This is a genomic window from Streptomyces sp. MMG1121 (assembly GCF_001280015.1).
Lineage (GTDB): Bacteria > Actinomycetota > Actinomycetes > Streptomycetales > Streptomycetaceae > Streptomyces.
The window spans coordinates 1-56,416 of record NZ_LGDV01000119.1 but is presented as its reverse complement, the minus strand read 5'-3'; the positions used below and the strand labels follow the sequence as shown (position 1 = coordinate 56,416).

Sequence of the window (56,416 nt, the reverse complement as noted above, 5' to 3'; positions counted from 1 at the left end):
TATGGCGCTGTCGCGCGCGGTCTTCGGACAGCGCGGCAACCTGCTGCCCGGTTCGCTGATCTGGGTCGCGCGCTGGGGCTGGGAGACGATCAACGCGGTGACCGGCGCCTACGCCATGCTCACCATCCTCGACATCGTGCTCGGCATCAAGGCCAACAGCGTGCTGGACATGGTGACGCTGCTGGCGTTCGTCGTGGCGACGTTCGCGATCTCCGGACTCGGCATCAACGCCGTGCAGAAGTGCAACAAGTACGCGACCTATCTCTTCGGCGTCTTCTCGGTGCTGGTCCTCGGCTACCTGGTGGCGAACACCGACTGGTCCAAGGTGATGCACCACAGCGCCGGCTCCACGGCCGCGGTGATCACCGGCGTCGGCATGATCGCGGCCGGCGGTGTCAGCTGGATCCCGACCGCGCCGGACTTCACCCGCTACCTGCCGCGCACGGCGTCCTCGAAGGCGATCGTCGGCACGGCGGTCGGCGGCGCCGGAGTCGTCGTCCTCCCCATGGTCCTCATGGGCGCGGTGATGGCGGTGTCCACGCCGGACCTGGCCTCGGCCACCGACCCGGTGTCCTTCCTCGGTGAGATCCTGCCGACGTGGATCGCGGTGCCGTATCTGTGCATCGCCCTGATCGGCATGCTGCTGATCAACTCGATGTCGATGTACTCGGCGGGCTTCACCGCGCAGACCCTCGGCTTCAAGGTGCCGCGGCACTGGGCGGTCTCGGTGAACGCCGTGATCTCGCTGGTCTTCGGCGGCGTGCTGATGCTGGTGGCGACGAGCTTCATGGGCTCGTTCATCGCCTTCCTGTCGCTGCTGGCGGTCGCCTTCTCCGCCTGGGTCGGCGTGTTCGGCGCGGACATGCTGCGCCGCACGGAGTACGACGGCCGGGCCCTGGCCGACACCACGCGCACCAGCGCCTACTGGTACAAGGGCGGCTTCTCCCCCGCGGCCGTGGCCTCCTGGGCCGTCGGCCTGGTCTCGGGCCTGATGTTCACGACGTCGGACTGGTTCACCGGCCCGCTCGCCAAGAACAACGTCATCGGCGAGTACGGCCTCGGCTGGGTCGCCACGATCGTGATCTCGGGCCTGCTGTACCTGATCCTGCCGAAGCCGGCGGTGGTGGTCCCGGCAGCCGCCGCCGAGCCGGCCGAGGAGCGCGCGACCGTCTCCGCCTGAGGCGCCTCAGGCGGACGGACCGCTCTTGTGCAGAGCCGCGCCCGCCCGGAACCGCAGGCGGGCGCACCGGTCCTTCACCTCCTGCTCGGCATCGTCCGGGCAGCAGCAGTGGCGGGCGAGCCAGTGCAGGTCCGCCGGGTCGAGCCACAGGGCGACCCGGCCCCGGCCGGCCTCCGCCCGTGGATCCGTGGGTACGGCTTCGGTCATCCCGTGAGTCTATCCGCCGCACCACCATGGCCATCTGACGCAGTGTCAGCTACCGTCCCCCTCCACCGCACCGCACCGGAGGGGGACTTTCCCATGCCCGTCACGGTCGTCCGTTTCAACCTCGTCGCTCCCGGCGCCGCCCCCGCCGCGCTCTCCGCCCGCTATCGGGCCGCCCTGGAGATGGCCGCGTACGCGGACGAGCACGGGATCAGCACCGTGCAGACGGAGGAGCACCACGGCGCCGAGAACAACTGGCTGCCGTCGCCGTTCGCCTTCGCGGGCGCGGTGTTCGGCGCGACCCGGACCATCGCGGTGACCGTGTCGGCGGTGATCGGCCCGCTGCACGACCCGCTGCGGCTGGCCGAGGAGATCGCCGTGCTGGACCTGCTCAGCGGCGGGCGGCTGGTGACGGTGGCCGGGATCGGCTACCGGCCGCAGGAGTACGCCCTGTTCGGCGTCGACTGGAAGCGCCGGGGACGGCTGCAGGACGAGCTGCTGGAGACGCTGCTGAGGGCGTGGTCCGGCGAGGAGTTCACCTACCGGGGCCGTACGGTACGGCTCACCCCGCGCCCGTACACCGATCCGCACCCGCTCCTCCTGGTCGGCGGCTCCTCGAAGGCCGCCGCCCGCCGGGCCGCCCGCCTCGGCCTGCCGTTCTTCCCGAGCGCGCACCTGCCCGAGCTGGAGGCGTACTACAAGGAGAAGCTCAGCGAGTACGGCACCGAGGGCTGGACGATGATGCCCGCCGCCGAGACCCCGCTCCTGCACCTCGCCGAGGACCCGGACCGGGCGTGGGCCGTCTACGGCGAGCACTTCCTGCACGAGGCGCGGACGTACGCCGCCTGGCAGTCGGGGCAGATCCGCTCGGCGGTGAAGTCGGCGGCCACGACGGTGGCGGAGCTGCGCGCGGAGGGCGTGTACCGGATCCTCACCCCGGAGCAGTGCGCGGCGCAGGGGCTGGACAGCCTCGTCCTGCATCCGCTGGCCGGCGGCATGCCGGTGGAGGAGGGCTGGCGCAGCCTGCGCCTGTTCGCGGAGCGGGTGCTGCCCGAGCTGGAGGGCTGAGCCGTGGTGGTATCCGGTGGTCCGGCCGGGTCCGGCGGTGCTCCACTGGGGCCATGAGCCTGTTGGTGGAGGTGTTCGTCCGGGAGCCGGACGGGCGGATACGGATCCTCGACGTGCCGGACGACGTGTACCGGTCCGGTGGCTTCGAGTCGTGGCGTACGACGGTGTGGGGGTCCGGGTTCGTGCGCGCGCTGGGTGCCCGCTTCCTGCCCCGGCTGGCCGAGGAGGATCTCTCCGTGGAAGCCGGGGAAGTGCCGGAGTTCCTGCGCGAGGTCGCCCTGCTGCGCACCCGTCTCGACGCGGTCGCGCAGGGCACCGACCGGCCGCGGACGGTCGAGGAACACCGGCATCAGATCGACACCCGCTTGCGGATCATCGAGGAGAACGCCCGCCATGCGCTGGAGATCGGCGGGGGCGTGCTCATCTGGTGACTCATCCCGTGCCGGTGACCGGCACACACGACACCGCCGCCCCCGGTCCGGGCAGTGGCCGGAGCGGGGACGGCGGATGGTACGAGGAGAGGGGCAGCGGGGACTTGGCCCCTACTCCTCGGTCTCGGAGGGCCTCCTTCGGGAGGATCAGCCCATCTCCTCCAGCGCCTTGCCCTTCGTCTCCTTGACGAACTTCAGGACGAACGGGATGGAGAGCGCGGCGAAGACCGTGTAGATGATGTAGGTGCCGGAGAGGTTCCAGTCGGCCAGCGACGGGAAGCTCGCGGTGATGGCCCAGTTGGCGATCCACTGCGCGGAGGCGGCCACACCCAGGGCGGCGGCGCGAATCTTGTTCGGGAACATCTCGCCGAGGAAGACCCAGACCACCACGCCCCAGGACAGGGCGAAGAAGAGGACGAACACGTGGGCGGCGATCAGGGCGACCCAGCCCTGAGTCGCCGGGAGCTTGCCGTCGACCAGGTGGTAGCTGAACGCCCAGGCCTCCAGCGCGAGACCGACGACCATGCCGACCGAGCCGATGAGGGCGAGCGGCTTGCGGCCGATGCGGTCCACGAAGATCATCGCGATCACGGTGCCGACGATGTTGATGATCGACGTCGTGAAGGAGTAGAAGAACGACTGCGAAGGGTCGACGCCGACCGACTGCCACAGCGTCGAGGAGTAGTAGAACGCGACGTTGATGCCGACGAACTGCTGGAAGACGGACAGGCCGATGCCGACCCAGACGATCGGCTTGAAGAAGAAGGAGCCGCCGAGCAGGTCCTTGAAGGTGGACTTGTGCTCGCTCTTCATCGCGTGCTCGATCTCGCCCACGCGCGCGTCCAGGTCGATGTGCGTGCCCTCGACCTCGGCGAGGATCTCGCGGGCGCGCTCACGCTTGCCGACGGAGAGCAGGAAGCGCGGGGACTCGGGGATCGCGAAGGAGAGCAGGCCGTAGAGCACGGCCGGGACGACCATCACGCCGAGCATGACCTGCCAGGCCTCCAGGCCCATCAGGTGGCCGCGCTGGTTGCCGCCGGCGGCGTTCAGCAGGCCCCAGTTGACCAGCTGGGAGATGGCGATGCCGACGACGATCGCGGCCTGCTGGAAGGAGCCGAGCCGGCCGCGGTAGGCGGGCGGGGCGACCTCGGCGATGTAGGCGGGGCCGATGACGGAAGCCATGCCGATGGCGAAGCCGCCGATGATGCGCCAGAAGGCGAGGTCCCACAGCGCGAAGGGCAGCGCGGAGCCGACGGCGCTGATGGTGAAGAGGACGGCGGCGATCTGCATGCAGCGGATACGGCCGATGCGGTCGGCTATGCGGCCGGCGGTGGCGGCACCGATGGCGCAGCCGATCAGGGCGATCGCGATGACCTGGGCGAGGGCGGCGGAGCCGATGTCGTAACGGCTGCGGATGGCCTCGACCGCGCCGTTGATCACGGAACTGTCGTAGCCGAAGAGGAAGCCGCCCATGGCGGCAGCCGCAGCGATGAAGATGACGTGCCCGAGATGCTCGGGATGAGCCGTTCCGGATCCTGACTGAGGTGCCTGCGCTGTGCTGGTCACGTGTATCTCCTCGGGCCGCGGCAACGCTGCCGGGGTGGGGGGGCGAGCCCTTCCCGGTGTTTCCAGTGGCGCATACGTTCACACCACTTACACCTGAAGGTAAAAGCAACGTTGCAGAGACTATGCCTTCAAGTTTCGAAGTCAATAGTTCAACGGCTGTGAGTTTTGAGAAACGCCCAAGGGGTTCGTGTTCAACAAGTGAACACAGAGTGAGTCGATCTTCTAGTGGATCTTGAGTGCGGGCTAACGCAGCCTCTGAGAGATGACCTTTGACACGCCGTCGCCCTGCATGGACACGCCGTAGAGCGCGTCGGCGACCTCCATCGTGCGCTTCTGATGCGTGATCACGATCAGCTGCGAGGCCTCCTGCAGCTCCTGCATGATCCGGATGAGTCGCTGGAGGTTGGTGTCGTCGAGCGCGGCCTCGACCTCGTCCATGACATAGAAAGGGCTGGGCCGGGCCTTGAAGATCGACACCAGCAGCGCGACGGCCGTCAGCGAGCGCTCGCCGCCCGACAGCAGGGAGAGCCGCTTGACCTTCTTGCCCGGCGGGCGCGCCTCGACGTCCACGCCGGTGGCGAGCATGTTGTCGGGATCGGTCAGGATCAGCCGTCCCTCACCGCCCGGGAACAACCGGCTGAAGACGCCCTCGAACTCACGGGCGGTGTCCCGGTAGGCCTCGGTGAAGACCTGCTCGACGCGCTCGTCGACCTCCTTCACCACTTGAAGCAGGTCGGCGCGGGTCTTCTTGAGGTCCTCCAGCTGCTCGCTGAGGAACTTGTGCCGCTCCTCCAGCGCCGCGAACTCCTCCAGCGCCAGCGGGTTGACCTTGCCCAGCTGCTGGTACGCCCGCTCGGCCGCCTTCAGCCTGCGCTCCTGCTCGGCCCGGTGGAAGGTCCGGGGCTGGTTGCGGGGATGCTCGGGGTCGTCGGGCAGCACCTCGCCGTCGGCGGGCGGGGAGGGCGGCACGGGCAGATGCGGCCCGTACTCCGACACCAGCCCCGCCGGTTCGACGCCCAGCTCCTCCAGCGCCCTGGTCTCCAGCTGCTCGATCCGCAGCCGTTTCTCGGCGCCGAGCACCTCGCCGCGGTGCACCGAGTCCGTCAGCTTGTCGAGGTCGGCCTTGAGATCGCGGCCGGCGGTGCGCGCGGCGGTCAGCTCCCGCTCGCGCGCGGCCTTGGCGGCCTCGGCGGCGGCGCGTTCCTGCTCGCCGCGGGCGAGGGAGACCTCGACGTGGGCGAGCAGTTGCCGGGCGCCGGAGGCGACGGCCCCGGCGACGGCCGCCTCGTGTCGCAGCCGGGCGCGGCGCTGCTCGGCACGCGCGCGTGCCTCGCGTTCGGCGCGGGCGGCCCGGTCGAGCGAGTCGGCCCGCCCGGCGAGACCCTTGACCCGCTCCTCGTGGGTACGGACCTGGAGCCGGGCCTCCATCTCCGTCTGCCGCGCGTTGGCCCCGTCGGCGGCGAGCCGGTCGCGCACGGAGGTGTCCGGCTCCTCCTCGACCGGCATCTCCTCGGCGACGGCGAGCCGCTCGGCCAGCTCTTCGGCGTCCTGTACGGCCTTCTCCAGCGCCTCCTGCGCGCGGGCGGCGGCAGCGGCGGAGCGCTCGGCCTCGCCGGCGGCACCGCGCGCCTGCCCGGCGAGCCGGCCGAGCTGCTGGGCGACGGCCGACTTCTCCCGGTCGGCGGCCCGCCGCCGCTCTCCGATCTCTTCTACGAGAGCGGCGGCCTCGGTACGCCGCTCGACTGCCGCCCGCTGCTCCCCGGTCAGCACCTCGCAGCGCACGGCCAGCTCGGCCAGCTCGGCACCGGCCTCGTCGACCGAGGCCTGCACCTCCAGCAGACTCGGCGCCCCGGCGGACCCGCCGTGCGCGAAGTGAGCGCCGAGCAGGTCACCCTCGGCGGTCACGGCGGTCAGCTCCGGGTGCGCGTAGACCAGGTCCTCGGCATCCTCCAAGGAGCCGACGACGACGATGCCGTGCAGGAGGCGGCGGACGGCGGGCATGAGTTCGGCGGGCCCGCGGACCAGGTCGGCGGCGAGGCGCTCTGCGGGGAGGGCCGTGCGCTCTGCGGAGAGGGGACTGACGGACGGCCGGGCGTCCGCGGGCTCGTCGTGGCTGGTCGCACCGTTCCCCGCGCCGTCGGCTGTGTCGGCGGGGCCCGCCATCGGCAGTCGAAGGTCCGCGGGTTCGTCGGGGCCGGTCGCGCCCTGCGGCGGAGCCCCATATCGAGACGGCCCCGCGCCCCCTTGGGGCGCTTCTGCCGCCAGCAACAGTGCCGCCCGGCCCCCGTCCTGCTTGCGCAGCAGGCGGATCGCCTCGGCTGCCGATGCGGGGGTGGTCACCGCGATGGCGTCCGCCGCCGCGCCGAAGGCCGCGGCCAGTGGGACCTCGTAGCCGGGGGTGACCGTCAGCAGTTCAGCCGCCGGGCCCAGGACTCCGGTGAGCCGGTCCCGTGCCCCGAGCAGTATTCCGGTGCCGTCCTTGCGGCGCAGGCCCAGGGCCAGGGCTTCCTGGCGGGCCTGCGTCGCGGCGCGGCGGCGTTCGGCTGTGGTGAGCGCCTCGCGGGCCGCGCCGAGGGTGGCTTCCGCCTCCGCGAGCTGCCGCTTGGCCGCCTCGTGCCGCTCGGCGAGATCCGCGTCGCCGGCGTCGAGGCCGTCGACCTCGGCCTTGAGCGCCTCGTACTCCTCCTGCGCCGCGACCGCCCGCTCCTGGGCCTCGTCGCGGGCCACGGTCAGCCGGTCGATCTCGGCCTGGGCCGAAGCGGCGCGTGAACGGGCCGCGTTGACCTGGCCGGAGAGCCGTGCGAGGCCCTCGCGACGGTCGGCGATGGCGCGGGCCACGTCCTTCAGCCGGCGTTCCTCGACGGCCAGTTCGCGCTCCAGCTCGGCCCGGTGGGCGACCGTGTCGTCCAGGGCGTGCTGGGCCGCGTCCAGGGCGGCCTCCAGCTCGGCCTCCTGTTCGCGGATGCGAGCGGCCTCGCGCTCCAGGTCCTCGGGGTCGCGCCCGCGCCGCTCCTCGGGGGGCGCGGAGGTGGCGCTCGTCACCCGGGCGTCGGCCAGCGAGACGGTGCCGCGCACGCGTTCAGCCAGCTGGGACAGCTCGTACCAGGTCTGCTGGGCGCGCTGGAGGCGGGGCGTGAGCTGGCGTACCTCGGCCTCCAGCAGGGATTCGCGCTGGAGCGCCTTCTTCAGTTCCTGTTCGGCGGTTTCTTTGCGTTCCTTCAGGGCCGCCTCGTCGGCGATCTCGTTCTTCAGCGCCTCGCGCAGCCGTACGAGGTCGTCGGCCAGCAACCGCAGCCGCGCGTCCCGCAGGTCCGCCTGGATGACGGCGGCCCTGCGGGCGACCGCCGCCTGGCGGCCGAGTGGCTTGAGCTGGCGGCGCAGTTCGTCGGTGAGGTCCTGCACGCGCGCGAGGTTGGCCTGCATCGCGTCCAGCTTCCGCAGCGCCTTCTCTTTGCGCTTGCGGTGTTTCAGGACACCGGCGGCCTCTTCGATGAAGGCGCGGCGGCCCATGGGATCGGCGTGCAGGACGGAGTCGAGCTGGCCCTGGCCGACGATGACGTGCATCTCCCGGCCGATGCCCGAGTCGGAGAGGAGTTCCTGGATGTCGAGGAGGCGGCAGGTGTCGCCGTTGATCTGGTACTCGCTGCCGCCGTTGCGGAACATGATCCGCGTGATGGTGACCTCGGCGTACTCGATGGGCAGCGCGCCGTCGGAGTTGTCGATGGTCAGGGACACCTCGGCGCGGCCCAGCGGCGGGCGGCCGGTGGTGCCGGCGAAGATGACGTCCTCCATCTTGCCGCCGCGCAGCGACTTGGCACCCTGTTCGCCCATGACCCAGCTGAGCGCGTCCACCACGTTGGACTTGCCCGAGCCGTTCGGGCCGACGACACACGTGATGCCCGGTTCGAACCGGAGTGTGGTCGCCGAGGCGAACGACTTGAACCCGCGGAGGGTCAGGGCCTTGAGGTGCACGCCGCCGGACTCTACCGGGCGCCACCGGCACACTCCACGAACCCTCGCAACCGCGCGGTTTCACCACTGAACATGCAGGGCACACCGTACGTTAAAGAGGGTGAAAGGATGCACGGGGGAAGAAAGAAGGGACGCCGAAGCGTCCCTTGCAACTCTGACGACTGGGTTTCAGTCGCCCGGATCAACTGAGCGGTTGATACGGCAGCCTGATCGCTGCAACTGCTGTCGTGGAGCGATGCAGTGATCAGGTGAGCGCAGGCTCCGCCTGGTGTGCGTCGATGCTCTCCATGATCCTGTCCTGAGAGGCGGCAGCCGTCAGCGCGTCGTTCTCCGCCTGGATCCGTACAAGCTCGGACTCCAGGTCCTGGACGCGCTGCTGCAGCCGTCGCATCTCGGCGAGGAGTCGAGGGTCCGAGCCGCCGACGTAACCGAGAAGCGCCTTTGCCATGATGGATGGTCCTCCACACTGAGTGACCGACCGATGCGGTGTGGGTCGTGAGGGATTCGCACCCGCGGTGCTTGGCACATCCGGGTGTTGCTCTGCTGTTGCTTCATGCCAAACAGCTAAGGTGCGCGGGGCTTTCAGCGTCTCACCAAAAAGTTTGACGGTCAACACGATCACGCCCCGTATTGGCGGGCGAACCGGGGGCACGCGGCCGGGAAATCGGCGGCGCTGCGACTCTTCCGGTGCCTGCGGGCGTGACGATCAGTTGTATCAGCGGAGCCTGCCATGCCACGCCGTTCTTGGCAACCACCAGGCCGTTTCCGCTGTGGGCACCTGCCCCCGGCAGCTCCCTGCGGGCCGGCCCGCAGGGTGTCGCGGGAACCGGCTCAGCGGATGACGAAGCTGTCGTAGCCGCCGCGAGGTGTGTCCCAGATCTCGGTGACGCCTTCCACGAGCCCGGGCGTGTCGCTGCCCTGGAGCCAGTCGAGCAGCCCCTCGCAGCCCTCGCGCGGCCCTTCCGCGACCACCTGGACCCGGCCGTCGGCCAGATTGAGAGCAAAACCACTCAGGCCGCCGATCTCCAGCGCCTTGGCGCGTGTGAACCAGCGAAAACCCACGCCCTGCACGTGTCCACGCACCCAGGCAACCAGTCGTACGTCCTCGTTCATGCGTGCAACCTAACCGGCCGATGTCGCTCGGGACACGGCGGCGCCCAGAGGCATGGGGTACCGTCCCCACCCAATGAATCTCATATGAAACTCACTCGATCGAGTGAGTCGGGTTGGCCAGAGGGAGTCACTCGCCAGGCAGGGCCCGGGCCGACCGCGAGCACGAGGAAGAGGGCAGGGGACATGGGTCGCCACCGACGCTCCGCCGCCGGCCGCGCCGCCGCGGGCCGCACCACGGGGGTCACGCAGACGAACGGCTCCGCCACCGGGAGCGCCGGCCCGCAGGACTCGTACGCGGGTGGCCAGGCGCCCAGGGGCATCGCGCCGTATCTGAACCCGGAGGCCTATTCCGAGGCGAGCGCCAGGGCCCGCACCTATCTGTTCGCGGGCGACGGAGACGGACCGGACTCCGGCGCGGGCGGCGGGTTCACCCCGGGCCGCGGCTCCTTTGGCCGCCGACGCCGCAGAAGGGTCGCGCGGCCGGTGCGCGCGAGTCTGCTCGGTACGGCCGCCGCCGTCGCGCTCGGCACGACCGCGGTGGCCACGGGCGTGGTGCCGGGCCTGGGGCACTACAAGCTCGGCGGCAGCACGGACACCACCGGCGGTGAGCAGGTGCGGGCGGCGGATTCGCCGAGCGACGCGGCGGCCGAACAGGGCGGTACGTCGGGCAGCGCCGACAGCCTCGCGGGCGGCCTCGGCACCACCGGCCCGACCTCCGCACACCCTCGGTCCCCGAGCCCCTCCACGTCGAAGCCACCGGCCTCCCCGACGCCCAGTGCGTCGAAGACGGCGTCCGCGAAGCCGACGCCGAGGGCCAGCGCGTCCACGTCACAGCCGAAGAGCACCCCGTCGCGCACGGCGAGCAAGGCAGCGGCGGCGAGCGCCGCGCCGATGGCGGTCTCGTCACAGAGCGCCGCCGAGGCGGAGGTGCTCAAGCTCGTCAACCAGGAGCGGTCGAAGGTCGGGTGCAGCCCGCTGTCGGGGAACTCCTCGCTGACCCGGCTGGCCGAGTCGTTCAGCGCCGACATGGCCGCGCGGGGCTTCTTCGACCACACCGACCCGGACGGCAAGTCGCCGTGGGACCGGGCGGCCGCGGCCGGCATCAGCAACCTCGGCGGCGAGAACATAGCCCGCGGCCAGGCCGACGCGGCAGCCGTGATGCAGGCCTGGATGAACAGCCCCGGCCACAAGGCCAACATCCTGAACTGCGACTTCAAGACCCTCGGTGTCGGCGTCCACTTCGGCACGGGCGGCCCTTGGTGGACGCAGGACTTCGGCTACTGAGGCTCACAGGGCGCGGCGGTAGGCCAGCCCGGGGCGGCCGTTGAGCAGCGTCTCGCCGACGACCACGAAACCCGTGCGGGCCAGCACCGCCCGCGACGCGGCGTTGTCGAGGGTGGCCCGGGCCCGCAGGACCGTGAGCCCGTACCGCTCGGCGGCCAGCGCGCACACCTCCCGCACGGCCCGGCCGGCCAGCCCCCGGCCCGCCGCCCGCTCCGCGATCCGGTAGCCGAGTTCGGCGCCGCCGTCGGCCACGTCCACGAGGTTGACCCGGCCCAGTACCTCGCCGTCGGCGTCGACCACCACGTGGAAGTAGCACTCCCCCGCCTCCTGCTCCGCCAGCAGCGCGCGCAGCCGCTCGTCGAACCGGGCGAAGTACTCCTCGCCCCGGTCCGGGATCGACGCGGCGAAGTACGCCCGGTTGTCCCGCTCGAAGGCGAGGAGTGCGGGCGCGTGGTCCGGGTGGAGCAGACACAGCTCGGGCATGCCGGGACCGTACGCGCCCCGGCCCGCCCGCGTCCCCCGCGTTTCGGCGACCTCAGGCGGCGATGCGACCGCGCGCGAACACCAGAGCCGTCTCGGCCACCCGGCGGCCCAGGTGCTCGGCCGTGGCGATGTCGGCCTTGTGGACACCTTCGGGGCCCTGGTCGTTGTTGCTCTGCGCGGCGGCTCCGGCGAAGAAGCCGAGGCGGTTGAGGTCGTTCTCCGAGGCGGTGCTCGCGTTCCAGCCGGGGAGCAGGCCGAGGCTGACCCAGCTCATGCCGTGCTGGGCGGCGAGCGTCTGGAAGAACTGCAGCGTGTGCAGCTTGTCGCCGCTCTTGGAGGCCGAGTTGGTGAAGCCGGCGGCCAGCTTGTCCTGCCAGGCGCGGGTGTACCAGCGGCCCGAGGTGCCCTCGGCGAAGACGTGGAAGGCGCCGGAGGCGGTGCCCATGTAGGTGGGCGAGCCGAAGACGATCGCGTCGGAGCGGTCCAGCGTCTCCCACTGCTCGTCGGTGATCTCGTCGACCTTGATCAGGTGCACCTCGGCACCCGCGTCGGCGGCACCGGCGCGGACGGCCTCGGCGAGGACGGCGGTGTGGCCGAATCCGGAGTGGTAGGCGATGGAAACGACAGGGGTGGTCACGGGGACTCCTCGAATGGGCAGCTCGGAAGCAGTAACCAAAGAAAAGCACTAACTTCTGGTTAGTGCAAGCGGATGGTTAGCGCTGCGTGCGCGTACTCTGGTGACATGACCGCCACCACCCAGGACCACGACGACCTCGCCTACGACGTCTTCGCCAAGGCCTGCCCGTCGCGCGGAACGCTGGAGCATGTCACCGGCCGCTGGGGCGGGCTGACGCTCGGCGCGCTGTACGAGGGGTCGCTGCGCTTCAACGAGCTGCGCCGCCGGGTCGACGGAGTGAGCGAGAAGATGCTGTCCCAGACGCTGCACGCGCTGGAGCGCGACGGTCTGGTGCACCGGGAGGCGCAGCCCACGAACCCGCCGCGCGTGGACTACGAGCTGACTGCCCTGGGTCGCCAGGTCGCCGAGCGGCTGCTGGCGCTCATCCAGTGCGTGGAGGGCTCGATGGACGACGTGCTCGCGGCACGCACGCGTTACGACGAGACGCGCGGCGCCCTCTGACACTTCGGGCAGAAGTAGCTGGACCGGTTCATCCAGGGGCGGCGGCGCATCGGCGTACCGCACCGCTTGCAGGGCAGGTCCTCACGGCCGTACGCGTCCAGGGACCGGTCGAAGTAGCCGGACTCGCCGTTGACGTTGACGTACAGGCTGTCGAAGCTGGTGCCGCCGACGGCGAGCGCCGCGTTCATCACGTCCCGGACGTGGCCGAGCAGTTCCGTCGTGACCGGGCGGGTGAAGTTCGCGGTCGGGCGTTCGTAGTGGATGCGGGCGCGCCACAGCGCCTCGTCCGCGTAGATGTTGCCGACGCCGCTGATCAGCGACTGATCGAGCAGGGCCCGCTTGATGGTGGTGCGCTTGCGGCGCAGCGCCTGGTGGAAGGCCTCGTCGTCGAACAGTTCGTCGAGGGGGTCGCGGGCGATGTGCGCGATGACGTCGGGCAGGCCGTCGGGGGTGTTGTCGTGCAACGACAGCCCGCCGAAGGTGCGTTGGTCGACGAAGCGCAGTTCCGTGCCGAGGGAGTCGGCGAACCGGACGCGGATGCGCAGGTGTTTCTCGTCCACCGTCTCGTGCGGCTGCACCAGCAGCTGGCCGCTCATGCCGAGGTGGGCGAGGACGGACTGGTTCGTCTCCTCCAGCGGCAGCCACAGGTACTTGCCGCGACGGCTGGGGGTGCCGATGTGCCGGCCCTTGAGGCGGTGCGCGAAGTCGTCGGCGCCCGCGATGTGCCGGCGTACGGCGCGCGGGTGCAGCACCTCGACCTCGGCGACGGTGCGGTGGGCGACCCAGCGCGCCAGACCGCGCCGGACGACCTCGACCTCGGGCAACTCGGGCATCAGAACCCCCGTAAGCGGTGGATGAGCACAGCGCCCGCCCCTCGTGAACGGTGGGGCGGGCGCTGCGTACTGCTGTGGGTCAGGCGGGGGCGGACGACGGGTCGCCGTCCTTGGCGGCGGGCGCGTCGGCCGCGGGAACCTCGTCGGCTTCCCTGGCCTCCTTGGCCGCCTTGGCGCGCTCGTCCGCCGCGGCCCGGATGGACCGCCAGGCGGACTCGGCGGCCTGCTGCTCCGCCTCCTTCTTGCTGCGGCCGGTGCCGGTGCCGTACGAGACGCCTCCGACGCGGGCGGCAGCAGTGAAGGTCTTCTCGTGGTCGGGACCGGTCTCCGTGACCAGGTACTCGGGCACGCCGAGCCCCTCGATCGCGGTGAGCTCCTGGAGGCTGGTCTTCCAGTCCAGGCCGGCTCCGAGGTTCGAGGACTTCTCGATCAGCGGGTCGAAGAGCCGGTGAACCAGCTCGGACGCCGCGTCGAGGCCCTGATCGAGATAGACCGCACCGATCACCGCTTCCAGGGTGTCGGCGAGAATGGACGCCTTGTCCCGGCCTCCTGTGCCCTCTTCACCACGGCCGAGCCGGATGAAGGCGCCCAGATCGAGGCCACGGCCGACCTCCGCCAGCGCACGCGAGTTGACCACCGCGGCCCGCAACTTGGCCAGCTGGCCTTCGGGCAGGTCGGGGTGGGTGCGGTACAGCGTGTCCGTGACGACGAGGCCGAGCACGGAGTCCCCGAGGAACTCCAGCCGCTCGTTCGTCGGCAGACCGCCGTTCTCGTATGCGTAGGAACGGTGGGTCAGCGCGCGCACCAGAAGGGCGGACTCGAGCTGGTAGCCGAGCCGCCCTTCCAGAAGCGTGTGGGACGAGGCCTGATGGTCCGCTGAGTTCTTCTTCGGCGTGGACACAGTGCCTCTCACCAGCCGCTCAGACCTCGAGGACCTGGCGCTTGTTGTAGGTGCCACAAGACGGGCACGCGATGTGCTGCTGCTTGGGCTCGTGGCAGCGCTCGCACGCAACCAGGGTGGGGACCGCAGCCTTCCACTGCGACCGGCGGTGGCGCGTGTTGCTGCGCGACATCTTCCGCTTCGGAACAGCCACGGCTACTTCTCCTGCTTCTCGTCGGCGTGCGCTGATGGAAGCGCGCCGCCGCTCATCTCGTCCTTCTCGCCGTCTTCGAGTGAACCGGCGAGTCCCTGCAAAGCCGCCCAACGGATGTCGACGGCGTCGTGGTGGTGGTCCGGGTCGTCCGTGAGCCGCGCTCCGCACTCGGAGCACAGGCCGGCACAGTCGTCCTGGCACACCGGCTGCATCGGCAGTGCGAGCACCACCGCGTCACGCAGCAGAGGTTCGAGGTCGAAGAGTCCGTCCTCGAGGAAGAACCTGTCCTCGTCGTCCTCGGCGTCGTCGCCCGGTTCCGCGATCACACGGCCCCGGTCGTCGGCGTCAGGGTACGAGAACAGCTCCTGGAAGTCCGCTTCGAGCTCCAGCCCGACCGGCTCCAGACACCTTACGCACTCCCCCTCGGCCTGTGCACGGGCGGTGCCTGTGACGAGCACCCCTTCCATGACCGACTCGAGTCGGAGGTCGAGCTCCAGCGGCGCGCCTTCCGGCACTCCGATGACTCCCTGGATACCGAGGTCCCGGGGGGCGTCGATCGTGCGGGTCAGGCGCTGCAGCGCGCCAGGACGCCGCCCCAGCTCGTGCGTGTCGAACACGAGAGGGTTGCGGTGGTCTAGGCGGGCGTGAGGAGCCATTCCTGCTTTCGATCTTCGAACTCGAAGGGACGCCACCCGTCGGTGTTCCGGGCAGCGGTGATCGCGGACATACGCGCGACCGAACAGCCAGGATACTGGACCTTTCGCTCTCGGCCCAATCGGGTCCGTGGCTACAGGCCCCGGCCCTGCTCGTACGCCCGCAGCTGCTCCGCACTGATCATGCCGGTGTCGAAGAGGCTGGTCTCGTCGAGGGCGTAGCCCTGCTGCGCCTGGTGCTGGAGCTGCCCGGGGTCGTAGGCGGCCTGCTGGTGGTCGTAGGAGCCCTGGTAGGCGTAGGGGTCGGCCTGCTGGTAGCCGTAGGCGTCCTGCTGGCCGCCGTATCCGGGCTGCTGCGGGAAACCCGCGTACGGGTCCGGCTGCTGCTGGTAGCCGTAGGCCGGCTGCGGCTCGTACGACGGCTGCTGCGGCTGCTGGGGCTGCTGGGGTACGGACGCGGGCCGGTCCGGGCGCTCGGCCGGGGCGTCCTGCTCGGCGAGGGCCGCGAGGTCGGCGAGGTAGTCGGCGTCGCTGGAGTGCTGGAAGGTCGTGGTGTCGTCGGCGAGGGCACCGAGGTCGTCCGAGGCGATCCGGCCGTGCAGCTTCTGCCGGCCGCGGCCGACGGCCTCCAGGGTCTTGGCGAGGACCGCCTCGAAGGCGCCCAGCTTGGCGTCGACGTAGGTGTCGGCGTTGTGGCGCAGGGTCTCCGGGTCCTGGCTGCGCTCGGGGGCGTCCTCGTCCTCGTAGCCGTTCTCGTCCAGGCCGGGCCCGGTGCCGAGCAGCTTCTCGCGGCCGCGGCCGACCGAGCCGAGGGTCTTGGTGAGGACGACCTCGAAGTTGGCGAGCTTGGAGTCGACGTAGTCGTCGGCCTCGGCGCGGACCTCCTCCGCCTCCTGGCGGGCCTCGGCGAGGATCCGGTCGGCCTCGTTCTGGGAGCGGCGGGCGACCTCGGTGTCGGAGATCAGCGAGCCGCGCTCGGCGTGCGCGGTCGAGATGATCCGCTCGGCCTCCTGGCGTGCCTGCTCGACCATCTGCTCACGGTCGCCGATCAGCTCCCGCGCCTGCGCGAGGGAGCCGGGCAGCGCCTGGCGCACCTCTTCCAGCAGCGCGAGCAGCTCGGCGCGGTTGACCACGCACGAGGCCGACATGGGCATGGACCGGGCGCCGGAGACCGTGGAGACGATCTCGTCGAGCTTCTTCTGCACGTCCACCTGTGCTCGCCACTCTCTACAGCCGGGTTGGAGACGGACGGGACGACTGTAGCCCCATCAGTCCCTGCGCAGACGCTTGTTCAGGGCCGCCAGCACCGGGGCGGGCACCAGGTGGGAGACGTCGCCGCCCCAGGCCGCGACCTCCTTCACCAGGGAGGAGGAGAGGAAGCTGTAGGCGGGGTTGGTGGGTACGAAGAGCGTTTCGACGCCGGTGAGGCCGTTGTTCATCTGGGCCATCTGGAGTTCGTAGTCGAAGTCGCTGACCGCCCGCAGGCCCTTGACGATGGCGGGGATGTCGCGCTGCTTGCAGAAATCGACGAGGAGGCCGTGGAAGGCCTCGACCCGGACGTTGGCGCAGTCGGCGGTGACCTCGCGGATCAGCTCGATCCGCTCCTCGATCTCGAACAGGCCCTTCTTGGCCTGGTTGATCATCACCGCCACGTACACCTCGTCGTAGAGACGTGAGGCTCGGGCGATGATGTCGAGATGTCCGTTGGTGATCGGGTCGAACGACCCGGGACAGACGGCGCGGCGCACTTGTGATCCCTCGCTCTCCGGTCCGGTCATCGTGCGTCTTCGCACGTAGAGGCGGCGCGACCGTACCAAAACGTTCCCTCGCCGTAGCGACGGGACCTCAGTGGTGCGAAGCCGTCGGGCCAGTCGAACGTGCCGCCTCTGGTGCTGCGCTCCACGGTGACGAGGGCTTCTGCGGCGAGCCAGCCCTCCGAGCGGAGTGTGAGCAGAATCTCGCGAAGATCGTCGTCCGTGACGGCGTACGGAGGGTCGAGGAAGACGAGGTCGTAGGGGTCTGCGGGGGGTGCGGTTCTGATGACTTGTTCCGCTTTGCCTGCTCGTACTTCGGCGCCGGGCAGGCCGAGAGTTCTCACGTTCTCCCTGACCGTGCGGGCCGCTCTCGCGTCCGCCTCGACGAGGAGCGTGTGGCCGGCGCCGCGGGACAGGGCTTCCAGGCCCACGGCGCCCGAGCCGGCGTAGAGGTCGAGGACGCGTTCGCCGTCCAGAGGACCGCCCAACAGCGACTGCCAGGTGGAGAAGAGACCTTCGCGGGCGCGGTCGGAGGTGGGGCGGGTACCGGTGCCTGGCGGGACGGCGAGGCGACGTCCGCCGGCGGCGCCGGCGATCACGCGGGTCATCTTCGGTCCTTGGTCGTGGGCGGCTGTCCCGTTCATTGTCGCTGGTCGCGCCCGCGCGGCGGTAGCCGCACAGGCCATACGGCCCCGGGCCCCTCGGACAGGTCCGCTTCACCCCTTTTCCAAGTACTGCTCCCTTTCCTCGTCCAACAAGGCGTCCAGAGCTGTACGCAGGCCCGGAAGGCGCTCCAGCTCGGGGTCCGCCGCCACCAGCGCCGTCGCCTCCTCCCGCGCTTCGGCGATGACCTCCTCGTCCTCGATGACCGCGAGGACGCGCAGGCTGGAGCGGGCGCCGGACTGGGCCTGGCCGAGGACGTCGCCCTCGCGGCGCTGTTCGAGGTCGATGCGGGAGAGTTCGAAACCGTCGAGGGTGGCGGCGACCGCGTTCAGGCGCTGGCGGGCCGCGCTGGCCTCGGGCATCTCGGTGACCAGCAGGCACAGGCCGGGGGCCGAGCCCCGGCCGACACGGCCGCGGAGCTGGTGGAGCTGGGAGACGCCGAAGCGGTCGGCGTCCATGATCACCATGGCCGTGGCGTTGGGGACGTTGACGCCGACCTCGATGACCGTGGTGGCGACCAGGACGTCCGTCTCGCCGGCCGCGAAGCGGCGCATGACCGCGTCCTTGTCGTCGGGGTGCATACGGCCGTGCAGGACCTCGACCCCGAGGCCCTGGAGCGGGCCGCGGCTCAACTGGTCCGCCACGTCCAGGACGGCGAGCGGGGGTCGCTTCTCGGCCTCGTCCTCCGGGGACTTCTTCCTGCCGGCCTTCTTGGAGTCGGCCTCGTCGACGTCGTCGCCGATGCGGGGGCAGACGACGTACGCCTGGTGGCCGTTCGACACCTCCTCGCGCACGCGCTCCCAGGCGCGGGTCAGGAAGTGGGGTTTGTCGGCGGCCGGGACGACGTGGCTGGCGATGGGCGAGCGGCCGGCCGGGAGCTGGTCGAGGACCGAGGTCTCCAGGTCGCCGAAGACCGTCATCGCGACCGTGCGCGGAATGGGGGTCGCGGTCATGACGAGGAGGTGCGGAGGCTGTTTGCCCTTGCCGCGCAGGGCGTCGCGCTGTTCGACGCCGAAGCGGTGCTGTTCGTCGACCACGACCAGGCCCAGGTCGTGGAACTGGACCTTGTCCTCGATGAGCGCGTGCGTGCCGATGACGATGCCGGCCTCGCCGGTGACCAGGTCGAGCAGGGCCTGGCGGCGGGCGGCGGCGCCCATCGAGCCGGTGAGCACGACGACCTTGGTGGCCCGCTCGGCACCGCCCAGCATGCCGCCCTCGGCCAGTTCCCCCATCATCTCGGTGATCGAACGGTGATGCTGCTGGGCGAGGACCTCGGTGGGCGCGAGCATGGCCGCCTGGCCGCCGGCGTCGACCACGGCGAGCATGGCGCGCAGGGCCACCATCGTCTTGCCCGAGCCGACCTCGCCCTGGAGCAGGCGGTGCATCGGGTGTTCCGTGGCGAGGTCGTCGAAGATCTCGCGGGAGACCTTCTGCTGGCCGTCGGTGAGGGTGAAGGGGAGGCGGTCGTCGAAGGCCGTGAGGAGGCCGTCGGGGCCGGGGGTGCGGGGGACGGCCGGGAGCTGGGCGTCGGTGTGGCGGCGGCGGGCCAGGGCCACCTGGAGGACGAAGGCCTCGTCCCACTTCAGGCGGGCGCGGGCGTCGGCGATGTCCGCCTTGGTGTGCGGGCGGTGGATCTTGAGCAGGGCCTCGGGGAGCGGGAGCAGGCCGCGGCCTTCGAGGAGGGAGGCGGGAAGCGGGTCGAGGGCTTCCTGGGCGGTGGGCAGAACCGTCTGGACCGCCTTGCCGATCTTCCAGGACTCCAGCTTGGCGGTGGCCGGGTAGATGGGGATCAGGGCACCGGCCCAGCTCTCGACCGTCTCGTCGCTGTCGCCGCGCAGCAACTCGTAGGCAGGATGGGCGAGTTGGAGGCGGCGGTTGAAAGCCGAGACCTTGCCGGCGAACAGCGCGCGCGTGCCCGGCAACAGCTCCTTGTGCGGCTTGTGGACGCCGTTGCCGAAGAAGACCAGCTGGAGCCGGCCGCTGCCGTCGGTGATCGTGACCTCCAGGCGCTGGCCCTTGCCGCGCGGGGCCTTGGCGGAGGCGAACGAGTGCAGGCGGGCGTCGGCCACCTGGGCGACCACCGTGACGTGCTCGTCCATGGGGAGGTCGGCGAGGTGGGTGAGCTGGCCGCGTTCCTCGTATCTGCGCGGGTAGTGGTGCAGGAGGTCGCCGACGGTGTGCAGGCCGAGATGCTCGGCCATCACCTTCGCGGTGGCGGGGCCGAGCACTGACTTCAGTGGCTGCTTCAGTGGTTCTTCCAGTGCGGGCACGAGATCCATTGCACACCACTGCACTGACAATGCCGTGGCACCGCCCTGGCATACGGAGCGGGCGCTGCGCCGCGGATTCCTTCCCTGGCCCCGTGAACATCCGGGAAACCCCTGGTCAGGTGCGCTGATCCGGCCCTAGGATGGCGCGCTCCGGCCCTCCTTTCCGCGGTCACCGCCCCCCTTGCGGGACCGCCCGACCCCGCGCCGCACGCGCTCCCCCCGCCGGCGCAGTGACGATGGACTCCCAGACCTCACAGTCATCCCAGGCATCCCGGTCACCCCACTCACCTCACACGTTCCAGGTCGACCTGCGCGGTCTGGTGGACCTGCTCTCCCATCACCTCGACTCCAGCCCCAGGGTCTATCTGCGCGAACTGCTGCAGAACGCGGTCGACGCCGTCACCGCCCGGCGGGCCGCGGAGCCGGACGCCCCGGCGCTGGTCCGGCTGTACACGGCGGACGGCGGGCTGCGGGTGGAGGACAGCGGCGTCGGTCTCACCGAGTCGGACGTGCACACGCTGCTGGCGACCATCGGGCGCAGCTCCAAGCGGGCCGACAGTCTGCGGGAGGCGCGGTCCGGCTTCCTCGGCCAGTTCGGCATCGGCCTGCTCGCCTGCTTCGTGGTCGCCGAGCGGATCCGCGTGGTCAGCCGCAGCGCCCGCACGCCCGGCGCGCCGCCGGTCGAGTGGACGGCGAGCGACGACGGGTCGTACACCGTGCGCACGCTGGACGGCTCGGCGCGGCCCGAGCCCGGCACCACCGTGTACCTCACCGCGCGCGCGGGCGCCGCCGAGTGGTTCACGCCCGAACGCGTCCTGGCCCTGGCCCGGGACTTCGGCGCGCTGCTGCCGTACGACGTCCGGGTGGGCGAGGAGGCGGTCACCGAGCTGCCCGCGCCCTGGGACCGGCCGTATCCGAGTCCCGCCGCGCGCCGGGTGGCGCTGGCCCGGCACTGTCACGAGCTGTTCGGGTTCACACCGCTGGACTCGATCGACCTGGCCGTGCCGCTGGCCGGGGTCCGCGGGGTGGCGTACGTGCTGCCGACGGCGGTCGGTCCGGCCCGGCGGGCGACGCACCGGGTGCATCTGAAGGGCATGCTGCTGACCGAGCGGGCCGAACAGCTGCTGCCGGACTGGGCGTTCTTCGTGCGCTGCGTGCTGGACACCGACAGTCTGCGGCCCACGGCCTCGCGCGAGTCGCTGTACGAGGACGAGACGCTGGCCGCCGTACGGGACGCCCTGGGTGCGCGGATCCGGTCCTGGCTGACCGGGCTCGCCGCCGGTGATCCGGAGCGGCTGACGGCCTTCCTCGCCGTGCACCACCTGGGCGCCAAATCCCTCGCCCGGCACGACGGCGACATGCTGCGCACGATGCTGCCGTGGCTGCCGTTCGAGACGACCGACGGACAGCTGTCCCTGGAGGAGTTCGCGCGGCGGCACCCGGTGGTGCACTTCACGCGGACCGTCGAGGAGTACCGGCAGGTCGCGCCGATCGCGGCCGCACAGGGCGTGGGCGTGGTCAACGGCGGCTACACGTACGACAGCGAGCTGGTCGAGGCGCTGGCGTCGGTGCGGCCGGGGACGGTGGTCGCCGAGCTGGACGCGGACACCGTGACCGCGCACCTGGACGCGGTGGATCCGGCCGAGGAGCTGGCGCTGTCGGGCTTCCTGGCGGCCGCGCGGGCGAGGCTGGACCCGCTGGGCTGTGACGTCGCCCTGCGGACCTTCCGTCCGCTGTCGGTGCCCGCGCTGCACCTGGACGACCGGGCCGCCCGGCACGAGCAGGCACGCGCGGCCGCCGAGGAGCAGGCCGACGACCTGTGGGCGGGCATCCTGGGCTCGCTGCGCGGCGGCGCCCCACGCGCGCGTCTGGTGCTCAACCATCTCAGCCCGCTGGTGCGGCGGATCGGTGCACTGAAGGATCCGGAACTGATCGGCACCGCCACCGAGTCGCTGTACGGCCAGGCCCTGCTGATGGCGCGGCGCCCGCTGCGGCCGGGCGACTCGGCGCTGCTCAACCGGGCGTTCACCGGCCTGCTGGAGTGGGCCACACACGGGGATTCCAGCGGGGACTCCGCATACGGGGATTCCACACAGGGGGAGAACGGTCGCTGATGGGTGACATCGCGGACTTCGACGCGCTGCGCCGGGCGATGGCGGAGAACTCCGAACAGCCCGAGGGGCCCGCCCGCAACGCGCGCGCGGAGCAACTGCTCGCCGACGCCGAGCGGCTGAACGTCCCGCTCGCCGTGATCGAGGCGCTCGGACACCAGCTGAAGGTCTACAACTACAGCTCCGAGAAGGACAAGATGTTCGTCCCGTTCGCGCGGCTGCTGCGCCTGTGGGACGAACGGCCCGGGGACTTCGACGCGTACGAGGCCCACTCGCTGCACTGGGTCTTCAAGTGGGTCTCGGCGGGCATGCTGGACCAGCCGCACGTCCCGCTCGCCTCGATCGAGAAGTGGCTCGGCGAGATGGCGTACCGCTACCGGCTCGCCGGGCACTCCGAACGGGCCGTGCGCAGCGCCGAGTTCAGCGTGGCCGCGCACATCGGGGACCTGGCGCGCGCCGAGCGGGCGTACGCGGCATGGCTGGCCGCCGACCGGGACTCGATGGCCGACTGCCACGCCTGCGAGCTGCACGGGCAGGGCACCTGGCACATCGAGTGCGGCCGGGACGCCGAGGCGATCGAGCTGTGGCGGCCGGTGCTGGAGGACGAGTACAGCTGCGCGCACGAACCGCACACCGTGCTGGCGTCGTCGCTGCGGCCGCTGCTGCGCCTGGGCCGGACGGACGAGGCCCGCGCCAACCACCTGCGGGGTTTGCGTCTCGTCCGCCCGCTGGAGTCGATGCGCGGTGCGTACGCCGACCATGTGGAGTTCTGCGCGCTGACCGGCAACGAGGCGCGCGGTCTGGAGCTGCTCGCCGAGCGGCCGGCGTACTTCACGGACACCGGGCAGCCGCGCAGCCGGCTCGACTTCCTGGCCGCGGTGACGCTGCTGATGGACCGGCTGACCGGGCTGGGGCTCGACGGCCGGCGGGTGCCGGGTCCGGCCGGGCGGACCTGGACGGCGCGCGAACTCGCCGTCCACGCGCGCGCGAAGACTCTGGAACTGGCCGAGCGCTTCGACCGGCGCAACGGCACGTCGTACGTCGGCGACCGGGCACGCGCGCGTATGGCACAGCGGCCGCTGGCGGAGCGCCTGCCGCTGGGGGTGCGTACGGTGCGCAGCGCGCCGCCGCCCGCGCCCCCGGCGCCCGAGGCCCCGGGCGCGCCCGACCTGGCCGCCCTGCTCACCGAGGCACGGCGGCTGTCGGAGTCACTGCGCCCGCACGCGCTGCAGGCCTGGGCGGCGGTCGCGCGGGCCGCGCAGGGCGTGGAGTGCGTGGGACTGGAGCCGCGCGACCGCGCGGAGATCACCGACCATGAGGCGATGGCCCGCGGCCCCGAGGGCATCGAGCTGTTCGCACGGGCGGCCGCGCTGTACGCGGAGGCGGGCGACCCCGGCGAGGCGCTGGCGGCACGCGCGCGTGGAGCGTACGTCCGCGCGCTGACGGGCGAGGTGGACACGGCCCTGGTCACGGTCACGGACCTGTACGACGAGATCCTCGCGCTGTACGCCGACGAGGGCACCGGGGTACGGCAGACGGCGTCGGTGGCGATGAGCCGGGCCCGCGTCCTGATGCGGGGCGTGCACGAGGGGGCCGTGTTCGAGGCGGCGGCCGAGGACTCGTCGCCGGGCGGGGCGGTGCGCGAAGGGTCTGTTTCCGGTGGGCCGGAGCCGGACGAGCCGGTGCGGCGCGAGGTGGTTGCGGAGGGTGCGACGCCGGACGCGGCGGCGCCCGGGGAACCGGTACCCGGCAGGGCCCTGCCGGAGGGAGCCGCTTCAGGCGGGCCGGAGCCGGAGGGAACCGTTTCCGCTGGGCCACAGGGTGCGGAGCCGGACGGACCGGGGGGCCGGTCAGGAGGGTCCGGGTCGGTCCTGGGCGGGCCGCGGGCGGATGCCGCGGTCCGGGCCGGGCAGGCCGTGCGTGAGGTGCTCGCTCTTGTCGACGGGCGGGGCGCGGACGACGTGCGGCTGGCCGCCCGGGCCGCGGAGGCGCGGGCGATGCTCGCCGAGCTGGCGGGGCTTCGCGGGGACGCCGGGCGGGCCGCGGAGCTGTTCCGCGAGGCGGCCGCCGGCTACGTGGCTGCCGGGATCCCGTGGTTCGCCGTGGAGTACCAGGTGCAGGTGGCGGCCCTGGCCCAGCAGGCGGGCGACCCCGCCGGGGCCGAGCACGCGCTGCGGTCCGCCCTGGAGTACGGCGGACCGTACGTGGAGCCGGTCGGGCGGGCCCAGCTGCATCTCCAGCTCGCCGAGGTCGTCGGCGGGCGCGGTGAGGTCGTCGAGGCCGCCGAACAGGCCCTCCAGGCCGCGCACTGGGCCGACGAGGCGGGTGAGAGCGGCACGCTGGGCGCCTGGGCGCGGCAGCAGCTGGGCGGCTTCCTGCTGCGCCAGGGCCGCTGCGCGGAGGCCGCCGAGGTGCTGGAGTCGGCCCTGGCCGACCTGTCCGCCCGGACGCACGGCGACGAGGCTGTCGTACAGGCGCTGTGGTGGCTCGGCGACTGTCTGAGCGAGCTGGGTGATCACCGGGCGGCCGCCGAACGACGGCTGCGGGCGGCCGAGTTCGCCCGGCACTGGCCCGAGCAGCAGGACCACGCCACGCTCGCCCACCTTGCCGCCGAGTCCCTGGGCAGCGCCGGTCTGCTGGAGGAGGCGGAACAGGCCTACGCGCGCGCGGGAGCGCTGTGGCGGGCGCTGGGCAACCCGCAGTTCCTCGTCCGCTCGCTGCGCGCCCGCGCGTGGCTGGCGCTGCGCGGGGAGGCGGGCGCGCAGGAGGCGCGTGGGCTGATGGCGGAGGCGGTGCGTGGGTGCGAGGGCGCGCTGGAGGCCGCGGCGGACCCGGTGGCCCGGGAGCAGCTCACGGCCGAACTGGGTGCCACGCACCGCCAGTTCGGCGACCTGCTGGCCCGCTCGGCGACCGAGGAGGCGGAGGAGGCCGAAGACGCCGTGATCCAGGCCGCGTTCGAGGCGGCGCTGGTCCAGATGGACCGGGCGTCCGCGCTGTTCGGCACGCTCGGCGCGGACGGGCTGCACAGCCGTACCGGCGCCGAACTCGCCGCGGGCTGGCTGGAGGCGGACCTCGGCCGGCCCGGCGAGGCGGCCGCACGCGCGCGTGCCGTGCTCGCGGCCTACGAGGACGCCGGCGACGAGGACGGGACGGTCCGGGCCCGGCGGGTGGAGGCCGCCCAGATGCTGGAGCTCGAGCAGTGAGCCCCGCGCGTGCGCACCCCGCTGATCATCCCGCCGCTCACTCCACGCCGATGAGCAGCAGCGCGCCCTGCCGGCCGCCCCGGTACACCACCGTGTCCACGGCGAGGTAGGACTCCCGGACGCGTGCCTCCAGATGCTCGGCGACGGCCTCGGGGGCCTCGTCGCCGACGACGAGGGTGACCAGCTCACCGCCGGCCTGGAGCATCCGGTCCAGGACGGTGACGGCGGTGGCGGTGACGTCGGGGCCGATCACCGCCACGTCGCCGTCGATCAGCCCGAGGACGTCGCCGGCCTGGCAGATGCCGGCCGTCGTCCAGGACTGGTGCTCGGCGACGACGACCTCGGCGTACCGGGTGGCGCCCGCCGCCGAGGTCATCTGGACGACGTCCTCGTCGAACCGGCGTCCCGGCTCGTGCACGGCGAGCGCGGCGATGCCCTGGACCGCCGAGCGGGTCGGGATCAGGGCCACGCGGATGCCCTCGGCACGGGCCTGCTCGGCGGCCGCGGCGGCCGTGTGGCGCAGCTCGGCGTCGTTGGGCAGCAGGACGACCTCGCGCGCGTGGGCCCGCCGTACGGCCTGCACCAGTTCCCCGCTGGCGGGCGGCTCCCCGGGGCGCGCGAGGACGGCCGTGGCGCCGGCCTCGGTGTACAGCCCGGCCAGGCCCTCGCCGGGCACGACGGCGACGACGGCCCGCTGGACGCGCTGTCGTGGGGGCCGCCCGCGCCCGGTGTGCACGTCCCCGAGCCCGAAGTGCGTGATCCGGATCCGGTACGGCCGCCCGGCCTCCACGCCCGCCTCCACGGCGGCGCCCGCGTCGTCGACGTGCACATGGACGTTCCACAGCCCGTCGCCGCCGACCACGACCAGGGAGTCGCCGAGGGCGTCGAGGCGCTCCCGCAGCCGGGTCACGGCGGTGTCGTCGGCCTCCAGGAGATAGATCACCTCGTAGGCCGGATCGCCGTTGCCGCTCCCGTCGGCGCACGGGCCCGCGTCGGAAACGGCCGCCACGCGCGCGTGTGCGACGGCTGCCGCCGCGCGCGCGTTCTCGCGGACCGGCTCCCCCGTGAACGCCTCCACCAGCGCGCCCAGCACCGCCACGAGGCCGCGTCCGCCCGCGTCGACCACCCCGGCCCGGCCGAGCACCTCCAGCTGGCCCGGAGTCGCCACCAGGGCCGCCCGCGCGCCCTCGTGGGCCGCCCGCGCGACGGCGCCGCAGTCGCCCTCGGCCCGCTCGGCGGCGTCGGCGGCGGCCGAGGCGACCGTCAGCACCGTGCCCTCGACGGGGTGGGCCACGGCCTGCCGGGCGGAGTCGGCGGCCCGGCGCAGCGCCCGCCGCAGCCCGGCACCGTCGATGCGGGGCCTCTCGTGCCCGGAGTCGTCGGAGAGCACCTGGGCCATCCCCCGCAGCAGCTGCGCGAGGATCGTCCCGGAGTTGCCCCGAGCGCCGATCAGCGCCCCGTGGGCCATCGCGTGCACGGCGTCCGCGAGGGACGGCTCGCCTGCGCCCGTCTCGTACCCGGCGAACACCGCCTCCACGGCCGTAGCCGCCGATTCCAGGGTGAGGTAGAGGTTCGTGCCGGTGTCCCCGTCGGCCACCGGGTAGACGTTGATCGCGTCGATCTCCTCGCGGGCCTGCCCCAGTGCGCCGAGCGCCAGACCGCACCAGGTGCGTACCGCGAGAGCATCGAAGAATGTCTGCGGCACCTGCGCCACCTGCGCCTCCCTGAGCTGGCTGGACGTGGGTCGCAGCGTAGACCCCGATCCGGTGCCCACCGGAAGAGGGCCGGGAGCGGGGCCCTGATCTGCCATGGTAGTTTCGTTGTACGGACGCAGTCGTTGTATGCTGCTCCGGTTGCCCGATCCCGATCGGGCCATTCCCCCTGGCACCGCCACTCAGATTCAGGTCGTACGATCTCGATCCCCGGCATGCCGGGATCAACCGTAAGTGCATCTGAAGTCTTTGGAGTGACCCGTGGCTGCCAACTGCGACGTCTGCGGCAAGGGGCCGGGCTTCGGCAACAACATCTCGCACTCGCACCGCCGTACGTCCCGCCGCTGGAACCCGAACATCCAGCGTGTGCGTACCGTGGTCGGCGGGACGCCGAAGCGCGTGAACGCTTGCACCTCGTGCATCAAGGCCGGCAAGGTCTCGCGCTGACGCTACAGCTGAGCGCGCGGCCACTGCCTGGTTCGCTGCACAGAGCCGGTCCACCTCTGGTGGACCGGCTTTTTGCCGTGCCCGGGGCCGTGCCCGAGGCCGTAGCCGGGCATCAACCGCGCAAGCGCCAGCCGTGATCCACCGGCCCGATCCCCGCGCCCAGCGCGAAGCCGGCCGCGATCGCCCCGGTGACGTACTCCTTGGCCGCCGTGACGGCCTCCGGTACGGCCAGCCCCTTCGCCAGCCCGCACGCGATCGCGGAGGCGAGCGTGCAGCCCGTGCCGTGGGTGTGCCGGTTGTCGTGGCGCGGGGCCCTCAGCCAGCGCTCCGCGGAGCCGTCCGTGAGCAGATCCACGGCGTCGGCGTTCCCGGGCAGGTGCCCGCCCTTGATCAGCACCCAGCGCGGCCCGTACTCCAGCACGGCCGCCGCGGCCCGTCGTAGATCGTCCTCCGACTCGACGCACACCCCTGTGAGTTGGGCCACTTCGTCGAGGTTCGGGGTGGCGACCGTGGCCGCCGGGAGCAGCTTCGTCCGTACGGACTCGAGCGCGGAGGCGGCCAGCAGCGGGTCGCCGTGCTTGGAGACGCCCACCGGGTCCACCACGGCCGGCGCGTCCGTGCCGGAGATCAACTCGGCGACCGCCTCGACCAGTTCCGCCGAGGCCAGCATGCCGGTCTTCACGGCCTGGACGCCGATGTCGTCCACGACGCTGCGGTACTGCGCCCGTACGGCCTCCGCGGGCAGCTCCCAGGCGCCCTGGACGCCCAGCGAGTTCTGCGCGGTCACGGCCGTGATCACGCTCATGCCGTGCACGCCGAGCGCCAGCATCGTCTTCAGGTCGGCCTGGATGCCGGCGCCGCCGCCGGAGTCCGAGCCGGCCACCGTCAGCACACGGGGAGGCACACGCGGCGCGCTCACGACTCGATGTCCCCGAAGTGGTCCCAGCCGCCCTTGCTGGTCCAGGGCGCCCCGTCGACGGTCACCTGGGGCAGCGCGGAGGGGTTGAGGACCTCGCCGATGACCTTCCAGCGGGCCGGCAGCTTCACGTCCGGCGGGAAGGTCGCGACGATCGCGTGGTCCTCTCCCCCGCTCAGCACCCACTGGAGCGGGTCGACGCCGACGGCCTGCCCGATGTCGTTCATCTGGGTCGGGATGTCGATCGCTCCGGAGCGGATGTCGATACGGACCTTGCTGGCCTCGGCGATGTGCCCGAGGTCGGCGATCAGCCCGTCGCTCACGTCGCACATCGCGGTCGCGCCGAGCCCCGCCGCGGCCGGGCCCGCGTGGTACGGCGGTTCGGGGCGGCGGTGCGCCTCCACGAAGGCGCGCGGCGAGCGGAAGCCCCGGGAGAGGACCGCGTACCCGGCCGCGGACCAGCCCAGCCAGCCCGTGACGGCCACCAGATCGCCGGGCTGGGCACCCGCGCGCGTGACCGGCTCCTGGTTGCGCAGATCGCCGAGCGCGGTGATCGACACCATGATCGTGTCCCCGCGTACGACGTCCCCGCCGACCACGGAGGCGCCCGCGACCTGGCACTCGTCGCGCAGGCCGTCCATCAGCTCGCTCGGCCAGGTCACCGGGAGTTCGGCCGGGACGACCAGGCCGAGCAGCAGCGCGGTCGGCACGGCGCCCATCGCGGCGATGTCGGCGAGGTTCTGGGCGGCCGCCTTGCGTCCGACGTCGTAGGCCGTGGACCAGTCGCGGCGGAAGTGCCGCCCCTCCAGCAGGATGTCGGTGCTCGCCACCACGCGCCGGTCCGGCGCGGCGACCACCGCGGCGTCGTCGCCGGGGCCGACCCGCACCGCCGGGGTGGTGGTGAGACGGGAGGTGAGCTCCCTGATGAGCCCGAATTCCCCGAGCTCACCAACAGTGCCCTTCATTTCCCTTGACTCCCCTTCTCTGCCTTGCCGTGCCCACTCGCGCGTCATCAGTGTCCCCGATACGGTCGAGGTGACCGTCGCCGCGGTCTGGATGACCACCGTCACGGTCGAAGTGACCCGTCAACTTCCGTCGTGCCTGCACCCTGGCGCGCAAGCCCGGTTCCCGCAGGTCTCCCCTCGGGGAGCGGCAACGCGATACCGTGGCGTTCCTTTTCCCCACATGATCCTCGTGGCCGCCCTGGAGGTTCCGTGGTACAGGCGTACATCCTGATCCAGACGGAGGTCGGCAAGGCGTCGACCGTCGCCGAGACGATCAGCAAGATCCCTGGAGTGATCCAGGCCGAGGACGTGACGGGTCCGTACGATGTCATCGTGCGCGCCCAGGCCGACACGGTCGACGACCTCGGTCGCATGGTGGTCGCGAAGGTCCAGCAAGTGGACGGCATCACGCGCACCCTGACCTGTCCGGTCGTGCATCTGTAGCCCCCGTCTACGCTTGGCCGGTGAACATCTTCCGTCACCGGCCCCTCGGCCTGCTCGCGCCCGCGCTGCTGATCGCGGTCGCGGGCTGCTCCTCGGCAGACGACAGCGCGCCGGTGGCGGTTCCCACCCCCGACGCGAAGACAGCCCCGGTGTGCCGGGAACTGCACAAGGTGCTGCCGCAGAAGCTCGACGGACGGAGCCGTGACGACCCCGAGCCCCGGTCCGCCTACACGGCGGGCTGGGGAAGCCCGGCGATCATACTGCGCTGCGGTGTCGTACGGCCGCCGAAGATGATCGACCCGAAGGTGGCCAACGGGGACGACCCCGACGCGATCGCGGGCGGGGTGGACGGCGTCGACTGGCTGATGGAGAAGCAGGGCGACGGCACCTGGCGGTTCACCACGGCCAACCGCGTCGCCTATGTGCAGATCGGCCTGCCCAAGGGCATGTCCGCGCAGGAGGAGGGCACCGCGGTGCTCGCGGATCTCGCCGCGGCCGTGAAGAAGGCGATCCCCAAGGGGATCGCCTCCATGCGCGGCTGACCTGCCGGCCGCTCAGCGCAGTCCGGTGGAGCGGCGCAGCGCCGCCTGCACCAGGCGGTCGATCAGCTCGGCGTAGCCGACCCCGGTGGCCTGCCACATCTGCGGGTACATCGAGATCGGCGTGAAGCCGGGCAGGGTGTTGACCTCGTTGATCACGAACTCGCCGTCCTCGGTGAGGAAGAAGTCCGCGCGGACCAGTCCCTCGCAGGACACCGCCTCGAACGCCTCCACCGCGAGCCGCCGGACCTCGGCCGTCTGCTCCCCGGTGAGCGGGGCCGGGACGACGCCGGGCGTGGAGTCGATGTACTTGGCCTCGAAGTCGTAGTACGCGTGCGTCTGCGGCGGCGGGATCTCGGCCGGTACGGAGGCGCGCGGGCCGTCCTCGAACTCCAGGACGCCGCACTCGATCTCGCGGCCCCGCAGAGCGGCCTCGACGAGGATCTTCGGGTCGTGCGACTGGGCCTCGGCGATCGCCTCGTCCAGGCCGGAGAGGTCGTCGACCTTGGTGATGCCGATCGACGAGCCCGCGCGCGCGGGCTTCACGAACAGCGGCCAGCCGTGCTCACCGGCGAAGTCGATGATCTTCTTGCGGGCGGCGGACTGGTCCTGCGCCCACTCGCGGGGGCGGATCACCACGTACGGGCCGACCTTGAGTCCGAAGGAGGTGAAGACCCGCTTCATGTACTCCTTGTCCTGGCCGACGGCCGAGGCGAGCACACCGGCGCCCACGTAGGGCACCCCGGACAGCTCCAGGAGGCCCTGGAGGGTGCCGTCCTCGCCGTAGGGGCCGTGCAGCACCGGGAAGACCACGTCGACCTCGCCGAGCGCCTTGGGCACGGAGCCGGGCTCGCTGTAGACGACCTCGCGGATCGCGGGGTCGACGGGGAGCACCACGCCGCCCTCGTGCGACTCCGCGAGGTCCTCGACGCAGGGGGTGCGGCGTTCGGTGATCGCCATGCGCTCCGGCTCGTCGGCGGTGAGCGCCCAGCGGCCCTCCCGCGTGATGCCGATCGGCAGCACGTCGTACTTGGTGCGGTCGATGGCGGCGAGGACGGCGCCGGCGGTGACCACGGAGATCCCGTGTTCGGAGCTGCGCCCGCCGAACACGACGGCCACACGCGGCTTCCGCGACGGCTGCTCAGGGCTCTGGGGAAGGTTCTCGGTGCTCATATCGCGTCGAGAGTACCCGTTGGTAGAGCCCGGATACAGCGTCGGCTCCGCCCGGGAACGCGCGAAAACGGGCGGGTTCGCTCAACGTCGCTCAGCGTCGTTCAGGCTTCGCGCTGCGCGACATCAGTTCCTTGACGGCGGTCACGGGCGACTTGCCCTCGTGCACGATGGCGACGACCGTCTCGGCGATGGGCATGTCGACACCGTGCCGGCGGGCCAGATCCTGCACGGACTCGCAGGACTTGACGCCCTCGGCGGTCTGCCTGGTGACCGCGATGGTCTCCTGCAGGGTCATGCCCTTGCCGAGGTTGGTGCCGAAGGTGTGGTTGCGGGACAGCGGCGAGGAGCAGGTGGCCACCAGGTCGCCGAGGCCCGCGAGTCCGGAGAAGGTCAGCGGGTCGGCGCCGAGCGCCACACCGAGCCGCGCGGTCTCGGCGAGGCCGCGGGTGATGAGCGAGCCCTTGGCGTTGTCGCCGAGCCCCATGCCGTCCGCGATGCCGACGGCGAGCCCGATGACGTTCTTCACGGCACCGCCCAGCTCGCAGCCGACCACGTCGGTCTCCGTGTACGGCCGGAAGTACGGCGTGTGACAGGCGGCCTGCAGGCGCCGGGCGACGGCCTCGTCGGTGCAGGCGACGACGGCCGCGGCGGGCATGCGGGCGGCGATCTCACGGGCCAGGTTGGGCCCGGTGACGACCGCGATGCGATCGGCGCCGACCTTGGCGACGTCCTCGATGACCTCGCTCATCCGCATGGCGGAGCCGAGTTCGACGCCCTTCATCAGGGAGACGAGGACGGTGTTCGCGGCGAGCAGCGGGGTCCACTCGGCGAGGTTCTCGCGCAGGGTCTGGGAGGGGATGGCGAGGACGGTGAAGTCCGCGTCCCGCAGCGCCTCGGCCGCCTCCGCGGTGGCGCGCAGGTTCTCCGGGAGTTCCACGCCGGGCAGATAGTCGGGGTTGGTCCGGGTGGAGTTGACCGCCTCGGCCAGCTGGGGGCGGCGGGCCCACAGGGTCACCTCGCAGCCGGCGTCGGCGAGGACCATGCCGAAGGCGGTGCCCCAGGAGCCGGTGCCCATGACCGCCACCCGCACAGGTTTGCTCACTTGCCCTGCTCCTCCGGTTCCTTGCGCTGCGCCAGCGGTTCCTTGCTCTGCCCCTGCGCCTGGGTGCGGCGCCGCTGTTCGATGCGCTCGCGGCGCGGGTCGTAGGGCGTCTCGGGCGCCTTCTCGCCGCGGATCTCCTCGAGCTGGCGGGTGACGGCCGCCATGATGACCTCGGTGGCCTCCTTCAGCACGTCCGGGGTCATCTCCTGGTCGTAGAACCGCGACAGGTCCACGGCCGGGCCCGCGAGCACGCGATGCGTCTTGCGCGGGAAGAGGTTCGGCTTCTTGGCGTACGGCGGCAGCAGTTCGTTGGCGCCCCACTGGGCGACCGGGATGACCGGGCACTTGGTCTGCAGCGCCACGCGGGCGGCGCCCGTCTTGCCGGTCATGGGCCAGCCGTTCGGGTCGCGGGTCAGGGTGCCCTCGGGGTAGAAGGCGACGCACTCGCCGCGCTCCACGGCGTCGATCGCGGCCCGGAAGGCGCTGAGGGCGTCGGTGGACTCGCGGTAGACGGGGATCTGCCCCGTACCGCGCATGGCGGCGCCGACGAATCCCTTCCTGAAAAGCCCGCTCTTCGCCAGGAATCGCGGAACCCGTCCGGTGTTGTACTGATAGTGCGCGTACGCGAAGGGGTCCACGTGGGAATTGTGGTTCACCGCGGTGATAAATCCACCGTCGGCCGGAATGTTCTCCATTCCACGCCAGTCCCGCTTGATCAGAACCACCAGTGGCGGTTTGCAGAGGACCGCTGCGAAGCGGTACCAGAACCCGATTCTGCGGCGGGACACGCGGACACCTTCCTCTAGGACTTGCTCCGGGCCCGGGGGCCGCACAAGTGTCGCCCCGGGCCGCCGGTCTGTCGAGAACACCGTACGCCCCGCCCTCCGTGTCCCCGGATGCGCAGGGTGACAATGAGCGCGACAAGAGAGGGACGGTACGCCGGTGCAGTGGACCTTGGTCATCCCCCTGAAGCCCCTGGCACGGGCCAAGAGCAGGCTCTCGGACACGGCCTCGGACGGGGTGCGCCCGGGGCTGGCGCTGGCGTTCGCGCAGGACACGGTGGCTGCGGCGCTGGCGTGTGCGGCGGTGGCGGATGTGGCGGTCGTCACGGACGACGAGCTGGCCGGGCGCGAGCTGGCCGCGCTCGGCGCACGGATCGTCCCGGACACCCCGGCGGACGGCCTGAACGCCGCCCTGGCGCACGGCGCGGCCGTCGTACGCGGAATTCGCCCCGGAGCCCCCGTCGCGGCCCTGAACGCCGATCTGCCGGCCCTGCGACCGCCGGAACTGGCCTTGGTACTGGACGCGGCGACCGAGTTTCCGCGCGCGTTTCTGGCGGATGCGGCGGGACTGGGCACCACATTGCTGACAGCGGGGCCCGACGCGGAATTGCAGCCGGCGTTCGGCATCGATTCCCGTTCCCGCCACCGGGCCTCGGGCGCGAAGGAACTCTCGCTGCTCGAGGTGGATTCCGTACGCCAGGACGTCGACACCGGAGACGACCTGCGAGCGGCCCTGGCCCTGGGGGTGGGCCCGTACACGGCAACGGTGTCGGCGGGTCTGCTGATTCCGGATTCCTGACGGGCGCCGGGTCGCCCACCGCCGCCCCCTGGGGGCGCGGAACCGCGCGACGGGCCACGATGATCCGCAGACCGCGGACCGGCCGGCGCCCCGCGGCAAAACCCGTACGGCGAGCATTAGGCTGGCCGTCATGCAGGCCACGGCATACACCTACGACCCGACGACCCGCAGCGGTCACGTGCTGCTCGACGACGGCACCCCCGTGCCGTACGACACCGCGGCGTTCGACGCCGGAGGCCTGCTGCTGCTGCGCCCCGGGCAGCGCGTACGGATCGAGACCGAGGGCGAGGGCGACGCCCTGCGGATCACGCTCGTAACCCTTCAGACCCTGTAACTGCCCTTACACAGGCCGCGGGCCGGGCTCCCCGAGGGAGTCCGGCCCGGCGCGTCAGTGCCTGCCCTGGTTGCCCTGCGACCGGCCTGGCTACGCCTTGCGCGCGGTGGCCTTCTTCGCGGTGGTCTTGCGGGCCGTCGACTTCTTGGCCGGCGCCTTCTTCGCGGTGACCTTCTTGGCCGGGGCCTTCTTGGCGACGGTCTTCTTGGCCGTGGCGGTCTTCTTGGCGGCCGCCGTGGTCTTCTTGGCGGTCGTCTTCTTCGCGGTGACCTTCTTCGCGGTGACCTTCTTCGCCGTTACCTTCTTCGCCGGCGTCGCCTTCTTGGCCGTGGTCTTCTTCGCGGCCGCCTTGGTGGTCTTCTTCGCCGCGGCCTTCTTGACGGTCGCGGCGGCGCCACCGCCGGTGAGGCTGCCCTTGGGCGCCTTCTTGACGGCGACCTCGCCGCCCCGCGGGAGCTTCTTCGAGCCGCTCACCAGGTCCTTGAAGCCCTGACCGGCGCGGAAGCGCGGCACAGAGGTCTTCTTGACCCGAACCCGCTCGCCCGTCTGGGGGTTACGGGCGTAACGGGCGGGGCGGTCCACCTTCTCGAAGGACCCGAAGCCGGTGACCGAGACCCGGTCGCCCGCGACGACCGCGCGGACGATGGCGTCCAGGACCGCGTCGACAGCATCGGCGGCCTGCTGACGGCCGCCCATCTTGTCGGCAATCGTTTCTACGAGCTGCGCCTTGTTCACGTCTTCCCCTTCGGAGACATCGCCAGAACGAAAGTGTTCAAGCTTTTTCGCACGTTAGGCAGATATATACCGCAAATCAAACACGAAACGGGCTTATCACCCTTGTGCCGCAACGGACTCGGCGATCTCTGGCTGTTCAGCGGTCCTCTTCGGGGATCCGTCCCGCGTCGAGGTCCGCGTTGAACCGCTCGAGCCGCCTTGCCGCAGAGGCGAGATCGTGCTTGGCCGCGGCCGTAATGACCAGCAGCTTCCGGGTCAGCGCCATCCGTACGCCCTCCGGGACTTGCAGTGCGCGCACCCTTGCATGCGCTTCCTTCAGCTGGTTCGCGACCGCCGTATAGAGCTGGAGTTGGCCGTCGTGTTCCATGCACAGATTGTGCCATCTGGGGCGAGTTGTCGCCTGCGCAGGGTGTAACTGCCGCCTCAAATGGCCTTCCAGGCACTTGCGAAGGGGGCGATCACTGCACTCATCCACCCGCGCAACGCCCTTCATAGCGTGGGAAGTTGAGCGCCGCGTAAGAGAGTCGCAGCTCCGTTCGGGTGCAGACATGGCTGTACCCCCAATCGTGGCGATCGGGGGTACAGAAGGCAGGGGCGGTGGCCGAAATCAGACCTGGAGCGTCCGTGGCTTGTAGGACGGCCGCTTGGTCTCGTAGGCGGCGATGTCGGCGTCGTTCTGGAGCGTGATGGAGATGTCGTCCAGGCCGTTCAGCAGCCGCCAGCGGGAGTTCTCGTCCAGCTCGAAGGAGGCGGTGACGCCCGCGGCGCGCACCTCACGGTTCTCCAGGTCGACGGTGATCTCGGTCTGCGGGTCCGCTTCGGTCAGCTCCCACAGCGCGTCCACGATCTTCTGCTCCAGAACCACCGTGAGCAGCCCGTTCTTCAGCGAGTTGCCCCGGAAGATGTCCGCGAAGCGGGAGGAGATCACGGTCTTGAAGCCGTAGTTCTGCAGCGCCCAGACGGCGTGCTCACGGGAGGATCCGGTGCCGAAGTCGGGACCGGCGACCAGGACGGTTGCACCCTGTCGCTCGGGGCGGTTGAGGATGAAGTTCTCGTCCTTGCGCCAGGCCTCGAACAGACCGTCCTCGAAACCGTCCCGGGTCACCTTCTTGAGCCAGTGAGCAGGGATGATCTGGTCGGTGTCGACGTTGCTGCGGCGCAGCGGGACGGCCCGGCCGGTGTGGGTGGTGAAGGCTTCCATGGTTCTCAGACTCCAGCGGGCGCGGGGACGTCGGTCAGGTCGGCCGGGGAGGCCAGGTGGCCCAGGACGGCGGTCGCGGCCGCGACCTGCGGCGACACCAGGTGGGTACGACCGCCCTTGCCCTGCCGGCCCTCGAAGTTGCGGTTGGAGGTGGACGCGGAGCGCTCGCCCGGGGCCAGCTGGTCGGGGTTCATGCCGAGGCACATCGAGCAGCCCGCGTGCCGCCATTCGGCGCCGGCCTCCTTGAAGACCACGTCCAGGCCCTCGGAGACGGCCTGCAGACCCACCCGCGCGGAGCCCGGGACGACCAGCATCCGTACGCCGTCGGCGACTTTGCGGCTGCGCAGGATGTCCGCCGCGGCGCGCAGGTCCTCGATGCGGCCGTTGGTGCAGGAGCCTACGAAGACCGTGTCCACCTTGATGGAGCGCAGCGGCTGACCGGCCTCCAACCCCATGTACTCCAGGGCCTTTTCGGCGGCGAAGCGCTCCGATGCGTCTTCGTACGAAGCCGGGTCGGGGACGGCCGCCGAAAGCGGCGCGCCCTGGCCGGGGTTGGTGCCCCAGGTGACGAACGGCGACAGCGCGGCGGCATCGATGACGACCTCGGCGTCGAAGACCGCGTCGTCGTCGGTGCGCAGGGTCTTCCAGTACTCCACCGCGGCGTCCCAGTCGGCGCCCTCGGGAGCGTGCGGGCGGCCCTTCAGATACGCGAAGGTGGTCTCGTCGGGGGCGATCATGCCCGCGCGGGCGCCGGCCTCGATCGACATGTTGCAGATGGTCATGCGGGCCTCCATCGAGAGCTTCTCGATGGCGGAGCCGCGGTACTCCAGGACGTAGCCCTGGCCGCCGCCCGTACCGATCCTGGCGATGATCGCCAGGATCAGGTCCTTGGCGGTGACGCCGTCGGGCAGCTCGCCCTCGACGGTGATGGCCATGGTCTTCGGGCGGACCAGCGGCAGCGTCTGGGTGGCCAGCACATGCTCGACCTGCGAGGTGCCGATGCCGAACGCGAGCGCCCCGAAGGCGCCGTGCGTGGAGGTGTGCGAGTCACCGCAGACGACGGTCGTACCGGGCTGCGTCAGACCGAGCTGCGGGCCGACGACGTGCACGACGCCCTGCTCGACGTCGCCCAGCGGGTGCAGGCGCACCCCAAACTCGGCGCAGTTCTTGCGCAGCGTCTCCAGCTGGGCGCGGGAGACCGGGTCGGCGATGGGCTTGTCGATGTCGAGGGTCGGGGTGTTGTGGTCCTCGGTCGCGATGGTGAGGTCGAGCCGGCGCACCTGCCGGCCGCTCTTGCGCAGCCCGTCGAAGGCCTGCGGGCTGGTCACCTCGTGCAGCAGGTGCAGATCGATGTAGAGGAGGTCGGGCTCGCCCTCGGCGCGCCGGACGACGTGGTCGTCCCAGACCTTCTCCGCGAGTGTCCTACCCATCGCTTTCCCTCCGGCCGGCAAGCGTCCACCGGCCCAACTAGAGATCTTGAGGAGGAGACGCCCGCGCCCCAGGTGTGTGTCCGGGCGTCCGCCACCGGGCCCGTTGGTCCGCGGGCCGCTGTGTGATTCCAGAGTGGCGCGTTCCACGGAAAATTGAACTTGCGTTTCACAGAGTGAGACGTGAGTATCGTTGCATGGACAACAGTAGCGGCGTCGGCGTTCTGGACAAGGCGGCCCTCGTCCTGAGCGCTCTGGAGTCCGGTCCGGCCACCCTCGCGGGTCTGGTCGGAGCCACCGGACTGGCACGACCCACGGCCCACCGCCTGGCCGTGGCCCTGGAACATCACCGCATGGTGGCACGCGACATGCAGGGCCGTTTCATCCTCGGCCCGCGCCTCGCGGAGCTGGCGGCGGCGGCCGGCGAGGACCGCCTGCTCGCGACGGCCGGCCCGGTGCTCACCCACCTCCGCGACGTCACCGGCGAGAGCGCGCAGCTCTATCGGCGCCAGGGCGACATGCGCATCTGTGTGGCCGCGGCGGAACGCCTGTCCGGCCTGCGGGACACGGTCCCGGTGGGTTCCACGCTCACGATGAAGGCCGGCTCCTCGGCGCAGATCCTGATGGCCTGGGAAGAGCCGGAGCGCCTGCACCGGGGGCTGCAGGGCGCCCGCTTCACGGCGACAGCCCTGTCGGGCGTACGACGCCGCGGCTGGGCCCAGTCCATCGGCGAGCGGGAGCCGGGCGTCGCCTCCGTCTCCGCGCCCGTGCGCGGCCCCTCCAACCGCGTGGTGGCCGCCGTCTCGGTCTCCGGCCCCATCGAGCGCCTCACGCGCCACCCGGGCCGTATGCACGCCCAGGCCGTCATCGACGCGGCCGGCCGCCTGTCGGAGGCCCTGCGCCGCACAGGCTGAGCACCCCGCTCCGGGACATGCGGAGGAGGGCCTGCCTCAACGCCGCGGCAGGCCCTCCTCCACTCCCCCGACCCCCCGGTCAGCCGGTCTTCTCGGCCACCGGCGCCCCCTGCGACCGGTAGGCGAAGCGGTCCTTCGCATACCGGCCCCGTTTCTGCAGCGGGATCTGCCCGTGCGCCGCGGCCAGCCCGAACGCGGGCATGTCTCCGTAGATCGCCTCGTACGACCCTTCGGGCACGACGTACGACTCGTGCCAGATGCCGACCCGCCCCCGCAGCTTCCCGTCCCGCTCCTTGCGGTTGAGGCGCGCCCAGGCCTTGTGGTGGAAGGCGTCCGACGCGGTCGCGTAGCCGTACAGCTTGTCCCTGGACTCCCAGTACTGCACGACGTAGTACGTCCGCGGCGAGGCCGTCAGCAGGACGTGGGCGAGCAGACCCCGCTCGGGTTCCCGCCGCAGATCCCGCAGCATGCGGAGCATCGCGAGCATCACCGGCAGCCAGATGTGCACCGCCCAGAAGCGGTTGATGCGCATGCCGATCAACAGGACGACGACCTCGCCCTTCGCGTCGGCGGTCGTACGGGTCACCATGACGACGTCCCCCTCGTTGGCGAGCAAAGCTATCCAAGTACCGATGCTTAGATAGTGCCGTTATCCAAGAAGGGGCGCAAGACATGCGGCTCGCCGAGCTGAGCAGACGCAGCGGTGTGTCCACCGCGACGATCAAGTACTACCTGCGCGAAGGGCTGTTGCCGCCGGGCCACCAGGTCAACACGACGACCGCGGAGTACGACGAGGAACACCTGCGCCGGCTGCGGCTGGTGCGCGCGATGATCCAGGTGGGCCGGGTACCGGTGGCGAAGGTGCGCGAGGTGCTCGGTCACGTGGACGACGATTCCCTGCCCCGCACGATCCGCCTGGGCGCGGCACTGTGGGCGCTGCCGCAGGTGCCGGAGCCGGACGAGGACGACGAGTACGTCCGGGCCGCGCACCAGGAGGTCGACAGGCTCCTGGACCAGCTCGGCTGGGAGAACGCCAAGCAGCTCATCACCATCTCCCCCGCGTACCGCTCGCTGGTGGTGGCGGTGGCCGCGTTCCGCCGCATCGGCTACACCTTCGGGGCCGAACTCCTCGCCCCGTACGCCGAGTTGATGTACCGGACAGCCGTTCTAGACCTGGACAACATGGAGGCGTACCCGTCGGAGGCGGAGCGGATCGAGTTCGCGATCCTGGGAGTGATCCTCAACGAGCCGGTGAAGCAGGCGCTGCACCGGCTGGCCCAGGAGGAGGAGACGGCGCGGCGGTACGGCTTCACGTAGTCGGCGCCGGGTACGACGAAGGCCCTCCGCCGAAGCGAAGGGCCTTCTCTGATGTACCCCCGACCGGATTCGAACCGGCGCTACCGCCTTGAGAGGGCGGCGTGCTAGGCCGCTACACAACGGGGGCCTGGACACTGCGTTTCCGCAGGTCCGAGCTGGTCTACCTGGACTCGAACCAAGACTAACTGAACCAGAATCAGTCGTGCTGCCAATTACACCATAGACCAATGATGGTTTAGACCAGTCAGTACCCCCGACCGGATTCGAACCGGCGCTACCGCCTTGAGAGGGCGGCGTGCTAGGCCGCTACACAACGGGGGCCCTAGCGATCCCGACAGGATCAGGATCAGTACCCCCGACCGGATTCGAACCGGCGCTACTGCCTTGAGAGGGCAGCGTGCTAGGCCGCTACACAACGGGGGCTTTGCAGATGAGCTCTGCGAGCTGGCCTACCTGGACTCGAACCAAGACTAACTGAACCAGAATCAGTCGTGCTGCCAATTACACCATAGGCCACTGGAACTCAAGCCCCTGCGGGGTCCTCGTTCTAGTTTGCTCCTCGGGGCTCCGGCCTTTCGGCCCGCTCCCCTCGGCGCAGGAAGAACATTACCCGAAGGTGGACGGGGCTCCAAAACGGGTATCCGCGCGGACGAGCGCGGGGAGTTCGGCCAGGGTCGAGATCCGGTGCAGGGCGACCTCCCCGGCCTCCTGCTCGCCGGCCCGCCCGCGGTCGATCCACACGGACAGCAGCCCGGCCTCGGCGGCGCCCCGCCCGTCGATCTCCGGGTGGTCGCCGACGTAGGCCACCTCGTGCGGCGGCAGTCCGAGGGTCTCGCAGACCGCCAGGAAGGCGGCGGCCTGCGGCTTGGAGACCCCCAGCTCGGCGGCGCACAGGACGGCCTCGAAGCGGTCGAGGATGCCGAGGGTGCGCAGCTTGTGCTCCTGGACCGTGATGCTCGAGTTGGACAGCACCGCGTGCCGGTGGGCGGAGAGGGCGTCCAGGGCGGGCAGGACGTCCGGGAACAGCCGCCAGGCGGTTTCGTAGTGACGCAGGTAGCGGGCGAACCAGGCGTCCGCCTCGGCGTCGCCGAGCGGCTCGCCCAGGAAGTACCGGACGCGGTCGCGCCGCTGCCCCTCGAAGGTGTTCTCGCCCGCCGCGTACCGCGCCCACTGGCGGTCGGTGCACTCCCGCCACCACTGCAGCGCCTCGTCCGGTCCGCCGTACCAGGCGAGCAGCCCCTCGGCTTCCAGGAAGGCGCTCATGCCCTCCCGGTCCGCCGTCGTGTAGTCGAACAGGGTGTCGTCCACGTCCCAGACCACGGCTCTGATCGTCATGCTTCGAACCTATCCCGTGGCACATACGACAAGGGCGGCATCCGGACATCCGGATGCCGCCCCTGCGGGTGCCGTGCGGTTACGCGGTGAGCTTCGCCAGGGCCGCGTCGATGCGGGCCAGCGTCGTCTCCTTGCCCAGGACTTCCAGGGACTCGAAGAGCGGCAGGCCGACGGTACGGCCCGTGACGGCGACGCGGACCGGGGCCTGGGCCTTGCCGAGCTTGAGGCCGTGGGCCTCGCCGGCGGCCAGGACGGCCTCCTTCAGCGACTCGGCGGAGGTCCAGTCCGCGGACTCCAGCTTCTCGCGGGCCGAGCGGAGCAGGGCGTCGCTGCCCTCCTTCATCGCCTTCGTCCACGACGCCTCGTCCTCGACCGGCTCGGCGAGGAACAGGAAGTCGACGTTGTCGGTGATCTCCGAGAGGACCTTGAGGCGGGTCTGCGCGTGCGGGGCGATCGCCTCCCACTTCGCCTCGTCGAAGTCCTCCGGCGCCCAGGGGGCGAACGGGGCCTTCAGCCACGGACCGCAGCGCTCGGTGAACTCCTTCACGTCCAGCATGCGGATGTGGTCGGCGTTGATCGCCTCGCACTTCTTCAGGTCGAAGCGCGCCGGGTTGGGGTTCACGTCCGAGATGTCGAAGGCCGCGACCATCTCCTCGATCGTGAAGATGTCCTGGTCCGCCGAGAGCGACCAGCCGAGCAGCGACAGGTAGTTGAGCAGCCCCTCGGGCAGGAAGCCCTGCTCGCGGTAGAGGTTGAGGGACGCCTGCGGGTCGCGCTTGGAGAGCTTCTTGTTGCCCTCGCCCATCACGTACGGCAGGTGCCCGAAGGCCGGGACCTGCTGCGCGATGCCCAGCTCGATCAGCGCCTTGTACAGGGCGACCTGGCGCGGGGTGGAGGAGAGCAGGTCCTCGCCGCGCAGGACGTGGGTGATCTCCATCAGGGCGTCGTCGACCGGGTTGACCAGCGTGTACAGCGGGGCGCCGTTCGCGCGGACGATGCCGTAGTCCGGGACGTTCTCGGGCGTGAACGTCAGTTCGCCGCGGACCAGGTCGGTGAAGGTGATCGTCTCGTCGGGCATCCGGAACCGGACGATCGGGGCGCGGCCCTGGGCCTGGTACTCCTCGACCTGCGCGGCGCTCAGGTCGCGGCAGTGGCCGTCGTAGCCGGAGGGCCTGCCTGCGGCGCGGGCGGCCTCGCGGCGGGAGTCCAGCTCCTCCTGGGAGCAGTAGCAGCGGTAGGCGTGGCCGGCGTCCAGGAGCTTGGCCGCGACGTCCTTGTAGAGGTCCATGCGCTGCGACTGCCGGTACGGCGCGTGCGGGCCGCCGACCTCGGGGCCCTCGTCCCAGTCGAAGCCGAGCCAGCGCATCGCGTCGAGCAGCTGGTTGTACGACTCCTCCGAGTCGCGGGCCGCGTCGGTGTCCTCGATGCGGAACACCAGGGTGCCCTGGTGGTGGCGGGCGAACGCCCAGTTGAACAGGGCGGTGCGGACCAGGCCCACATGGGGGTTTCCGGTGGGCGAGGGGCAGAAACGGACGCGTACGGGGGAGCCGGGTGCGCTAGCCACGCTTGACAACCTTGTTGGTGAGAGTGCCGATGCCTTCGATGGTGACGGCGACCTCGTCGCCGACGTTCAGGGGGCCGACCCCTGCCGGGGTGCCGGTGAGGACGACGTCGCCGGGGAGCAGGGTCATGGCCTCGGAGATGTTGACGATCAGGTCCTCGATGGGGTGGATCATCTCGCTCGTCCGGCCGAGCTGGCGCTGCTGGCCGTTGACCGTGCACTGGACGGTCAGATCGCTCGCGCGCTCCAGGTCCAGATCCGTCTCCACCCAGGGGCCGAGCGGGCAGGAGGTGTCGAAGCCCTTGGCCCGGGCCCACTGCTTCTCGCGCTTCTGCACATCGCGGGCGGTGACGTCGTTGGCGCAGGTGTAGCCGAAGATCACGTCCTTGACGCGCTCGCGCGGGACCTCACGGCACATGCGGCCGATGACGACGGCCAGCTCGGCCTCGTGGTGCAGTTCCTCGGAGAACGGCGGGTACTGGATGGCGTCGCCGGGCCCGATCACCGAGGTGGACGGCTTGAAGAAGGCGAACGGGGCCTCGGGCACCTCGTTGCCCAGCTCGCGCGCGTGCTCGGCGTAGTTGCGGCCGAACGCCACGACCTTGTTGGGCAGGACCGGCGGGAGCAGCCTGACCTTGCTCAGCGGCACCTTCGTACCGGACAGCTCGTAGTCCGCGAACGGGATGCCCTTGATGATGTCGAGGACGAGTTCGTCCTGCTTGTCGCCCTCGACCGCGCCGAAGGCGACGTTCCCGTCGATGGAGAACCTGGCGATGCGCACGGGATCCTTGCGCCCCTCAACTAGAACCGGCGTACTGACGCCCCAGGTTAACCGGTCGGGCCGTCCGGCGTTCGGCCGGTGCGGCCTGGCGACGCCGTTTTTCCGGTACGGAAATGAGGGGGTCGGAATTCCGGCTTCGCGTTGTCCGGCGTGCGCTCCGGGTGGCCGCGTCCTGGTCCGTACGGCACGTCGACGGCCGTGGCAGCACGGCCACCGAGGTGTTCCGGGTGGTCGCCGAGGTGCCCGGAAAAGCCGTCCGGGGAAATTCCGGCGCGAGCGTCACGGCCGGTCCGGGCACCGTTCGAAAAAGCGCTCCCGGGAATTCGGCGGAATAGGTGAGTGCCGGTCGGCTACTCTGCGGCGATCGCCTGGGCCGGGACGTCGACCAGGATGGTGCGCCGGGGGTTCGCCGTGTGGGCCGGGAGGTCGAGGGAGTGCTCCGGCAGCTCGGGGGTCTGCAGCTCGTCGGCGTCCTTGAGGTGCGCCAGGGTCGTGCGCCGCGGGTTGGCGATCTTGTGGAACATCATCGTCGTCTTCACCGTTGTCGTCCTGTGCCCTCTGGTCGAGTGGGTTTGCAGAGTCGTCCCTCTTGTAAAGCGTCAGGCTAAACATCCGATTCCCCACCGATGGCGCCAACTGCCCCCGTGACGCATGTGAGTTTCCTCACGACCTCACAGACAAACCGGTCAAATCTGGCCAGCAATCCGCCCTGACGAAACGGACATTGACCCCCTGAAGCCATCATTCCGCTCCTGATCATGGCGACTGGGACACCTGGCACCGACCGGCAACTCGCAGGCATACGCCCGATATGCACGGGATAAGCTTCCACGTCTGGTGACACGGCACTCACAGCCCGTCACCGAGCACACGGCTCGGCACACGGCCCTTGTTGGAGATCCGGCACTGTGCTGGAATTCCACGGACCGCCGCGGGATCGAGCCGGCGCACAGCGGCGCGACGCAGCGCCGAGCGGCGGCGGGACAGGGGGGAACCAGCGCCGGTCACTCAAGACCACCGGGGGGCGTATTCAGGGCGCTCTCCAAAACGCCGACACCGTGTCTCTCCGCTCGCGCGGAGGGGTGCCTGGTCCAGAGGTTGCGACGCTAGTGCAGGGACGTTTCAAGAGGGATGGCAGCGCTTCGGCGGAGCCGGAGTCGCACGACGGGACTGGCCCCATGAAGGGCAGCTCCTCGCCCCAGCACGCCCAGAACCAGGGCACGGCCCCGGCCGGAGACGGCGGTGGGCGCCCCGGCGCCCCGGGAGCGTCCTCGCCGACGGCGTCGGCCTCGGGCGGGTCCGGCACCTCCGGGACCGGCACGCCGAGCGTCAGCCCCGTCAAGGGCCCCACCGGCCCCGGTTCGCGCATGGCCCTGCGCAACTGGCGCATCTCCACGCGTCTGGTCTCGCTGCTCGCCCTGCCCGTGGTCGCGGCGACCTCGCTGGGCGCGCTGCGCATCGACCAGTCGATGAACGACATCCAGCAGCTCGACAACATGAAGCTGCTGACGGACATGACCAAGCAGGCCACCGAGCTGGCCGCCGCGCTCCAGGAGGAGCGCGACCAGTCCGCCGGTCCCCTCGCCCACGGTCTGAAGGCGACCGACTACACGGTCAAGGGCTACCAGGAGAAGACCGACCGGGCCCGCGAGAACTTCCTCGACGCCTCCGAGCAGATCGACGCGGCCAGCAAGAACGGCAACCTCCAGGGCGTCCGTGACGCACTCGTCGGCCTCGCCAACCAGCTGGACGACCTGGCCAAGATCCGCCGGTCCGCCTACCAGGCGCAGGGCAACTCGACCCAGACCATCGAGTCGTACCACCGGCTGATCACCCAGCTGATCGACCTGTCCCAGGACATGGCCGAGGCGTCCAGCAACCCGGAGATGATCTCCCGCACCCGCGCCCTGGCGGCCTTCTCCACCGCCAAGGAGTACGCCTCCGAGCAGCGCGCGGCGATCGCCGCCGCGCTGCCCGCGACCACCTCGTCCAAGGGCAACCTCTCCGAGAACGACCGCCTCTACGGCCAGTCGGCCTACGAGAGCGAGAACTCCGAGCTGGCGATCTTCCGCAAGATCTACGCGAGCCAGGGGAACGCGGAGGAACTCCTCGGCCCGATCGACGCGGGCAACCCGACGATCGAGTCCGCCGACACCTACGCCAAGCGCTCCTTCGAGTCCTCCACCGGTATGCAGCAGCTGCCGGCGCGGTCGTACAAGGACTGGGTGGACGACAGCTCGACCAAGATCGAGCAGATGAAGAAGATCGAGCACACGCTGCTCGAGGAGATGGAGCAGAAGGCCCGCGAGCTGAAGAGCGCGACCCAGCAGGACGCCATCATCTCCGGTGCGCTGATCCTGCTCGTGCTCGGCGTCTCGCTGGTCGGCGCGTTCGTCGTGGCCCGGTCCATGATCCGCTCGCTGCGTCGACTGCAGGAGACCGCGACCAAGGTCGCCCAGGACCGGCTGCCCGAGCTGGTCAAGCAGCTGTCGGAGTCCGACCCGCAGGACGTCGACACCTCCGTCGAGTCCGTCGGTGTGCACTCCCGGGACGAGATCGGCCAGGTGGCCGCGGCCTTCGACGACGTGCACCGCGAGGCGGTCCGCCTCGCCGCCGAGCAGGCCCTGCTGCGGGGCAACGTCAACGCGATGTTCACCAACCTCTCGCGCCGCTCCCAGGGCCTCATCCAGCGTCAGCTGTCGCTCATCTCCGAACTGGAGTCCCGCGAGGCCGACCCGGACCAGCTGTCCTCGCTGTTCAAGCTCGACCACCTCGCGACCCGTATGCGCCGTAACGGCGAAAACCTCCTCGTCCTCGCCGGTGAGGAGCCCGGCCGCCGCTGGACCCGCCCGGTCCCGCTGGTCGACGTGCTCCGTGCCGCCGCGTCCGAGGTGGAGCAGTACGAGCGCATCGAGCTGGCCTCCGTGCCCACCACCGAGGTCGCCGGCCGCGTCGTCAACGACCTCGTGCACCTGCTCGCCGAGCTGCTGGAGAACGCCACCTCGTTCTCCTCGCCGCAGACCAAGGTCAAGGTCACCGGTCACGCGCTGCCCGACGGCCGCGTGCTGATCGAGATCCACGACACCGGTATCGGCCTCTCCCCCGAGGACCTCGCGGCGATCAACGAGCGGCTCGCCTCGCCGCCCACCGTGGACGTCTCGGTCTCCCGCCGCATGGGCCTCTTCGTGGTCGGCCGGCTGTCGCAGCGGCACGGCATCCGCATCCAGCTGCGCCCGTCCGACTCCGGCGGTACGACCGCGCTGGTCATGCTGCCCGTGGACGTGGCCCAGGGCGGCAAGAAGCCCGCTCCGGGCAAGCCGGGCGCGCCCGGCGCGAGCGGTGGTCCCGCCGCCGCGCAGGCCGCCGCCGGTGTGGCCGCGGCACGGCGCGGAAACGGCGGCAACGGCCAGGGCGGTGCCCTCGGCGGCGCCCCGGCGGGCGGCGGTCTGCTCGGTGCCGGTCCCGCCCCGCGCGGTCAGGTCGGCTCCGGCCAGGGTCCCCGGGCCGCGCTGCCCGGCGCGGGCCAGGGCGGACGTCCCGGTGCGCCGGGCGGTCAGCGTGGCCCCCAGGGCGGTCCCGGTGGGCCCGGTGGCCTCGGTGGTCCGCAGCAGGGCCGGCCGGTGCCCACGGGTTCCGGTGCGGGCGGCTTCGGCGGTCAGGCACCCGGTGCCCCGCAGGGGCTGCAGGCCGCGAACCCGGGCGGGCCGCAGCAGGACGCCTTCGGCGGCCGTGGCTCGCAGCAGCGCCCCGGCGCCCCCTCCGACCAGGGCCGTCAGCCCCAGCTGCCGCCGCGCGGCGGTCCGCGGGCCGAACTGCCCGGCGGCGGCCCGCAGCCGCGCACCCCGAACTGGGCCGACTCCCAGGCCCCGCTGTCGCGTGCCTCGCTGGACACCCCGCGCGGCCACGACGAGCAGGACCCGTCGCACACCGCGCGCATGCCGCGCGTCGACGACCGGCAGGGTCCGGGCTCGACCTCGGAGATACCCCGGATCGACGCCCAGGGCCCGTCCGCCACGGGCGAGTTCCCGCGCCCGGAGCTGAGCACCTTCGGCGGCCCCCAGAACACGGGCCAGTTCCCGCGGCCCGACGGCCCCCAGCAGACCGGCCAGTTCGCCCGCCCCGACAGCCCCCGGCAGACCGGGCAGTTCCCCCGCCCGGACAGCCCGGAGCAGACCGGGCAGTTCGCGCATCCGGACAACGCCCAGCAGACGGGTCAGTTCGCCCGTCCCGAGGCCCCGCAGCTGCCGGACCGGTTCGACGGTCACGGCGATCAGCAAAGTGGTCAGCAGGGCTCGGGCTCATTCGTCCGCTCCGACGTCTTCGGCACTCCGGCGGCGCCCGCGCGGCAGGACGACGGCGCCCGGGACACCGGCCGGTTCACAGCTCCGCAGGCGTACGACGGCCACTTCGACGACAGCTCCACCGGACAGCACTCGCTGCCCGGGCGGCAGAGCCCGGCGCAGAACCCGTCGCACACCGGCCAGTTCGAGCGTCCGCAGCCGGGCGCCCGGAACGACTTCGGCGCCCCGCGCCCGCCGACCCCGCAGCAGCAGCGCCCGGTCCACCGTGAGCCGGAGGCTCTGCCGCCGGCCAGCGGCCCGGGAGACGGACGTACCCCGCTGTTCGACACGCTGGAGACCAACTGGTTCCACGGCGGTCCGCAGGCGGAGGGCGCGCCCGCGCAGCAGCAGCCGCAGCAGGCGCAGGCGCCCGCGCAGGCTCCCGCGCCGCAGCGCGGGGTGAACGGCAACGGCAACGGCTCGAACACCGGCTCCTGGCGTACCTCGCCGAACGACGAACTCGTCCGGCAGGCCGAGCGGGTCCGGCAGCCCGCCGCCGGCGGTGTCACCACCTCCGGCCTGCCGCGCCGGGTGCCCCGGGCGAACCTCGTCCCGGGCACGGCTCAGCAGCAGCAGAACCAAGCCGGTCCGCAGGTCTCGCGTGCGCCTGACGACGTACGCGGACGGCTGACCAATCTCCGTCGGGGCATCGCTCAGGGCCGTCAGGCCGGCAGCGGCCAGACCGGCAGCTACCCGAGCCCCACTCACCAGCAGGAGCGTTAGTTGAGTCCGATGAGCCAGGCGGCACAGAACCTGAACTGGTTGATCACCAACTTCGTGGACAACACCCCCGGGGTGTCGCACACGGTGGTGGTCTCCGCCGACGGCCTTCTGCTGGCGATGTCCGAAGGTTTCCCGCGGGACCGCGCCGACCAGCTGGCGGCCGTCGCGTCCGGGTTGACCTCTCTCACGGCCGGGGCGTCCCGGATCTTCGAGGGCGGCAACGTGGCGCAGACGGTCGTCGAGATGGAGCGCGGCTTCCTTTTCCTGATGTCCGTCTCGGACGGGTCTTCCCTTGCGGTACTGGCCCACCCCGAGTGCGACATCGGTCTCGTCGGCTACGAGATGGCACTGCTCGTCGACCGCGCGGGTGCGGTTCTCACCCCGGATCTGCGCGCCGAACTCCAAGGCAGTCTGCTCCACTGACTCGCCCCGGCACCACCCACCTCACCAAAACACCGTCCGGCCGCCACAATCCCCCCACCGGCCCACGTCAGACGGCACGACTGACCGACTTGCTGTCCCGCCCGGAGGATTCATGACCCCGCCCACCGCCTCTCATGATCCGTACGCGGAGCCGTACGGGGACGAGGGCGACCAGCCGCTGGTACGTCCGTACGCGATGACCGGTGGCCGGACCCGGCCGCGCTACCAGCTCGCCATCGAGGCGCTCATCAGCACCACGGCCGACCCGGCAGCGCTCATGGGACTGCTCCCGGAGCACCAGCGCATCTGCCACCTGTGCCGGGAGGTCAAGTCGGTCGCGGAGGTCTCCGCGCTGCTGGCCATGCCGCTCGGTGTGGCCCGGATCCTGGTCGCCGACCTCGCCGAGGCCGGCCTGGTCGCCATCCACCAGCCTGGTGGCGACGAGAACAACGGCGGCGCTCCGGACGTGACGCTGCTCGAAAGGGTGCTCAGTGGACTTCGCAAGCTCTGACACGGGTCGGGCCACCACCTCCGCGAAGATCGTGGTGGCGGGCGGCTTCGGCGTGGGCAAGACCACGTTCGTCGGCGCCGTCTCGGAGATCAACCCGCTGCGCACCGAGGCCGTCATGACGTCCGCCAGCGCGGGCATCGACGACCTCACCCACACCGGGGACAAGACCACCACCACGGTGGCCACGGCCAGGACCGCTTCTGGTTCATGTGGGACGACCTGGTGCGCGGCGCGATCGGCGCGATCGTCCTCGTGGACACCCGCCGGCTCGCCGACTGCTTCCCGGCCGTGGACTACTTCGAGAACAGCGGCCTGCCGTTCGTCATCGCCCTCAACGGCTTCGACGGCCAGCAGCCCTACACGCCCGACGAGGTGCGCGAGGCGCTGCAGATCGGACCGGACGCCCCGATCATCACGACCGACGCCCGGCACCGCGCGGACGCCAAGAGTGCGCTGATCACGCTGGTGGAGCACGCCCTGATGGCCCGCCTGCGATAACACGCGCATACGCACCCAAGTACGACGCCCCGTACGGCAGTTGTCGTAAACGCACCGGAATCACGCACCGGAGCCGACTGTGGCCTTTGACACGGTCGGCTCCGGTGTTCATAACAGTTCGGCAGAGGAATCCCCGGGTATCACCACGCGACGCGGTCGAGCGGTACCGCTGCGCTCACAACGGCCCCGCCTTTTGGCGGGGCTCGCTCTTTATGACCGTTTTATCTAGGGCTTACATCACCGCTCTTCAGAGGTTTCCGCTGTTTGGAAGAGCGCTGGTCCACGTGCTGGAATGCGTGAACTGCCCAATAGTCAAAGACGTACTACGTGGTCGATGACGAACCGGGCTCTGAGAGACTGCGGCACGACGTAGGTGCCGTTCGCCGAGAGGTTGTTGGTCGAGTGAGGCGAAGCAAGAACGGTCCCGAGCCGTCGGCGCGGGGCAACTTCACCCCGCCGCCGCGCGCTGCGGCGCCCACCCCCGTCACCGGCGCGGAACCGGCGGCCGCTCCCGCGCCCAGCGGCGGCCGTTTCTCCCCGCGCAACTGGCGCGTGCCGACCAGACTGAACGCGATCCTGCTGATACCCGTGGCGGTCGGCCTCGTCATGGGCGGCTTCCAGGTGAACAACTCGATCGACACCTGGCAGCAGGCCCGTGACGCCGAGAACACCGCCCGTCTGGTGCGCGCCTCGCTGTCGTACGCCGACGCCCTCTACAACGAGCGGGACACCACCGCCGCTCCCCTGCTCAAGGGCAAGCTGGAGACGGCCCAGGACAAGCAGACGGTCACCGCCGCCCGCGCCGCGACCGACAAGGCCGCCGACGCCTTCGACCAGGCAGCCCAGAGCATGCCGCACAAGTCCGGCCTGGAGCGCCGGCTGAAGCTGTTCCGGGAGGCCGAGCCCTATCTGCAGACGCTGCGGGCGGGCGCGTACACCACCAAGTTCCCGGGTGTGCAGACCGAGGAGGGCTACGTCAAGGTCGCGCACCCGCTGATGGAGTTCGCCAACGAGCTGGGTCTGGGCACCGGCAACATCACCTCCTACGGCCGTACCGTCTACGCCATCTCGCTCACCAAGGCGGCACTGTCGCTGGAGCGCTCGATCGGCACGCACATCCTGGTCAAGCCGGGTCCCGACGCCCCCAACCTGGCCAGCCAGCGCGTCGCCCTGTCCTCCTACGCCTATCTGGAGGGCATCGCCGTCGAGGAGTACATCGGCGGTGGCACCCAGGCCGACGCGGACAAGCTGGACACGGAGAAGAGGGACATCCAGACCCAGGCCGCGGCGATGGCCCAGCAGGCCAAGGCCAAGGACCCGGCCTACATCGCGCCGCCGTCCGACCCGCAGAAGATGGTCACGGCGCTCGCCACGCTGGACTCGACCGACCCCGTCGCGCGTGAGGCACTCGCCCAGAAGGGCATCACCGCGCAGAACTGGTGGGCGGTCAACACGCTCAAGTTCAACGCCTACCGGCAGATCGAGTCGGACATGGCCGACAAGGCCGTGAACGAGGCCTCGTCCATCGCCGACGACGCGAAGACCTCCGCGTTCACCACCGGTGCCGTCGTCGTGATCGCGCTGCTGCTGGCCTTCATCCTGGCCGGTGCCGTGGCCCGCCAGATGAGCCGCTCGATGCGCCAGCTGCGCAACGCCGCCTTCGGCATCGCCGAGCAGCGCCTGCCGATGCTGGTCGACCAGCTCTCCCGCACCGACCCCGGCCGGGTCGACACCCGGGTGGCGCCGATCCCGATCACCACCAAGGACGAGATCGGCGAGGTCGCCCGCGCCTTCGACCAGGTCCACCGCGAGGCGGTCCGGCTCGCCTCCGAGCAGGCCCTGCTGCGGGGCAACATCAACGCGATCTTCACGAACCTGTCGCGCCGCAACCAGTCGCTGATCGAGGGCCAGCTGACCCTGATCACCGACCTGGAGAACAACGAGGCCGACCCGGACCAGCTGGAGAACCTCTTCCGCCTGGACCACCTCGCGACCCGTATGCGCCGCAACGGCGAGAACCTCCTGGTCCTCGCCGGCGAGGAGCCCGGCCGCCGCTGGGACCAGCCGGTCCCGCTCGTGGACGTCCTGCGTGCCGCCACCTCCGAGGTGGAGCAGTACGAGCGCATCGAGCTGTCCGGTGTGCCGGAGGCCGAGATCCACGGCCGCGCGGTCACCGACCTCGTGCACCTGCTCGCCGAGCTGCTGGAGAACGCGACGACGTTCTCCTCCCCGCAGACCAAGGTTCGCGTCACGGCCACCCGGCTGCCCGACGGTCGGATCATGATCGAGATCCACGACAAGGGCATCGGCCTCACCGCCGAGGACTTCGCGGACATCAACCACAAGCTGGCCAACCCGCCGACCGTGGACGCCGCGATCTCCCAGCGCATGGGTCTGTTCGTGGTCGGCCGGCTGTCCGACCGGCACGGCATCCGTGTCCAGCTGCGCCCCTCGGGCGAGCAGGCCGGTACGACCTCCCTGGTCATGCTGCCGGACGCGATCACGCACGGCGGTGGCGGCGAAGCGCCGCTGGACCGCGAGGAGTTCACCGTCTCGCAGATCATCCCGGAGCAGCAGTTCCAGGGTGAGAGCTTCGGCCAGGTGGAGCCGATGCGCACCGCCGCCGAGCTCGGCTTCGACGACACCCGGTACACCGAGGTCCCCGACGACATCCGCGAGCTGGACCCGGTGGGCCGCTCCCTGATGCGCGAGGAGCGCCGCGCGGCCCTGGAGGCCCAGGGCCACGGTGAGCCGCAGCAGGAGCCCGAGGCACCCGCGTCGTACGCCGACCCGCTGTTCGACGGCCGGCAGGCCTACCAGGAGCAGCCGCAGCAGGCGTACCAGGAGCAGGCGTACGAGGAGCGGCAGCAGACCTCGTACGAGGAGACGTACGACAAGCCGTACGAAGAGCAGTACTTCGCGCCGAACGGCGGTCTGCCGCAGGGCGACGGCTTCTCCGCGAACGGCGGTTACCCGGACCCTGCGTACCAGGAGCCGGCCCAGTCGCACTCCTACCAGGACGACTGGCCGCAGCAGGACGGTTACCAGAACGGGTATCCGGCCCAGTACGCTCCGGAAACGGAATCCTCGCAGGCCGCTGATGTGGGCGAGCGCAACCGCGTAGGCTTCGACCGTCCGGGACCGGCCTCTCCCGCCGCCCACCAGATGACCGACGCCGGGCTGCCCCGCCGCGGGTCCGCCGCGAGCGGTTCCAACGGCTCCAGTGCCGCGGGCGCCACGGCGCACGTGCAGCAGGAGGCGCCGGCTCCCGCACCGGGTGCGGGCGCCCCGGGGGCGAGCGGCGACAGCGACTGGCGTTCGACCAACGACGAGCGGTGGCAGCAGGCCGCGCAGCTCCGGAAGCCGAAGGCAGGCGGGGTCACCGCCTCCGGGCTGCCGCGGCGGGTGCCCAAGGCCAATCTGGTCGAGGGCGCCGCCGAGAACACCCCTCAGGGAGGCCCCCAGGTCTCCCGCGCCCCGGAGGACGTCCGGGGCAGGCTGAGCAACCTGCGTCGGGGCGTCCAGCGCGGACGCAGCGCAGGCAGTGAAACGAACGGCCAGGCCACTAGAAATCAACACAGTGGTCCTGACAGCACCTACAACCAGGAGCGTTAGTGTGAGCCCGATGAGCCAGGCGGCACAGAACCTGAACTGGTTGATCACCAACTTCGTGGACAACACCCCGGGGGTGTCCCACACGGTGGTGGTCTCCGCCGACGGACTCCTTCTGGCGATGTCCGAAGGCTTCCCCCGCGACCGCGCCGACCAGCTCGCGGCCGTCGCTTCCGGTCTGACGTCCCTGACGGCAGGCGCCTCCCGCATCTTCGAGGGAGGCAGCGTGAACCAGACGGTTGTGGAGATGGAGCGGGGATTCCTCTTCATCATGTCCGTATCCGACGGTTCGTCGCTCGCGGTCCTGGCCCACCCGGAAGCGGACATCGGCCTCATCGGGTACGAGATGGCCCTTCTGGTGGACCGCGCGGGCACGGTCCTGACCCCGGATCTCCGTGCGGAGCTCCAGGGGAGCCTTCTCAACTAGTAATCGGACGGTGCGTATTCGCGTCCCGGGGCCGTAAGGTTTCGGGACGCGGCTCCACAGCGATGGGCGCCCGGCACAGTCGGAGGAGGAGAAAGTGGCAACACCCCCAGGCGGTTCGTCTTCGGGCAACTGGTCGTACGGCCCTGCCCAGGGCCAGGGCGACGGCTCGGCGAACCGGTACAACTTCCCCTCCGCGCCGAGCCACCGGCAGCCGTACGCGCCGCAGGGCCCCGGTCCCTCGCCGTACGACCAGCCGCAGGCGCCGCGCATCCAGCCGGTGCAGCCGCAGCGCCGCCCCGAGCCGGCGCCGGCCACGGCAGCGAACAACCCCCTGGTGCGTCCGTACGCCATGACCGGCGGCCGGACGCGCCCGCGCTACCAGCTCGCCATCGAGGCACTGGTGCACACCACCGCCGCTCCGCACCAGATGCAGGGCCAGCTGCCCGAGCATCAGCGGATCTGCAACCTGTGCCGGGAGATCAAGTCGGTGGCCGAGATCTCGGCCCTGCTCACGATCCCCCTCGGCGTGGCCAGGATTCTCGTCGCCGACTTGGCGGAGGCGGGCCTGGTCGCCATCCATCAGCCCGGCGGCGACGAGAACGCCGGTGGCCAGCCAGACGTGACACTGCTCGAAAGGGTGCTCAGTGGACTTCGCAAGCTCTAGCGGCGGTCCTTCCCGCTCCACCACCTCCGCGAAGATCGTGGTGGCGGGCGGCTTCGGCGTGGGCAAGACCACGTTCGTGGGTGCCGTCTCGGAGATCAATCCGCTGCGCACCGAGGCCGTCATGACGTCCGCTTCGGCCGGCATCGACGACCTCACCCACACCGGGGACCGGCCAGGACCGCTTCTGGTTCATGTGGGACGACCTGGTGCGCGGCGCGATCGGCGCGATCGTCCTCGTGGACACCCGCCGGCTCGCCGACTGCTTCCCCGCGGTCGACTACTTCGAGAACAGCGGCCTGCCGTTCGTCATCGCCCTCAACGGCTTCGACGGCAACCAGCCGTACAACCCGGACGAGGTGCGCGAGGCGCTGCAGATCGGCCCCGACACGCCGATCATCACGACGGACGCGCGGCACAGGGCTGACGCCAAGTCCGCGCTCATCACGTTGGTCGAGCACGCTCTGATGGCTCGACTCCGCTGATTCGGCCACGGGGGCCCCGCGCCCCCGAAAGCCCGAAGGGCCCCTCTCCTGCGAGAGGGGCCCTTCGTCGTCGTACAGGCTCAGTGCCAGCTGTGCGGGGAGCGGAAGCCGCCCTCGCGCTCCAGGCGGCGCCAGCCCGGCTTGGGGTGGGCCCGGTGGGCTGACGGGGTCGGGCGGGCGGCCGCGCGGGCCATGAGGATGGCCGTGATGGCGGCGACTTCCTCGGGCTCGGCGTGGCCCTTCTCGACGCGGATGTCAGGAGTGCTCATGGGTGTCAGTCTCCGTGAGAGAGAGGTCCGCGGGGTTGCCGCGGCGGGTCCGCTCGGTTACTGCGGGGGGTTGCCGTGCTTGCGGGAGGGCAGGTCGGCGTGCTTGGACTGGAGCATCGCCAGGGACTTGGGGTCGATCACGTCGTCCACCAGGCCGCGCTCGGCGGCGTAGTACGGGTGCATCAGCTCCGCCTTGTACTCCTTCACCATCTTCTGCCGCATGGCCTCCGGGTCCGGGGCCTCGGCGATCTGACGGCGGAAGATGACGTTGGCGGCGCCCTCGGCGCCCATCACCGCGATCTCGTTCGTCGGCCAGGCGTAGGTGAGGTCGGCACCGATCGACTGGGAGTCCATGACGATGTAGGCACCTCCGTACGCCTTGCGCAGGATCAGCGAAATCCTCGGCACGGTCGCGTTGCAGTAGGCGTACAGCAGCTTCGCGCCGTGGCGGATGATGCCGCCGTGCTCCTGGTCGACGCCGGGGAGGAACCCCGGCACGTCCAGGAAGGTGACGATCGGGATATTGAAAGCGTCACACATCTGGACAAAGCGTGCAGCTTTTTCGCTGGCCTCGATGTCCAGGACGCCCGCGAGGACCTGCGGCTGGTTGGCGATGATGCCGACGACCTGGCCGTCGAGGCGGGCCATCGCGCAGATGATGTTCCGTGCCCAGCGCTCGTGGACCTCCAGGTACTCGCCGTCGTCGACGATCTCCTCGATGACCTTGGCCATGTCGTAGGGCCGGTTGCCGTCCGCCGGGACGAGGTCGAAGAGGATCTCGCCGCGACGGTCGACCGGGTCGGAGGACTCCACGCGCGGGGGGTTCTCGCGGTTGTTCTGCGGGAGCAGCGACAGGAGGTAGCGGACCTCGGCGAGGCAGGTCTCCTCGTCGTCGTAGGCGAAGTGGCAGACACCGCTGGTCTC

Annotated in this window: 52 protein-coding genes, 5 tRNA genes and 2 pseudogenes (1 of these 59 cut by a window edge); 22 read left to right on the top strand and 37 right to left on the bottom strand. The window is 71.1% G+C overall.

Translation table 11 applies throughout. The features are described 5' to 3' along the window. Positions 1-1,180: the 3' portion of a cytosine permease gene (locus ADK64_RS13030; protein WP_053658350.1), read on the top strand. Its footprint begins 272 nt before the window's first position; only the last 1,180 of its 1,452 coding nucleotides appear in the window; its start codon lies off the left edge, out of view; it ends in the stop codon at positions 1,178-1,180. A gap of 6 nt (positions 1,181-1,186) precedes the next feature. On the opposite strand, the gene ADK64_RS13025 is transcribed toward ADK64_RS13030, so the two are convergent. Continuing rightward, positions 1,187-1,387 (bottom strand): hypothetical protein, encoded by a 201-nt coding sequence (locus ADK64_RS13025; protein WP_053658348.1) that lies wholly within the window; start codon positions 1,385-1,387, stop codon positions 1,187-1,189. A 93-nt stretch (positions 1,388-1,480) separates the two neighbouring features. Between ADK64_RS13025 and ADK64_RS13020 the strand changes: the two genes are divergently transcribed. Then, positions 1,481-2,452, top strand: a complete 972-nt coding sequence (locus ADK64_RS13020; protein ID WP_053658346.1) for an LLM class flavin-dependent oxidoreductase — start codon at positions 1,481-1,483, stop codon at positions 2,450-2,452. A 53-nt stretch (positions 2,453-2,505) separates the two neighbouring features. Further along, on the top strand, positions 2,506-2,883 hold the full coding sequence (locus tag ADK64_RS13015; protein ID WP_053658344.1) for a hypothetical protein: 378 nt from the start codon (positions 2,506-2,508) through the stop codon (positions 2,881-2,883). A 147-nt stretch (positions 2,884-3,030) separates the two neighbouring features. Here the strand turns inward: ADK64_RS13015 and ADK64_RS13010 are convergent, their stop codons facing one another. The 4 genes from ADK64_RS13010 to ADK64_RS12995 form a co-directional block, all read right to left on the bottom strand. Then, on the bottom strand, positions 3,031-4,449 hold the full coding sequence (locus tag ADK64_RS13010; RefSeq protein WP_053658342.1) for a sugar porter family MFS transporter: 1,419 nt from the start codon (positions 4,447-4,449) through the stop codon (positions 3,031-3,033). Between the two features lie 243 nt (positions 4,450-4,692). Next, positions 4,693-8,421, bottom strand: a complete 3,729-nt coding sequence (locus ADK64_RS13005) for an AAA family ATPase (RefSeq protein ID WP_053658339.1) — start codon at positions 8,419-8,421, stop codon at positions 4,693-4,695. A gap of 244 nt (positions 8,422-8,665) precedes the next feature. Next, positions 8,666-8,869, bottom strand: coding sequence for a hypothetical protein (locus ADK64_RS13000; RefSeq protein WP_023546484.1), 204 nt, complete (start codon positions 8,867-8,869; stop codon positions 8,666-8,668). Between the two features lie 383 nt (positions 8,870-9,252). Further along, positions 9,253-9,534, bottom strand: a complete 282-nt coding sequence (locus tag ADK64_RS12995; protein WP_053658337.1) for an acylphosphatase — start codon at positions 9,532-9,534, stop codon at positions 9,253-9,255. 183 nt (positions 9,535-9,717) lie between these two features. Between ADK64_RS12995 and ADK64_RS12990 the strand changes: the two genes are divergently transcribed. Next, positions 9,718-10,818 (top strand): CAP domain-containing protein, encoded by a 1,101-nt coding sequence (locus ADK64_RS12990; protein ID WP_053658335.1) that lies wholly within the window; start codon positions 9,718-9,720, stop codon positions 10,816-10,818. A gap of 3 nt (positions 10,819-10,821) precedes the next feature. On the opposite strand, the gene ADK64_RS12985 is transcribed toward ADK64_RS12990, so the two are convergent. Together ADK64_RS12985 and ADK64_RS12980 are read right to left on the bottom strand one after the other, a co-directional pair. After that, complete coding sequence (locus tag ADK64_RS12985; protein WP_053658333.1) at positions 10,822-11,301, bottom strand: GNAT family N-acetyltransferase; 480 nt, start codon at positions 11,299-11,301, stop codon at positions 10,822-10,824. 52 nt (positions 11,302-11,353) lie between these two features. Next, the gene (locus ADK64_RS12980; RefSeq protein ID WP_053658331.1) at positions 11,354-11,938 is read right to left on the bottom strand and encodes a flavodoxin family protein; all 585 of its coding nucleotides are present in this window, start codon (positions 11,936-11,938) and stop codon (positions 11,354-11,356) included. Between the two features lie 105 nt (positions 11,939-12,043). Here ADK64_RS12980 and ADK64_RS12975 point away from each other — a divergent pair, with 105 nt between their 5' ends. After that, positions 12,044-12,439 carry a winged helix-turn-helix transcriptional regulator gene (locus tag ADK64_RS12975; protein ID WP_053658329.1) on the top strand — a complete coding sequence of 132 codons (396 nt, stop codon included), beginning with the start codon at positions 12,044-12,046 and terminating at the stop codon, positions 12,437-12,439. Here the strand turns inward: ADK64_RS12975 and mutM are convergent. From mutM to recG, 8 genes are all read right to left on the bottom strand, one after another. Beyond that, a complete protein-coding gene (gene mutM / locus ADK64_RS12970) occupies positions 12,412-13,272 on the bottom strand; it encodes a bifunctional DNA-formamidopyrimidine glycosylase/DNA-(apurinic or apyrimidinic site) lyase (RefSeq protein WP_053658327.1) in 861 nt (286 codons plus the stop codon). The two genes, ADK64_RS12975 and mutM, sit on opposite strands and share 28 nt — an antisense overlap. Positions 13,273-13,351: 79 nt before the next feature. Next, entirely contained in the window at positions 13,352-14,173 is an 822-nt protein-coding gene (rnc, locus tag ADK64_RS12965; RefSeq protein ID WP_053658325.1) for a ribonuclease III, read from the bottom strand. Between the two features lie 19 nt (positions 14,174-14,192). Next, on the bottom strand, positions 14,193-14,366 hold the full coding sequence (gene rpmF, locus ADK64_RS12960; RefSeq protein WP_003951102.1) for a 50S ribosomal protein L32: 174 nt from the start codon (positions 14,364-14,366) through the stop codon (positions 14,193-14,195). A gap of 2 nt (positions 14,367-14,368) precedes the next feature. Beyond that, positions 14,369-15,022 carry a YceD family protein gene (locus ADK64_RS12955; RefSeq protein WP_053658324.1) on the bottom strand — a complete coding sequence of 218 codons (654 nt, stop codon included), beginning with the start codon at positions 15,020-15,022 and terminating at the stop codon, positions 14,369-14,371. A gap of 131 nt (positions 15,023-15,153) precedes the next feature. Beyond that, positions 15,154-16,230 (bottom strand): ATP synthase F0 subunit B, encoded by a 1,077-nt coding sequence (locus ADK64_RS12950; protein ID WP_053658322.1) that lies wholly within the window; start codon positions 16,228-16,230, stop codon positions 15,154-15,156. A 57-nt stretch (positions 16,231-16,287) separates the two neighbouring features. After that, positions 16,288-16,767, bottom strand: a complete 480-nt coding sequence (gene coaD / locus ADK64_RS12945) for a pantetheine-phosphate adenylyltransferase (RefSeq protein ID WP_053658320.1) — start codon at positions 16,765-16,767, stop codon at positions 16,288-16,290. 26 nt (positions 16,768-16,793) lie between these two features. Next, positions 16,794-17,381: a 16S rRNA (guanine(966)-N(2))-methyltransferase RsmD gene (gene rsmD / locus ADK64_RS12940; RefSeq protein ID WP_053658318.1), complete on the bottom strand. Its 588-nt coding sequence runs from the start codon at positions 17,379-17,381 to the stop codon at positions 16,794-16,796. Positions 17,382-17,489: 108 nt separating this feature from the next. Continuing rightward, entirely contained in the window at positions 17,490-19,715 is a 2,226-nt protein-coding gene (gene recG, locus ADK64_RS12935; protein ID WP_053658316.1) for an ATP-dependent DNA helicase RecG, read from the bottom strand. 227 nt (positions 19,716-19,942) lie between these two features. Between recG and ADK64_RS12930 the strand changes: the two genes are divergently transcribed. Continuing rightward, the gene (locus tag ADK64_RS12930) at positions 19,943-21,820 is read left to right on the top strand and encodes an HSP90 family protein (protein WP_078992631.1); all 1,878 of its coding nucleotides are present in this window, start codon (positions 19,943-19,945) and stop codon (positions 21,818-21,820) included. After that, positions 21,820-25,020, top strand: coding sequence for a hypothetical protein (locus tag ADK64_RS12925; protein ID WP_053658312.1), 3,201 nt, complete (start codon positions 21,820-21,822; stop codon positions 25,018-25,020). The genes ADK64_RS12930 and ADK64_RS12925 overlap by 1 nt, the downstream gene beginning before the upstream one ends. Before the next feature lie 37 nt (positions 25,021-25,057). Here the strand turns inward: ADK64_RS12925 and ADK64_RS12920 are convergent, their stop codons facing one another. Then, positions 25,058-26,734 carry a DAK2 domain-containing protein gene (locus ADK64_RS12920; protein ID WP_053658310.1) on the bottom strand — a complete coding sequence of 559 codons (1,677 nt, stop codon included), beginning with the start codon at positions 26,732-26,734 and terminating at the stop codon, positions 25,058-25,060. A gap of 259 nt (positions 26,735-26,993) precedes the next feature. On the opposite strand from ADK64_RS12920, the gene rpmB reads away from it, so the two are divergent. After that, positions 26,994-27,179 carry a 50S ribosomal protein L28 gene (rpmB, locus tag ADK64_RS12915; RefSeq protein WP_003993230.1) on the top strand — a complete coding sequence of 62 codons (186 nt, stop codon included), beginning with the start codon at positions 26,994-26,996 and terminating at the stop codon, positions 27,177-27,179. Positions 27,180-27,291: 112 nt separating this feature from the next. Here rpmB and thiD read toward each other — a convergent pair whose 3' ends face one another. Beyond that, a complete protein-coding gene (gene thiD / locus ADK64_RS12910; protein ID WP_053658308.1) occupies positions 27,292-28,083 on the bottom strand; it encodes a bifunctional hydroxymethylpyrimidine kinase/phosphomethylpyrimidine kinase in 792 nt (263 codons plus the stop codon). Positions 28,084-28,094: 11 nt separating this feature from the next. Continuing rightward, entirely contained in the window at positions 28,095-29,060 is a 966-nt protein-coding gene (locus ADK64_RS12905) for a thiamine-phosphate kinase (protein WP_053658306.1), read from the bottom strand. Positions 29,061-29,309: 249 nt separating this feature from the next. Here ADK64_RS12905 and ADK64_RS12900 point away from each other — a divergent pair, with 249 nt between their 5' ends. Together ADK64_RS12900 and ADK64_RS12895 are read left to right on the top strand one after the other, a co-directional pair. After that, positions 29,310-29,543: an Lrp/AsnC family transcriptional regulator gene (locus tag ADK64_RS12900; RefSeq protein WP_003997603.1), complete on the top strand. Its 234-nt coding sequence runs from the start codon at positions 29,310-29,312 to the stop codon at positions 29,541-29,543. Between the two features lie 20 nt (positions 29,544-29,563). Then, entirely contained in the window at positions 29,564-30,085 is a 522-nt protein-coding gene (locus tag ADK64_RS12895; protein ID WP_053658304.1) for a DUF3515 domain-containing protein, read from the top strand. A gap of 12 nt (positions 30,086-30,097) precedes the next feature. Here the strand turns inward: ADK64_RS12895 and ADK64_RS12890 are convergent, their stop codons facing one another. The 3 genes from ADK64_RS12890 to ADK64_RS12880 form a co-directional block, all read right to left on the bottom strand. Beyond that, complete coding sequence (locus ADK64_RS12890) at positions 30,098-31,255, bottom strand: D-alanine--D-alanine ligase family protein (RefSeq protein ID WP_053658302.1); 1,158 nt, start codon at positions 31,253-31,255, stop codon at positions 30,098-30,100. A 91-nt stretch (positions 31,256-31,346) separates the two neighbouring features. Next, entirely contained in the window at positions 31,347-32,357 is a 1,011-nt protein-coding gene (locus tag ADK64_RS12885; RefSeq protein WP_053658300.1) for an NAD(P)H-dependent glycerol-3-phosphate dehydrogenase, read from the bottom strand. Continuing rightward, positions 32,354-33,145: a lysophospholipid acyltransferase family protein gene (locus ADK64_RS12880; RefSeq protein WP_053658297.1), complete on the bottom strand. Its 792-nt coding sequence runs from the start codon at positions 33,143-33,145 to the stop codon at positions 32,354-32,356. Before ADK64_RS12880 ends, ADK64_RS12885 begins: the two co-directional genes overlap by 4 nt. Positions 33,146-33,299: 154 nt before the next feature. Between ADK64_RS12880 and cofC the strand changes: the two genes are divergently transcribed. Together cofC and ADK64_RS12870 are read left to right on the top strand one after the other, a co-directional pair. Continuing rightward, positions 33,300-33,938: a 2-phospho-L-lactate guanylyltransferase gene (gene cofC / locus ADK64_RS12875; protein ID WP_053658295.1), complete on the top strand. Its 639-nt coding sequence runs from the start codon at positions 33,300-33,302 to the stop codon at positions 33,936-33,938. A gap of 130 nt (positions 33,939-34,068) precedes the next feature. Next, positions 34,069-34,272, top strand: coding sequence for a hypothetical protein (locus ADK64_RS12870; RefSeq protein ID WP_053658293.1), 204 nt, complete (start codon positions 34,069-34,071; stop codon positions 34,270-34,272). Positions 34,273-34,362: 90 nt separating this feature from the next. Here the strand turns inward: ADK64_RS12870 and ADK64_RS12865 are convergent, their stop codons facing one another. From ADK64_RS12865 to leuC, 4 genes are all read right to left on the bottom strand, one after another. After that, positions 34,363-35,007, bottom strand: a complete 645-nt coding sequence (locus tag ADK64_RS12865) for an HU family DNA-binding protein (RefSeq protein WP_053658292.1) — start codon at positions 35,005-35,007, stop codon at positions 34,363-34,365. Positions 35,008-35,143: 136 nt separating this feature from the next. After that, positions 35,144-35,374, bottom strand: a complete 231-nt coding sequence (locus ADK64_RS12860) for a hypothetical protein (RefSeq protein ID WP_053658290.1) — start codon at positions 35,372-35,374, stop codon at positions 35,144-35,146. A gap of 240 nt (positions 35,375-35,614) precedes the next feature. Continuing rightward, entirely contained in the window at positions 35,615-36,208 is a 594-nt protein-coding gene (leuD, locus tag ADK64_RS12855) for a 3-isopropylmalate dehydratase small subunit (RefSeq protein ID WP_053658288.1), read from the bottom strand. Positions 36,209-36,213: 5 nt separating this feature from the next. After that, positions 36,214-37,638 (bottom strand): 3-isopropylmalate dehydratase large subunit, encoded by a 1,425-nt coding sequence (leuC, locus tag ADK64_RS12850; RefSeq protein ID WP_053658286.1) that lies wholly within the window; start codon positions 37,636-37,638, stop codon positions 36,214-36,216. A 194-nt stretch (positions 37,639-37,832) separates the two neighbouring features. Between leuC and ndgR the strand changes: the two genes are divergently transcribed. Beyond that, positions 37,833-38,549: an IclR family transcriptional regulator NdgR gene (gene ndgR / locus ADK64_RS12845; RefSeq protein ID WP_020270051.1), complete on the top strand. Its 717-nt coding sequence runs from the start codon at positions 37,833-37,835 to the stop codon at positions 38,547-38,549. Between the two features lie 79 nt (positions 38,550-38,628). Here the strand turns inward: ndgR and ADK64_RS12840 are convergent, their stop codons facing one another. Then, positions 38,629-39,138 (bottom strand): DUF4188 domain-containing protein, encoded by a 510-nt coding sequence (locus ADK64_RS12840; RefSeq protein WP_053658489.1) that lies wholly within the window; start codon positions 39,136-39,138, stop codon positions 38,629-38,631. Positions 39,139-39,221: 83 nt separating this feature from the next. Between ADK64_RS12840 and ADK64_RS12835 the strand changes: the two genes are divergently transcribed. Beyond that, positions 39,222-39,866 carry a MerR family transcriptional regulator gene (locus ADK64_RS12835; RefSeq protein ID WP_053658284.1) on the top strand — a complete coding sequence of 215 codons (645 nt, stop codon included), beginning with the start codon at positions 39,222-39,224 and terminating at the stop codon, positions 39,864-39,866. A 54-nt stretch (positions 39,867-39,920) separates the two neighbouring features. Here the strand turns inward: ADK64_RS12835 and ADK64_RS12830 are convergent. The 9 genes from ADK64_RS12830 to ADK64_RS12790 form a co-directional block, all read right to left on the bottom strand. Beyond that, a tRNA-Glu gene (locus ADK64_RS12830) sits at positions 39,921-39,993 on the bottom strand. Between the two features lie 28 nt (positions 39,994-40,021). After that, positions 40,022-40,093: transfer RNA gene (locus ADK64_RS12825), tRNA-Gln, on the bottom strand. A 21-nt stretch (positions 40,094-40,114) separates the two neighbouring features. Beyond that, positions 40,115-40,187, bottom strand: a tRNA-Glu gene (locus ADK64_RS12820). A gap of 29 nt (positions 40,188-40,216) precedes the next feature. After that, positions 40,217-40,289 (bottom strand) — tRNA-Glu (locus ADK64_RS12815). 21 nt (positions 40,290-40,310) lie between these two features. Further along, positions 40,311-40,382: transfer RNA gene (locus tag ADK64_RS12810), tRNA-Gln, on the bottom strand. Positions 40,383-40,472: 90 nt separating this feature from the next. Next, positions 40,473-41,201, bottom strand: coding sequence for an HAD family hydrolase (locus ADK64_RS12805; RefSeq protein WP_199829593.1), 729 nt, complete (start codon positions 41,199-41,201; stop codon positions 40,473-40,475). 79 nt (positions 41,202-41,280) lie between these two features. Continuing rightward, positions 41,281-42,765 carry a glutamate--tRNA ligase gene (gltX, locus tag ADK64_RS12800; protein ID WP_078992630.1) on the bottom strand — a complete coding sequence of 495 codons (1,485 nt, stop codon included), beginning with the start codon at positions 42,763-42,765 and terminating at the stop codon, positions 41,281-41,283. After that, positions 42,758-43,543 (bottom strand): fumarylacetoacetate hydrolase family protein, encoded by a 786-nt coding sequence (locus ADK64_RS12795; RefSeq protein ID WP_053658279.1) that lies wholly within the window; start codon positions 43,541-43,543, stop codon positions 42,758-42,760. The genes gltX and ADK64_RS12795 overlap by 8 nt, the downstream gene beginning before the upstream one ends. Positions 43,544-43,893: 350 nt before the next feature. Beyond that, complete coding sequence (locus tag ADK64_RS12790) at positions 43,894-44,082, bottom strand: hypothetical protein (RefSeq protein WP_053658277.1); 189 nt, start codon at positions 44,080-44,082, stop codon at positions 43,894-43,896. A gap of 570 nt (positions 44,083-44,652) precedes the next feature. On the opposite strand from ADK64_RS12790, the gene ADK64_RS12785 reads away from it, so the two are divergent. From ADK64_RS12785 to ADK64_RS12750, 8 genes and pseudogenes are all read left to right on the top strand, one after another. Beyond that, a complete protein-coding gene (locus ADK64_RS12785; protein ID WP_107092976.1) occupies positions 44,653-48,606 on the top strand; it encodes a nitrate- and nitrite sensing domain-containing protein in 3,954 nt (1,317 codons plus the stop codon). Between the two features lie 9 nt (positions 48,607-48,615). After that, positions 48,616-49,029 (top strand): roadblock/LC7 domain-containing protein, encoded by a 414-nt coding sequence (locus ADK64_RS12780; protein WP_003973453.1) that lies wholly within the window; start codon positions 48,616-48,618, stop codon positions 49,027-49,029. Between the two features lie 112 nt (positions 49,030-49,141). Continuing rightward, positions 49,142-49,540: a DUF742 domain-containing protein gene (locus ADK64_RS12775; RefSeq protein WP_019058642.1), complete on the top strand. Its 399-nt coding sequence runs from the start codon at positions 49,142-49,144 to the stop codon at positions 49,538-49,540. Beyond that, a pseudogene (locus tag ADK64_RS12770) lies at positions 49,521-50,038 on the top strand (GTP-binding protein). The gene ADK64_RS12775 and the pseudogene ADK64_RS12770 overlap by 20 nt, the downstream one beginning before the upstream one ends. A gap of 402 nt (positions 50,039-50,440) precedes the next feature. After that, positions 50,441-53,653, top strand: a complete 3,213-nt coding sequence (locus ADK64_RS12765; protein ID WP_199829592.1) for a nitrate- and nitrite sensing domain-containing protein — start codon at positions 50,441-50,443, stop codon at positions 53,651-53,653. A 10-nt stretch (positions 53,654-53,663) separates the two neighbouring features. Further along, positions 53,664-54,077, top strand: coding sequence for a roadblock/LC7 domain-containing protein (locus ADK64_RS12760; RefSeq protein ID WP_005479603.1), 414 nt, complete (start codon positions 53,664-53,666; stop codon positions 54,075-54,077). 94 nt (positions 54,078-54,171) lie between these two features. After that, positions 54,172-54,741, top strand: coding sequence for a DUF742 domain-containing protein (locus tag ADK64_RS12755; RefSeq protein ID WP_053658274.1), 570 nt, complete (start codon positions 54,172-54,174; stop codon positions 54,739-54,741). Beyond that, positions 54,722-55,223 (top strand): annotated as a pseudogene (locus ADK64_RS12750) (GTP-binding protein). The gene ADK64_RS12755 and the pseudogene ADK64_RS12750 overlap by 20 nt, the downstream one beginning before the upstream one ends. A gap of 80 nt (positions 55,224-55,303) precedes the next feature. On the opposite strand, the gene ADK64_RS12745 reads toward ADK64_RS12750, so the two are convergent. Continuing rightward, positions 55,304-55,492 carry an acyl-CoA carboxylase subunit epsilon gene (locus tag ADK64_RS12745; RefSeq protein WP_053658272.1) on the bottom strand — a complete coding sequence of 63 codons (189 nt, stop codon included), beginning with the start codon at positions 55,490-55,492 and terminating at the stop codon, positions 55,304-55,306. Between the two features lie 57 nt (positions 55,493-55,549). Next, positions 55,550-56,416 (bottom strand): acyl-CoA carboxylase subunit beta (locus ADK64_RS12740; RefSeq protein ID WP_324614394.1); only part of this gene is annotated, 867 nt, incomplete at its 5' end.

What these genes read in the sequence shown, in the direction of transcription:
- ADK64_RS13025 (WP_053658348.1), bottom strand. Translation starts at nt 1,387, where the DNA reads ATGACCGAAGCCGTACCCACGGATCCACGGGCGGAGGCCGGCCGGGGC.
- ADK64_RS13020 (WP_053658346.1), top strand. Translation starts at nt 1,481, where the DNA reads ATGCCCGTCACGGTCGTCCGTTTCAACCTCGTCGCTCCCGGCGCCGCC.
- ADK64_RS13015 (WP_053658344.1), top strand. Translation starts at nt 2,506, where the DNA reads ATGAGCCTGTTGGTGGAGGTGTTCGTCCGGGAGCCGGACGGGCGGATA.
- ADK64_RS13000 (WP_023546484.1), bottom strand. Translation starts at nt 8,869, where the DNA reads ATGGCAAAGGCGCTTCTCGGTTACGTCGGCGGCTCGGACCCTCGACTC.
- ADK64_RS12995 (WP_053658337.1), bottom strand. Translation starts at nt 9,534, where the DNA reads ATGAACGAGGACGTACGACTGGTTGCCTGGGTGCGTGGACACGTGCAG.
- ADK64_RS12990 (WP_053658335.1), top strand. Translation starts at nt 9,718, where the DNA reads ATGGGTCGCCACCGACGCTCCGCCGCCGGCCGCGCCGCCGCGGGCCGC.
- ADK64_RS12985 (WP_053658333.1), bottom strand. Translation starts at nt 11,301, where the DNA reads ATGCCCGAGCTGTGTCTGCTCCACCCGGACCACGCGCCCGCACTCCTC.
- ADK64_RS12975 (WP_053658329.1), top strand. Translation starts at nt 12,044, where the DNA reads ATGACCGCCACCACCCAGGACCACGACGACCTCGCCTACGACGTCTTC.
- mutM (WP_053658327.1), bottom strand. Translation starts at nt 13,272, where the DNA reads ATGCCCGAGTTGCCCGAGGTCGAGGTCGTCCGGCGCGGTCTGGCGCGC.
- ADK64_RS12955 (WP_053658324.1), bottom strand. Translation starts at nt 15,022, where the DNA reads ATGGCTCCTCACGCCCGCCTAGACCACCGCAACCCTCTCGTGTTCGAC.
- rsmD (WP_053658318.1), bottom strand. Translation starts at nt 17,381, where the DNA reads ATGACCCGCGTGATCGCCGGCGCCGCCGGCGGACGTCGCCTCGCCGTC.
- recG (WP_053658316.1), bottom strand. Translation starts at nt 19,715, where the DNA reads ATGGATCTCGTGCCCGCACTGGAAGAACCACTGAAGCAGCCACTGAAG.
- ADK64_RS12930 (WP_078992631.1), top strand. Translation starts at nt 19,943, where the DNA reads ATGGACTCCCAGACCTCACAGTCATCCCAGGCATCCCGGTCACCCCAC.
- ADK64_RS12925 (WP_053658312.1), top strand. Translation starts at nt 21,820, where the DNA reads ATGGGTGACATCGCGGACTTCGACGCGCTGCGCCGGGCGATGGCGGAG.
- ADK64_RS12905 (WP_053658306.1), bottom strand. Translation starts at nt 29,060, where the DNA reads ATGAAGGGCACTGTTGGTGAGCTCGGGGAATTCGGGCTCATCAGGGAG.
- ADK64_RS12890 (WP_053658302.1), bottom strand. Translation starts at nt 31,255, where the DNA reads ATGAGCACCGAGAACCTTCCCCAGAGCCCTGAGCAGCCGTCGCGGAAG.
- ADK64_RS12870 (WP_053658293.1), top strand. Translation starts at nt 34,069, where the DNA reads ATGCAGGCCACGGCATACACCTACGACCCGACGACCCGCAGCGGTCAC.
- ADK64_RS12860 (WP_053658290.1), bottom strand. Translation starts at nt 35,374, where the DNA reads ATGGAACACGACGGCCAACTCCAGCTCTATACGGCGGTCGCGAACCAG.
- leuD (WP_053658288.1), bottom strand. Translation starts at nt 36,208, where the DNA reads ATGGAAGCCTTCACCACCCACACCGGCCGGGCCGTCCCGCTGCGCCGC.
- leuC (WP_053658286.1), bottom strand. Translation starts at nt 37,638, where the DNA reads ATGGGTAGGACACTCGCGGAGAAGGTCTGGGACGACCACGTCGTCCGG.
- ndgR (WP_020270051.1), top strand. Translation starts at nt 37,833, where the DNA reads ATGGACAACAGTAGCGGCGTCGGCGTTCTGGACAAGGCGGCCCTCGTC.
- ADK64_RS12840 (WP_053658489.1), bottom strand. Translation starts at nt 39,138, where the DNA reads ATGGTGACCCGTACGACCGCCGACGCGAAGGGCGAGGTCGTCGTCCTG.
- ADK64_RS12835 (WP_053658284.1), top strand. Translation starts at nt 39,222, where the DNA reads ATGCGGCTCGCCGAGCTGAGCAGACGCAGCGGTGTGTCCACCGCGACG.
- ADK64_RS12805 (WP_199829593.1), bottom strand. Translation starts at nt 41,201, where the DNA reads ATGACGATCAGAGCCGTGGTCTGGGACGTGGACGACACCCTGTTCGAC.
- ADK64_RS12780 (WP_003973453.1), top strand. Translation starts at nt 48,616, where the DNA reads ATGAGCCAGGCGGCACAGAACCTGAACTGGTTGATCACCAACTTCGTG.
- ADK64_RS12775 (WP_019058642.1), top strand. Translation starts at nt 49,142, where the DNA reads ATGACCCCGCCCACCGCCTCTCATGATCCGTACGCGGAGCCGTACGGG.
- ADK64_RS12760 (WP_005479603.1), top strand. Translation starts at nt 53,664, where the DNA reads ATGAGCCAGGCGGCACAGAACCTGAACTGGTTGATCACCAACTTCGTG.
- ADK64_RS12745 (WP_053658272.1), bottom strand. Translation starts at nt 55,492, where the DNA reads ATGAGCACTCCTGACATCCGCGTCGAGAAGGGCCACGCCGAGCCCGAG.